Here is a 55,837-nt window from a genome sequence, read left to right as displayed (position 1 = left end):
CTCCAACACCAGTGATCAGCCAGATATCCGGGGCTGTATTCCACCATACGAACGCGCACCGAACCAAACTCACAGGTGCGCCAATAAGCAGTACCGGTTTCACCGGCATGTTCTACGGGTTCGATTGTCGACCAGTCGGTTGTGCCGAACGGGAAAGCAGTGAGTTCAATCATGGCCGGTTCCAGACAAGAGGGATGCAAACCGTATCAGCCTGAAGGAATGGCTGACAGATACAGATTGCTTGTAGTCGCGGGATACAGAGCGCTTCAGTGACTGCGGCAAGCGCCGTAAATAGGCTGCCGCGCAATACGGCCCCCCTCCAGACAGCATTACAACAAGGCGGAGTCGTACTGAAACATGAAAGCGCCCTCTTGAAGCACTAACGACTTAGCATGGCAGCCGTATCCAGCTGAAACTCATCATCAATGGCGAGTTGCTTCATTTGTGACGCCGCCGGTTCTGCCTCTCCTACTCTGGTAAACTCCACCCTTCATCGCCGTGATCAGCGCTGACTGACACTGCCCAGAATTGGTACAGATACGTTGAACACCATGTCGCCCGAAGCTCTCAACAATATTCGCACTACATCCCCTGAACCCTCCCGCCGCTTCAGCGTTGCACCCATGATGGACTGGACAGATCCTTAGCTCAGACCTTGATGTACGGGCCCTACACTAAAGGCCGTCATTCTCCGTACCACTTTTGTACCACTAACCCCGCCTCTGTGCCTGTTTCAAATGCCGAAGCGGTCCAAGGAGCCCAGCCTCCGCGACATATTTTTATACCATCAATCCAGTGTCACGCAGGGATTCGGCCCAGTAAAACCGGTGGCAGGGAGACGCTTAACCCCTGACTGCCCCTGCAAAAACCCGAATCATTGGCCCAGCTTTTGGCCCAAATCTTCTAGTGCACTGCTTACCGCCAGCTTGACTGAGTGCTCTTTACCCCCTTTAAAAAATCTGCCCAAAGCTTCCGGTCCCCCAATTCATAATTACCAATGTTCGCCAGACAGCGGGCGAGTGTAGTTGCGAGCTAATACAGCATAGATAAAGTTCCATCGAAGCGACTGGAAGCGCTGATGGATGTCTAAGACCTCAGCCTGCAGATAGTGAACGCCTCGCAGACCTAGCCCGCCGAATTACTCGAACTCGACGGGCGAACCAGCCAACAACAGTCAGTGCAGGGGTTGCCCTGATAACGACGGGATCTCACTGAGCAGGTCAGCCAGTTCATGCCAGGGATGTCGTCCGTACTGGCTGGCCACACAGTCGGGCGCATGTTCAAAGGGTTCTTGCGCCAGGCCAATAGACTGCGCGGCCAGACACTGGGTACACAACACGAAATCCCCCATCAAACTCCAGCGCCCGGCCCAGCCGATCTGCCGTTCATGAAGCAGCTCACTGCCATCGAGCGTCACGCAGCGAGCAAACACCGTATCTTCAGTCATACCACACCTCCATCCAGGGAATTGGGCACATCCTCACATCACCCATGCTAAAGCGTAGGCCACGCCTTGGCCGTTGGATGACCGTTCAGCGCCTCACACTTCCACCTGGAAAGCGCGAATCCCCGCCGACTCGGCAAAGCGCCCCACCGCCGTCAGGCTGGCCCAGGTACGCAATGCTTCTCGACGCGAACGCACCGGTAACCAGCGACTGCCTGCGCCGCCCAAACGGATTGCCAACGTCCACTTGTCGTCTTTGCGACTCACCAGCACATCGCGCACCGCGCCGCCTTCAAGCATGGCGCGCAGCGCATCTTCGTGAATCCCTTGAGGCATGATTAAGCGAGCTTCCTGATCCGGTCGGTAAAATCAGTGACCTGCGCAGGCGACAGGCAGTTCAACTGACCAAAGCGCTCCAGGTGCAGGATCATGGCTTCGTGACTGCCTGGCTCACCGGCGGCGATGCGGCGGCAGGTCTTCTCCAGAATCAACCGGGCCAGTTCAGGATTGTCGATGGTCGAGGCGTCGAACGCCAGCGCGACTGCAGTGGCCAGCTCCCCAAGATCGGGATCGGTGCGTTTCAGTGCGCGCAGGGCATTCAGTTGCCGGGCGGTGATGGGTAGCGACACGGTGTCCTCCTTGAACCTGGTCACGCTCTGACCACGAGCAGCGAAAATGGTAGTCCAGAATCGGGGGTTCTGGTGTCCAGCGGGCACAAAAAAGCCCACCGGGGTGGGCTTTGCTGTGGGGGTCGATTTAACGAATGTCCCGTTATGAAAGGTCCCCAATGGGGCTTCAGGACCAAGTCTATGCGGCATGAGGCCGAAACGCTGACATCGACGATTGGCAGACGCCCGCCCATAGCAAATACACGTAACTATTGAGTAGAATCCCTCAATCGTACAGGTCGATTGCCTGGGCATAGAAAAAGGATAATTTCATGCTGGACAAATCTATAACAAATCCAGGGATTCACAAGCAATTCTTGATGTCTAATTACTCACATGATGAGCGCAAAATTTTAGAGAATCTTTCGAAGGACTGGTATCTGACCAATTCAGGCCAAGAGATCAAAGTTGCGCAATCTCGCTACTCTTACTTCTTAATGAAGCCAAGCCAGCGAACATCAGAAATGTTCAATATTGAGCGAGAGATCATCTGCGTTTTCAGTAGCTATGAGTTTTTTGAGCCTCGTTGCTTTGATATATTTGATAAAGTTTTACAGCTTCTACCAAAGATGAGAACGGAAACAGTTTGCGGGATACTGATCAGTCGCGCTAGCGTCGTAGAAGAGAAAGTTGAGCGCCTTCTTAAAGCTGATCCCGAACACTCCATAGTAATCCCGGCAACCTATCAAGAACTAATTAACTCAAATTGTATCGAGGTACTAGAAAATAAGTTCAGAAAACACTTTTATTCCAGAGATCTATTTGCATTTCTTTCTCCACTTAAGAAAGACACATACTTTTTCGGACGATCAAACTTAATCACCGAATTAATAAGCCGATATCAATCTGGCGAGCACACAAGTTTATTCGGGTTACGCAAGAGCGGCAAAACCTCTATCGTATATGCTATTGAGCGCAAACTCACTTCCATTGGCGAGCAGGCCTTAATGCTGGACTGTGAAAGCCCTTCAATTCATCTTTGCAGATGGAACGAGCTTTTAGAAAAACTGGTAAATCTATATGCCAAAGCCAAATCAACGAAAATCAAGATAACTACCCAAGATCGCTACAGTGAAAAGGACGCTGCAGATAGCTTTGAAAATGACATGATAAAAGTCTTTGAATCAAAAAAGCCTTGCAGCATGCTTTTTATTTTCGATGAAATTGAGCGAATCTCACCCGGCACTGCGTCTTCCGAACATTGGAGGAGCGGTACAGATTTCATATACTTTTGGCAGACATTACGAGGTTTTTACCAAAAAAACCCACAAGTGTTTTCCTACATGCTGGTGGGTACTAACCCGAGTTGTGTAGAGGCGGCCTCCGTTGTTGGTCATGACAACCCGATATACGCGTCAATTCCAAGCCAATATGTACCATCATTTTCCGTAGAACAAGTTAAACAGATGGTAGCCCGGCTTGGAGAATATATGGGCCTTAGATTTGACGACCTAATAGCTGCAAAACTTACGGATGACTTCGGAGGACATCCATTCTTAATTCGACAAATGTGCAGTAGCATTCATAAAGTGGCGGGCATGAACCGTCCCATAACAATAAACAAGGTTATTTACAACAAAGCAAAAGAGGAATTTCAGCTACACTCAAAAGAATACCTGGACATGATGCTACAAGTACTGAGTGAATGGTACCCTGATGAGTACGAGATGCTTCGCTTCCTAGCGCAAGATGATAGAGATAGCTTTGAAAGCTTCGCTTTTGACAATACAAGTTTAACTCGCCACTTGATTGGTTACGGCCTAATACAAAAAGGCGATAATGGTTACGCATTCAATCTGGAGGCCATCGCTGACCTCCTCAAGAAGAAGCATCGAAATGAAGTGGTAAACTTATCCAATGAGGATATGGTACAAGAGGTGTCTTCCCGCAGAAACTCATTAGAGAAATCCCTAAGGACTTTAGCTCGCAATGTTTTAAAGATATCATTAGGCGCCAACAAAGCTGCTTCAACTGTTGTAGCAGCAGTTCCAGAAAACAGGAGAGGCTCCTTAACAGGAATTCAAATTAACCAGTTACTTGACCGCGATAAATCCCCGCTCTTCTTTCTGGAGTTAATAAATTTAATCAAAAGGGAGTGGGGATCTTTTGAAAAAAGTCTTGAGACTGATAAGACGAAATTCATAATGATGCTTGAGGAGATCAATCAATTTGGTCGCCCTGACGCACATGCGAAGAATTTGACTAAGGACGAGTTCACTCAGCTGAGACTCTACTTTAACAAGCTAGACGCAATACTAGACTTATAAATCCCGCCGCCGGAGGCTAACCGTGACTACCGTGGCGCCTGACTCACTCCGGCGGTGCCTCTTGGGACCACGTAATAACATCGACGCCCCCTACGCTACGCTTGGGCATGACGATGCCGGCACGTAACAAAAAAATCTCTAGCCTGTTGATTTAAAAGTTAAAAGCATCTTCCTTGTAATCAGTCGCTCTGGAGCTCGATACGTACCTTCAGCCCAGCCCAAAACGCAGAGAACGAATTTCAGCCATTCGGACCTGCCAGTTTCACTCCGACTCAGGGCACAAATAAATTAAAGGACTGACGCAGGTCCAAGCGTAAATCCATGCTTGAGCATTGCGCTTGCCCAACCTGCTTAGAAAAGAGCTATATCACACTGTCTAAACCCTGGCTGTACAAACACGCAAATACTCAATTCAATAAACTATAGTTAAACTTTAACAAAAAGGAGAACTAAGATGACTACGCTGCAGCTCCTGCATCGAATCAAAAACAACACATTTAAATTCTAAATTTTCCACTTTAAAACTTTCCTGCAAATGTGAAAGGAAAACTTCCTTAGCTTCACGGGAGGACTCTTCAACCGGTAAAATTGCTACCAACTCTCCTATCACGTTTAACTCAGCAGTAAAGAACGGAGAATTGATTACCTCCGCTATACTTTGAGCTGTTGTGAGCGCGTTAGATTTCGCTAGCCTTCTCCCTGCAATCAGGACGATGGAAGCGTAGGCTTTACTCAACGAACTATTATACCTGTCTGGAGTTATCCAGTCTGACGTAGACGTTGGTCTAAAACCTCTTAAGCAGCAGGCTGCAAGCAATTTCAGGCCTTCAAAACTATCGCTATTACTAAAAACAAAGCTCTCTACCGCCTCATATACTTCCTCATCAAGGCCCTCAATTATCTCATAAGCCCTTCCCGACATACTATCTAATACACGAATCATCTCTGGGCCTTTAATATATTCTAGCGGTAACACCTTTAGAAACGACATGTGAAGCCATTTTGTGTTTGACCACTCCACAATCTGACTTAAACTATCAAGTTCAAGACTGCCCGACACTAAAGGGGCCACACCTTGGCAGCTTAAAGCAAATAGATATTTGTTTGCGAGCTCTCGCTTCGCATCCAACCTATTGACACACTGCATCAAATTGAATATTTCTGTGCTCACAACGTCTCGAGAATGAAGTATGGAGGCGCCTGCTGCAGCGTAAGGAAAGCCAATGGAATTTATTCTAGCGTCATAAGGGAGCCCCTCATTGGGCATATAATTGAAATCTTTATCGGATATTCCAAAATCATTCCACCTCATTTTGGCCTGTTTCCAAACATCCAAATTCCCAAGCTCACCACTTGCAGCTTTGGCACAGTAAAAATCTAGAGTTCTAATATCATCCAAATTTTTTAGACACATAGCAACGGGCCACGGCACTATCCATAGCCAACTTCCTAATTGAGAAACCTCAAACGCAGGAGAAATCTTTTTAAGATCAGAAAACAATCTTGCCAATTGTAACTCTGAGCAATCCAGCATTACACCGCATGCATCAAACACCCAAAGCCATAAGGGGTGTGCGCTTTTAGAATCGGGTAATGATGTGAGTTCAACGGCGCCGTTATCAATCAAAAACCTAAAGCTTTGAGATACCCCATGGACATTAACTTCCAATCTATCAGATCTTGACCCATTAGCTTTAAACAAAAAATTCGCCCAGGCAGGTATTGGAATTCCTGCATTTCTGGCAATTTCACTCAAAACTTGCAGATCACCCGGCAGCACCTTGGAAGGAACGGTACTAATGAATAAAAAACCGGCCTTTTGCATTAAGAACTCGCTTCCTGCTGTGCTCTTTATGGACCTTAAGATGCCTAACGCACTCTCTGGGTTCATTGGCCAGAATTTATCTGCGGCTGCACAAGCCCACTCAATCTTCTGCGCTACAAGCACCAAAATTACATGCCAAGCGCCATAATACCTCAACTGAGAAGAGTCCTGAAGCAAGTGCAAAAGTGACTCTTCATATACATTTTTCAATACAGGATCGTAGAGTGCCGCCAATCGTTCTTGACATTCGTGAGGAGGAAGTTCTAAAACCCTCATAGCCAGTCTGAGAAAATACCGTCGCTGCCCTGGCTGGTTAGATATAGCGCCATCTTCGAGTATATCTAGCGCCAACTGACTTCCTACTAGCAATAAACTTGAAAGCTTACTCCCTGCTCCACCCTGTACATCCTCATTCAATTCCATGCATATGCTAAGGATATAACTTCTCAGGTGCTGCTTATCATAGAAGCATCTTCCTGCGGCAAACAAGAATACATTCCGCCAATGAGATGCGTGTGCAACAGCTTGCAGTCTTGCTACCACATCTCTATCTGGACCATTCATTAAAGATTGTGCAGCCATAAACTCCTGCAGTGATCGAATTTCAAATCCAACACGGCCTTCTTGCGGCGCAACTAAAAAAACCAGCCGCTCAAGTGCTGCATTCAAGATCTCGAGCCGAAGCCTGTTTCGCTCTTGATCTGGATGTTCTTCTGACTGAAGTCTGAAATCAATAATAGATGAAAATTCCTCCGTACTTAGCAACGCATCGGTACTCCCGCCATACTCCGATTTTTGTTGAAGTACTCTTCCCACTTCTTGGTGTATGACATCAATATCAGCTTGATAAGTACTCAGTAACTTCGCAGCTGGAATATCTCGCTCTTTTTCGCGGCGATTGATCACTTGATAATACTCATTAAACAACCGCCAACGCTCTTTAGGCGGTTCACCTAGACTTTCTACAAGCAAAGTCATAATCGTAACTTGCAGCGGACTTCTCATTAACCTAGCAGTTGATTCCTCCTCACTAGCCCTGCTCATTCTACGATTAAATGTTGATATCTTATCGTGATCATCTCCCCATCTGCGCGAGATCAAACGATCAGCATAATGCAATGCATTTTCTGGTGTTAAAGGAGATAACACTAGATGGCAGTAATATTTTTCTGCAAAGTCATCATTATACCCCTGAGGCCGGCTTGTCGCTACAACCATCAGATCAGAGTTGCACTCCTGCGAGTCGATTAAAAAATCATTAATTTTCTGTAAAACCTCTGATCGATTAGATGATGCAGGCACTTCATCTAAACCATCAAGAGCTACCAGCCAAGGATATGCCCCTAACCACCCCCTCAAGTCATCCGCTACAAGTTCTCTATCACAACGACGTTTAATCATCTCCAATATATAATTAAACAAAGAGGACGCCGCCCCTTTCGCCAAATCCGACGCAAACCTATTCAGCTCAATCCTAATGGGAAACCTTGGGACAGAGGGTGACGACAAACCCTCAACTTTACACTGCTCAATAATCAGACCGAAAGCGTTTCTGACTTCAGGGGTCATCGGCTCTAAGTTGTACTGTGAGAGCAATGCGGCGCGATGCATCTGGCAAAAAAATTGCGTGAGCGTACTTTTCCCTTGTCCCGGCCCTCCGATAAACACTACTCGACCCGGGATTTGGTGTATGTAATCACCACGGCCGTGGACATTGGGTGGAACAGATGCCGTATCGAGACGGAGCCCTGAGATGTGGAGTAGATTTTTTACTGCACTGTAGCTAGTTAACTCGTTCATTTCACTAGATGCCGCGGCCGCGACATCCTTCTTACTCGCCACAATCCCTTCCTTCCTTGGAACTCTTCCACCTTTAATCGGAACATCAACAAATACGCATGCAAGCGGAATTTTATCATCCGCACTGCTGCCGGCCTGGCCTAAATTAACGTATTGCTGAGACGTCAATTCTTTGCGCACAAAGTTAAGCATTAGGCTTTTAAAATCTGCACGTACAGGGCGCATGTTATCGAGCACTGCAGAAAGCACATCGCCGGATGTAATCCAAGCAGAATATGACTTCCTAATACCTTCATACAAGTCTAGGTACGAACATATTTGATCTCGATCCCAAACTCTAAAGTCTTTAATACCAATCTTTTTTTTATAGCTCTCTAGTAATGCGTTTACTTTATCCTTCCCTCCAACACTCGAAACTGGAGTTAAGATAACGTTAGTAGCAAAAATATAGTACTCTGGCTTTCGCAGATTTCGATTTTCATCTAAAAACTTTTCCAGATCAGCACTTAGCTCTGCCAGCGCCCAATCTGCATCCTTGATGCCGGGTTTTTGACGAAACTTTGCCTGAATGACCCCATATCCATTCCAGTGATTAGTAGCGTTCGGAAATGCTACAGCGCCCTCAAACGTCGCCTCCCTTGCTCCATCAGGACCATCTCCAAAAATATTAACCCCGCTTCCTAAACTAGCTAGCGATATTGCCTGAACCAACTGTTCAAAGGACCGCGTTGATAACCTCGAAAAATCATAATCCATTACGCTACCTACCTAAGATAATCCGGGTGCACCCTTTAGCTCACATTCAAGCTTTACAATTATTCCCATTATCAAGCCGTCACATGCCTATATCACCCCGACAAGATGAAAGCAATATCACCAGCATTTGTATTTGCTGTTCCAGGCTGCAGACTTCGTCAGCCCTCCTCCAGCAGCAGGCGCCTTCAAATCCCAAGCACTTATGCAGGCCGGTGTTTCGCATGAATCACTGCGTTCTGTAATGCCTAACGTATGTTCTTGGTGAGCAGTCGCTTTGGCCCTGTTTCAGGCAAGCCTCTGCTGATACGACACAGCCAAAAAATGTGCGTGTCAATTGCACTTAACTACCCAGAGCTGATCAAGTCTGGTCGTAAAGCTCTGACTCATCATTTCCCGCCGCATTCCCCAGTCTGGATCAAAGGGTACGTTTGCCGTGCGTAGCGTCCCGCGCCCCCACTTCAGGTTTATTTCGTCTAGAACGTCCATTACCTTTTCTGCATTTATTGTCTGGTACGGTGCAAAGAGATCACCGGTGAATTCGCTGGGCTGTCGCAGATCCATAAGCAAAACTTCGGCTTTGCTGTATTTGAATCCAGGCCGGAATAAACGATTGACTGCCTCTGTGGCAGCCTTCGTCATCAGGCGGACGTCGTTCGTAGGATAAGGCAGCTCAACCAATGCGCCGTTGGCATACTTCGCTTCATCGGGGTTAAACATTCCAGTGCGAATGCTGACTCTGATCTTCTTGCACAGCGAGTTCTGCGCCCGGAGCTTCTCGGCTGCGCGGTGAACGTAGGTGGCCACTGCCTCTTTTATAGGCTCGATGGTTGTCAGGCGCTTGCCGAACATCCGGCTTGAGCAGATTTCCTGCTTGGGTGGCTCTTCCTCGCCCAGCTCCAGGCAGCTGATTCCGGATAGTTCGCGAGCGGTCTTCTCGATCACCACGCTGAATTTCTTTCCGAGCATTGTCGGATCGGCCCTGGCCAAGTCCATCGCGGTCAGGATGTTCATTGCTTCCAGGTGAGCCTTCATCTTGCGACCGACACCCCACACTGCTGAGACGGCCGTGTTGCGCAGCACCCAGTCGCGCTTGAACGGGTCGCAGATATCCACTACCCCACCCGTATTGGACTGCAACCGTTTGGCTGTGTGGTTGGCCAGCTTAGCAAGGGTTTTGGTGGGGCCTATACCTACGCCGACCGGAATGCCGGTTGATTGATGCACCGCGGCGCGGATCGTTCGACCAAAAGCCGTCAGGTCGCCTGGCATGCCTGTGAGATCAGCAAATGCTTCGTCAATGCTGTAGACCTCGACGGCAGGCACCATCGATTCAATAACCGTCATGACCCTTTCACTCATGTCGCCATACAGCGCGTAGTTGCTACTGAATGCCTTAACGCCGTGCTGGCGTAATACGTCTTTTATCTGAAAATAAGGCGCGCCCATCTTCACGAACGGCTTGGCATCGTAGCTGCGTGCAATGACGCAACCATCATTGTTGCTCAGCACGACAATAGGGGTCTTCGCCAAGTCCGGCCTGAACACCCGCTCGCAGCTTGCGTAAAAGCTGTTGCAGTCGATAAGCGCAAAAACCGGCTTATGCTGGGAGGAGGTCATGATCGCGCACGCTGTTTGTGACAACACCCCAGATGGCCAGCTCGTCGCCTTCCAGTATGTAACGCGGCGGATATCTCTTGTTTTCGGACATTAAAATAATGTCGTTACCCGACTTGTGCAGCCGCTTGCACACCGGCTCACCGTTCACTGCCGCGACGACAATGTGGCCGTGCCTGGCAGTTTTTGAGCGGTCCACCACAATCAAATCGCCACAGAACATCCCCGCGCCCTGCATGCTGTCACCCTCAATCCGCGCCAAGTACACGTGCGGCGCACGGACGTTGCACGTCTCGTCCAGCGAGAGATGTTTTTCAATATGATCCGCGGCCGGGGACGGGAACCCGGCCGGGATTTTGAATGAATACAGGGGGAGCTTGATGCCGCCCTCCATCAGCGGGCCGAGGATTATGACATTCATGACGCTAGCCTTCGGGTGAGTAACTGTATGAATATACAGTTAACGATTTCGTCCGCGCGCGGTCAATCTCATATAGAGAACATTTCGACGGGTGACACCATGTGCGGACGCTACTCGATCTACGAACCCATGGCCCATTACCTGAAAGAGCTGGGATCAAAGCAGATCGTGATCAACGGCTACGACGAATGGCCCCTTGAGCGCTACAACGTCGCGCCGAGCACTCGCGTGGAGATTATTCGAGGTGTAGAAGAAGGTCTAAGCGTGGACAAGGTCCGCTGGGGATGGTCGCCGTTCTGGGCGAAGGGGAAAAGGCCTGACCCGATCAATGCAAGAGTCGAGACGGTGACGACGGGGAAGTTCTTCAAACAGCTCTGGCCGAATGGCCGTGTACTTGTGCCAGCCAATGGGTGGTTTGAATGGGTCAAGGATCCTGACGACCCGAAGAAGAAGCAGCCCTACTTCATCCGGCTGAAAAGCCAGGCTCCAATGTTTTATGGCGGGCTGGCTCAGGTGACGCCAAGTATGGAGCCAAGCGCGGAAGATGGTTTTGTGATTATCACAGCCGCCAGCGATCAGGGCATGGTCGACATCCACGACCGACGGCCGCTTGTGCTCACACCGGACCATGCGAATGAATGGCTTGAGCCGGACTTGACGCCCGAACGCGCTGCGTTGATTGCGATGGAATGCTGCCGCCCCGTCGAGGATTTCGAGTGGTACCCGGTTGGCCGCGCAGTAGGGAATGTTCGAAATCAGGGACCGGATCTAATAACACCTCACAAGCATCAGTAAGATTTTAGCCGCTAAAATTTGTGCTGTTGAGTGGGTAGATGACCAAATCCATTCAAGCCTATTAACGATTCAATTGCTAGCGTCTAACGCACTTTGCCTGAGTATGTGCTGAACCGCTTCCATTTGGAGACGGCCCTCACGTTGCGGCTTGCTCTCTATTTAGCACTTACTTATGTAGTTATAGAGTCATAATTTATAAATTTGAAAGTTTATACCATCATAAGCCTGCGAAAACTCAATCCACTTTTCCCTTTATCCCTTTGACGCTTTATCCCCTTGATGCTTTATCCTCTTGAAGGAATAACGAAATAACGAATTAACGGAATACTGGGCATGCCAAGGAGCCGTACCCTGCGGCCTTGATTCGGCCAAGTAATTTGGATCGTACTCACCATTTATTAGGGAACACGAATTAATGTAGCCATATGGGAGGGATGCAACGCGACCGCAAAGAAATTGGATTGTGCAATCCAAAAAAGCTAGTTGGAAAAAATATTGACGGCGGAATAGGAGTTTATTAAGGTGACTTAAATCTTCGCCGCAACTACAACCCAACGACCTTAACGGGTGCGCTGTGCGCGAATGATTTTGTAAGAACGCAGTCAGCTTTAATGAAAAGGTGGAAGGGTTCGAGCCCTCCCACCTTATTTGCGAAAGCGCATAAACGTAAATCCTGAGGACGTTTAAGCCTTCGGCGTTTAGCTTTTCGTCTTAACTCAGCAAGGAGACGTTAGCATAAGACGCTGCCGGGACCAAGACTCAGGCAACCAGAACCATGGGTGTCGCGCCATGCTCAAAGAGCTGCTAGTCATGCTTTTGATAGAAGTCGTCAAGCTGCTGCAAATTCTACTGACGTAAAGGAGGTAGGCAGGATTTCATGATCCTGCCGCCACCCTCAGAATAGGCCGCCTAGAGCCGATGGTTCCCAGTTCATGATCACCAGCTCACCAGATAGCCCCGCCGCGCCTTGCCGCTGGTTAGTAGTCGTATAGCGAATGTCCAGGGTTTCAAAATGGAATCCATCGAACACCCGCCGAATGTCCGGATGATCGTTGATGCTGACCATCACCTTGCCTTTGCAACGCCGCATGAAGTCGGCCATTCGCTCGTAGTTTTCAAAGGGGAAGTCGACGCCATAGCCGGTGGTTTGCCAGTAAGGCGGATCCATGTAATGGAAGGTGTGGGGACGGTCATAGCGTTCAGCACATTCCAGCCAGGGCAGGTTTTCAACGTAGGTGCCGGACAACCGTTGCCACGCTGCAGACAGGTTTTCTTCGATCCGGAGCAGATTGATTGCCGGAGCAGTAGTCGCAGTGCCAAACGTCTGACCAGAAATCTTTCCTGCAAAAGCGTGGTGCTGCAGGTAGAAGAATCGGGCGGCACGCTGGATATCAGTGAGTGTTTCCGGACGGGTCATCTTCTGCCATTCAAAGACCTGGCGCGAACTGAGCGCCCATTTGAACTGGCGGACAAACTCTTCAAGGTGATTTTGGACAACACGGTACAAGGACACCAGGTCGCCGTTGATGTCGTTCAAAACCTCAACGGGAGCCGCCTGGGGACGCATGAAATAGAGGGCCGCACCTCCGGCGAACACTTCAACATAGCATTCATGAGGCGGGAAAAGAGGAATGAGGCGGTCGGCCAGGCGACGTTTGCCGCCCATCCATGGAACGATAGGTGTGGACATTAATTGCAAACCTTTACTGTATGGATAAACAGTTGCTAGACTCCGCTCCGCTTTGTGCACGAAGCGGGAGTCTTGGCTGGACTTGCAGGAAAAGGGCTGCGGGTTCGGCGTTCAGTCCGGATGTTGACGCATCCGGGCTGATCGCTCCTTTTGATTACTCGGCCTGTCCGAGACAAACCGTTCTGACGTACTGCTGCAGTGCGCTCAGTTGCCGGATGGCGTCGTCGCCGTCTGTTCCGGTATGGAGAATTCTTTCTGCAACCGCTGGGTCAAGTTCGGCTCTACCCTCTTCATCAGGCTGGCCGGTGGGGCTTGGGGCGGTTCGCACAGCGGGACAACTGGCTTTGACGTACACCCGCTGAGCGCCAGTAGCGACAGCAGCAAGCAGGGGCTTATTCTTTTCATCGGCTTTGGCCTGTTCCTGAGTGTGCTGCGTGTCGAGATCAAGCAGCAGCTTCTGGGTTTTCTTTCGCGATTCATTGGCAGCGGTGAGCTGCTTTGCCTTTTCCCGCTCGGCATCACGATCAAGCGTGACCGCATCGCGGATTGCCTTCTCGGTTTCAAGGCGAAGGGCCAGATAGGCAACACTTACCAGCAACGCCACCAGAACCCACACCCAAGCGGGAACCAGTTTAAGGACGGCCGTCACGGCACATCACGGAAAAAGATGTGACGGCCGAGTTTTAGCGTTCGCTTGGCGATGGCCGCCCAGTCCGGAGCTTTTGGCATCGTGGTTGAGTAATAGTGTGTTGCGCCGCCAGTGGGATCGGGCTGCTTGCCATCAATGACGATTGCTGCAGCTTGGCGGGCCTGAGCGAATTGAGCCGGTGGGATCGGCACTGCCCCGCTCAAAAATGGGTAGTTCGGATCGTTCTTGTTCCAGCAACTGAACTGCCAGGCCTTCTGGCACACGCCGGTATAGCCCTCCCCCCACCAATCCGGTTTGCTATCGTTGTGCAAATCCAGCTCCACGCGGTTGCGAATGGACCAGGCCACGGCAATCTGCCCCGCTAACCCTTCCCCACGAGCCTCCCCCCAAAGCGTGCGCGCGAGGATGTCTCGATCCTTATCACTGATAATCATGGTTTCTCCAGACGAAAAAAAACCGTCCATAGGACGGCGTGGGTGATGTGCTTACTCGTTACAGCGCGACAACCTTTAGCGCTTTGTCGGTTTTCTTCTTTTTGCCCTTGGCGTTGGCCTTGCCCTTTTTGCCACCGTTGCACTCGACAGTTGTGGTCCAGCCCGACTGCGTAAACACCTGCTCGACCGAATCGACCAGGTAGCTGCCATCCAAACCGACCTTGAAGCCGCGGGCATCGATCTCGCGCTCGGCGACCAGATCTGTCCGACCCGCCATTTCCAGCCGGACCCCGGCCGTGGATCGGTTGAACCCCGCCAGACGTGCCTTGGCGGCGGCCTCGGCTGCGCTCTTGTTGGGGTGTATGTGTCGGTCGGTATGGATGGGCGGCAGGCCGTCCGTACTGTCCTCATTGTCGAGCTTGACCGTCACCAACTGGCCTTTCTTGTCCGCGTATGACGCCTTGACCGCCGACTTAACGTTGTCGTCACCGAGGCGGAATTGCCACCGACTGACATCGCTACGGTTGATCACAACCACACCCAAACTTTTGCCGCTGGAACTTACGCCGCCCTGACGCGGCAGTACGATCAACTTGCCGTCAGCGACCTTGGCCGTGCAGTCGTATTGCTTGGCCAGGCGCGTGATGAAGTTCAGATCCGACTCGCTCAACTGGTCGGCTCGCTCGACAAGCGTCTGCACGTTACATTTAGGTTTCCAGCCGTTACGTGCCGCGATATCGGCCACAATCTTGGCAAGGCTGACGCCCTCCCAGCTACCGCTGCGTGTGGTCTTGGCGCTGCTGCGCGTGTCGCTGGACTTGCTGCGCACAACGATGGTGTCAGGCGGGCCAGACACCTCGATTTCGTCCACGGTATAGCGGCCGATCAGTGCCAGTTTCTGCCCCTCATAGCCCAAGTACACCTCCGTTTTCCCGCCGCGTTTAGGCAGATTAATGGCCCCGTCCCGGTCATCGAGGCGCAGCTCAAAGTCGTCAGCACTGGCTCCGGGCTTGTCGATCGTTCGCACCATCAACATGCGGTCATTGATCAGTGCGGTGATGTCGACACCGTTAGCGACGATCTTGTAGACAGGCTTCAAGGCAAACTCCAGAAATGAAAAACCCCGCACAGGGCGGGGGGTTGGCGTTGCGGATTAGCGTCAGTCCCAGAGGGTGACGGCCGTGTCGGTGCTCACCTCGATGTCAGGCAGCGTGATAATCAACCCGGCCCGAAACGGTTGAGGCTCATCCGAAAGGCCCTGATTGGCGTCCAGCACTTTCTCAACCGTGCCAATCAAATGCCCGTAGTAGTGCTGACAAATGACGTCCAGGACATCACCATCAGACGTTCTGCATGTCGTCGCCATAGCGCACAAACTCCAGCGTAAAGGCCTGCTTGCGCGGGATGCCGCCTTGCAGCATCGCGCTCTGTTCTTCGTTGAGGTTCACAAGGCACCAATTGCCCAGGACTTCGCCATAACCCGTGGTCAGCATGAGCGGCTGAAGCTTCTGCCCGATGCTGCGCAGGGTGTTGAGCTGTTTCAAACCGCCCTTGAAGCCCGGGAAGATGGCCCCCTTGATGGTGATTTTCTCTTCCCCCATACCCACCGCCTGCTGCGCCGGACGTCGCGTCAGACGCTCCTGACTGGCCCAGCGGAACGCCGTGGTACGGCTCAACTCATCAAAGGCGGCCGTGTCGAGGTTGAAGAAGTACGGCGGCGTATTAGGCGTTAGTGGCTGCATGATAAGCAGATGAGGAAACGGCTTCACCGCCTCCGGCGCGGGCGTGCCATTGGGCGCGATATCGGCTGTCGAGAACGGCGGCGCGCCGTCCGGATTGATCTTGGCCGCCACCGAGTTGACCGCGCTTTTGAATCGCGCCGTCTGCTCGCCCAAGGCACCCACCCGCTCTTGCAGCGCAGCCGCTGCCCGGGTTGCCTTGCCGTACATCGCGGCCGCCTGCCCGATCTTGGCCTGCGCCATGCTCACGGCCCCGGTAATGCGTTTCAGCTTTGCGCCAATGGCAGGCCCGACAAAGGGAATACCCTCAAGCTCATCCGCTGCGCCGGTCATGTCACCTATAGCGCTATTGATAGGCCCAAGCATGCCATCCATGCTCTTGCGGCCAGCTTCACCCGCTTTGACCATCGATTTGAAACCCGACTGAGCGCTTTCCAAGTACGTCATACCACCTCCTTAGAACACCGGCTGATCGCTCATATCGCGACGCGCAACCTGCTGCGCAGTCGTAGCCAGGCGTCGCTCAATTTCAGGCATCATCTGATTCAACAGCGCGGCCGGATCTTTAGCGTCACCCTGCACAGTGATGCTGAACGTCGGTGATAACGTGATTTTCTGATCGATCTTCGGAGCCGCTGGCTTCTCCGGAGCCGCTTTAGCAGCAGCGGCCAGCGTCGCGACCGGCGTTTTAGTGTCGGCAGCCTTGAGCGCGCTCGACACATCCGCAAGACCCGGCATTGCCGACGACGAGTTACGCGTAACGAGCGGCCCGTTTGGACCGAATGAACTGCCCATGCTTGCCAGACTGGGCACCGCAGGCCCCGGCCGGTCTTTCATCAGCAGCGGCGTTATCGGTGCCGTGTTGCTGGCCACCGCCTCCGGACCACCAAACAAAGACTTGCTGACAGAACCGCCCAATGCTTTGCCACCCATACTGCCCAGGGCACCACCGATCATCGCGCCGATAGCTGTACCAATGATCGGCACAACAGACCCGATAGCCGCACCGGCGGCAGCCCCGGCCAACGTACCGACGAACCCGCCGCCGGCCTCGCCATAACCCTCGGCTTTTTCGTCCTTGGTTTTGGCGTTGTCGTACACGTCCTTGGCGTCAATCAGCCCATCAAACAAAGCCGCAGGAATGCTGCCCTTGCCGATCCCCCCCCGCAAAACACCGAGGCCGGACGAAGACGGGACCATGGACGCTACAGCTGGAACGTTTGCCTTTGGCACGGACGTCGGAGGCTTCCAGCCACTGAGCGACTTGGGGGCGTCCGCAGGGCCGCCACCGGCATACACCCGCATGCGCGGCTTGGGAGCAGGATCACTCGCGGCCGGGGCGGTAACGCCTGCACCGCGCCGACGCCACCCACGCTTACCCTTGGTCTTGGTCTTTTCACTCCCCCCGCCCAGATCCGGACCACCACCGCCCAGACCACCGAGGCCACTGACCACCGCCACTTTCTGCACGACGTTGGGATTACCCATCATCGAGCCGCGCCCAATGTTCATAAGGCCTTTAACAATCTTGAAACTGTTGTAGGCCGCGCTTATGCCTGCAATGGCAGCGCCCGCCCCCAGCAAACCCGTGACCAGCGCGGGGGATTTATCGCTGACAGCGGCAACGCCCTTGGCGATAGCCGTCAAACCGGTAGACAGCGTGTCAGTCAGCGGCCGAATAGCATCCCCAGCGCTGCGCAAGGCATCGTCCATGGCCTGCCCGGTCTCTTTCCACATCTGTGCAGATCCGTCGCGCCGCTCGTCCAGGTTCTTGTCCAAGATCCCCGAGGCGTTGCCGGAGTCCTTTTTAAGCTTCTGATACAGATCCTTGTTCTGCATGTAGGCCGTCAATGCTGCCTTAACCTGCATGTCCGCAAACAGGTCGCCGGTACGCATCGACTCTTCGAATGCATTCATCATAGCCTTGGCTTTAGTCGGGTCAGCTTCCTTGCTGATCTTCGCCATGGCTTTAGCCATTTCAGCCGCTTTCTTCGGATCGGTCGCCTCGACGTATTTCTGCGCCAGGGCAAAACTGGCCTCCAGCGTCGACATGCCGTTTTGCATGCCGCCGCGCATCGACTTCTGATAATCAATGCCCGCATCCTTGTAGGCCTTCACCACATCGCCAGAACCGATTTTCTCCATCCAGTTCTTGAGGTTGTTGGCCGCCTCGTCCGAACTACCGGCGGTTTTCATCTGGACCTGAAGCATTGCACCGAGCTGCGCGACCGCGTCATTGCCGGTAATGCCCAGCTTGCCCATGCCTGCCAGCAGCGTCGGAAACCAACGCGCCATATCAGCCGCTTCAAAGCTGCCCGCTTGGCCCTGAAACGCAATCGCCTCAAGGGCCTTTTGCATGTCTTTGGGGTCATTGATCTTGGCGTTCTGGCCCAAGGCGTTGATCATCGCGGCCGTATCCGCACCGCCAGCGCCCTGCCCTACAACGAACTTGGCTGCCACTGGCGCGTAAGCCATGGCCTGCTTCAGCTCCATACCGGCACCGACCAAGGCGTTAACCGTTTCGGCAACCTCGTTGCGAGCCAGACCGGTATCCCGCGAAGTGCCAATGATGGTTTTGGCCATCTCTTTTTCTTCGTCTTTACCCGCTACACCTGCCTTGATCGCAATGTCACGAATCACCGCCCCGAACTCGGCGCTGACCCTGGTCGGCACAATCATCGTGGCCGCTGCCGCACTGGTGGCCAGCGCCGTGTTACGCAAGCCGGTAGCGCCCTCTTTCATCTGGCTCTGACCGGTCGACTTGAGTTCAGCTTTGCGCGCCTGCCGCCCGGCCTGCTCATAGGCTTTGCCAAGATTTCTGACCTCAACGCCCTGTCGTTTCAGGCTTTCAAGGTTAGCGTCGAGTTTGCGCCGCACCCCCTCGGCCGTAGCAGATCCGCTCAAATGCGCCTTGCGCCACTCTTCCTGCAGGCGCTTGGTTTCACCGATCACGGATTGCAAAACCCTGGCCTTGCCCGCCGTCGATTCAAGACGTTTAACGCGGCCCTCGACGTCCTTGAACGCCGCTCCCACAGACTTGCTGACTGCGCCACCAATCACCAGGCCAAGCGCTAATTCCTTCGCCATGCTGTCGCCCCTTGATCACCGTCGACGGGGAAAGCGGCTCATTCCCTGAGCCACCACCACATTTCGAAAAACGGCATCGTTTCAATCTCGGCCAAGGAGAACCCAGTTTCCTTAGCCATACGCTTTGCCATCAGCCGCAACAGTGAAGGGTCAAACGTCGTCCTCTTCGACCATGCGAAAGTAGCCGGACTTCACGCGCTCATAGTCCTTTAGCGTGAGGCCCATCAGGTCGGTTTCGCCAATGGAGGCAAGGCTGGCAAATAACATTGCATCAACGGCCAGCTCGTCATTGGGGTGCGCCTGCTGACAAGCACGCACCTCACGCACAGTCGGGGAGCGCATGACGATCTTGTCCGACTTGACGCCGTTCATTTCACTGGGCGTGGACAGGGTGATGGTCACACCGGAGTCCGTGACAACCAGCCACTTAGGCAGCTCGTTCGGGTAGGTTTTTGCATTGACTGAAGTGTTCATGTAATCCCCTTACAGGCCCAGCTGGTTGCGCATCTGGATAAGCTGGTCGACGCCATTGATCACGCGCACCGAGTTAACCGGATCGATCTCGTACATCACCGTGCCGTCAATTTCGAGCTTGTAGTACGACACGCCGATGTTGTACTTGAACTCGGCTTTATCGCCCGGCTTCCAGCTCCCCGGATCAACCTCTTTGAGCATGCCGCGAAGGGTTGCGGTGACACCCACAAAGGCACCCTTCTGGCCCCTGAAAGAGCCACGGAACGACGCATTGAACGCGGTGCCGTCTGCCAGGCCGAAGAACTTCATGGCTTCTTTACGCACGCCGTTGGTAGAGAACGAGGATTCAAGCTTCTCCAGGCCCATATCCATATCAATCTCGGCATCCATGCCGCCAGCACGATAGGCCTCGGTTTTAACTGTCACTTTGGGCAGAGACAGCTCCGGCACATCGCCGGAGAAGTTGATGCCGTCCACGAACATGTTTGTATTGAAAAGCGTTTGAGGAATCATGGTGCAGGCCCCCTTAGGAATTGGCGTCGAGCACTTCGGTCAGCCACTGGTTGGTGACTTCCACGAGGAAGTTAGGGTTTTCAGCAGGCGGCACGTCAGTGAAGCGAATGACCCAGAACACTTTGCCCTGCTCGATCTGGCTGGCCGTGTTGCGCTCAGGGTCCGGATAGACTTCAAAGTTGATGATCGCGCCTTGGTTTTTAAGGTCGCGCATAAAGTTCTGAAGGCCTTCCGTCACGTCCTTCACGTAGGTCTTGGTAATCGGACGATCCACCGCCCACTTGTGCCCGTAAAGGATCGCGTCCATGACGATATCCATGGTCCGCACACGGGTGACAAAGGACCACTTCGAGTCGCTGGACTGGGTACGGTTGCCCCACAGGCGGTAGCCGTCGTCACGGATGATGGTCGTGATGTTGGCCGCGTTGAGCAGGTTGGCCCGGCAGGTCTCGTCACCGTCCAGGAACTCGACCGGACGCGTGGTGCCAGTAACACCGACGAACTCTTTGTTCGACGGCGACGCCCAGAATCCAAACTCGCTGTCGGTCCAGGCAAACAAGCCAGCGGTGTACGCCGAGGCCGGTGCGTCGACGGTCGCGTTTTTGGTCGTATCCCAGAACTGAACGCCCGGATCAACGAGAAAAATCCGCTTGCTGCCGAAGTTCTCGGCATAGGCAATAGCGGCTTCATCCGTGGTGTTCGGACCGTCAATGATCGCAATGGCGCGCAGCTTCGCAGCCAGCCCGTCCATGGCGGTGGCTACCGGCAACGTCGAGGAGTGCCCGGGCGCGATCAGCAAACGTGGCTGGGCGTTGAACTTGCTCTTGCCATCCAGCAGACCTTGCAGGCCGGTACGCTGACCGTTAGCCAGAACCCCACCGATGATGGCCGAGGTTTGTGCCGCCGCGTCAGTGCCCAGGGTGACGCCACACGCCACGATCACTGCCTTGGCACGAAGAAACACCGCTTGGCAGGCCTTGGTGATAGCAGCATCAGCGCCCCATGCCGCAATGGCCTCGCTTTCGCGAGTGATCAGCTTCAGTTCATTAGGGTTAGCGCTAGGCACTCCATCCGCCAGCGGCCCTGGGGTGAAGGTGTCGCACAGTCCGATAATCGAACTCGACGGCAGCGAAATAGTGCGTGCTCCTACGTCCAGATTCGTGACCGTGACGCCGTGAAAAAAACCGCTCAGGCTCATAAAGCTTTTCTCCAGAAACGAAAAAACCCCGCTGGGCGGGGTTGTGTGTGATGTCTGCATTACGCGTAACGGAAAAGAAAACGCCCCGTCATTGCGGGGCGTTTATTGCGTCAGGGAGTAAAGCCATATTGGTACAACGGGGCGACTGTCAGCCCAAGGAAAATCAGCAGCTTCCGGCCAACCGCGCAACAACCGACGGTATGCCTGCAACTCGACGTATTGATCTTGGGTTAGGGTAGTTGGAGAGCCTTCTTCCACTTCATCACGATGACGCGTTACTACGCCGTCAGTAGCGGACAACTGCGCGTTGCGCCACTCGCGTTCAATATCAGCCATCTGCTCAATAGACAACGGAGGCGGCTCGATAAGCATTGGAAATCCAGTCTCAGGATCAGCCGCTACCACAAGCGGCGCTTGCGACTTGAGCGCGAGCAGCTGCTGCCAGTCTTCCAACGGATATTTCACGACATCGTTCGGCATGTCGGCACCATGCACGTCGAGGTAGTAAGCACCTAACGTGCTCGGGCTGAAATAGATCATGTTTTGTGGTTGTAGCTGTTCCATTTAATTGCCCCTGGCTCGGTAATAAACGCCCCAGTTCGCTGCGACGGCACCCGCCGCGCTCCTGATTCTCAGCTGTATTCCTGTTTTTGTATTTGTTCCAGCCACTGCGATGACAGAAGCCGCATCGCCGCCACTGTGCATAGCCACAATAGATCGACAGGCGTTTGGCCATGCCATGGGGAATGACACACCGATATTTCCGTTTGCATCGCTTACTGCATACCCCCATTGCTCGTACATACCCGACGCTTCGCGAGACCAGCCGTTATCCCCATTAAGCGACGCGAACATAGGCGTATAAGGAAATGTCGCCGAACCAGACGCGAAGTAGGAAGTACCCTGCAACACAACATCCAAGGACGATCCGGCAGGAACTGCAATGCTTCCGAAAGGGGCGGTAGCAATAGCGCCAATCTTGTCAGCTCCCGCTGGCACAACTGTCACTACGGCGGTACCCACGTTCCTGAATGTGATTACAGCACCGTTAATCCCACTAAGAGAGGGCGGCAAAGTAACAGTGAAGGGTAGTGATGAGTTAAATAAAACCAGATTCCCGAAGTGAGCAGCCGATAAACTTACAGCCGCGCTATAGATGGTGACGCCACTGTAATTGCCCAATGCCCGCTGAACGAATTCCGTCGTCGCCAGCTTCGTAGTGCGATCAAACTGAGGCCGCGTTATTGCCGTTGGAGTTCCCACAAACGCCGGGGAGTCAATCGGCGCATAGCCCTGCGTGACGTCTTGAAACGTCAGGCCCGTCGCGCCCAGCACAATCACGCCGTCTGTGACCAACTGCCAACGAGAGTCGGCCAGCGTAGCGCCCTGCTCAACCGATACGACCATCGCAGATGTCACTTCGGCATCGACATCGGCATCCGCCGCTCGCCCCCATACACCAGCTCCGGCGATGTACAAGCCATTATCCTTGGCGACTAACTGATTTTTCACCAGAACCCGATCACCGGCCGCCAAGGCAATCGCGTCGATGGTTTGGAGCCCGGCCAGTGAAATGTTGGCCGTAGTAGCCACGCGCACTGACTGCTTGCTATCGAGCTTGTAAAGCTCCTCCAGCACCTTTGCATCAACGTAGGCACGCGTCGCCAACACTACAGCCGGGTCAATCTTCAGCTCTACGTTACCGGCATTGGTCACAATGATGTTCAGTCGGACGATTTGCGTCCGGCCGGACCCTTGCACCAGCAACGGCTTGAACGACGGCGCACAGTTAGCCACCGCCACAAAATCACCGTCTGCGTCGTACAGGCCAATCTCGCGAATCCAGAAACCGCCGACGTCGGCCGGAATCACCTGCTCGGCAATGATCACCGCCGCATTGGCCGGGTCGATCTTGAGCGTGTTCAGCGGAGCGCGGCGCACCTCGTTGATTAGCTTGGTCTGTGTCACGGCCGGAACAGGATCTGCGCCATTTGCATCACCAATTGCCATGTGCGTGATCTTCCAGGGCAAGCCCAGCGCATCGGCGTTCGCCTGCTTAGCCGCGCCGACGTTGGTCAGCGTGGCAAAAAACTGTGAATTCAGATTGATCATGAAAAAACATCCAAGGTATCGGTAGAGGTTTCACGCCCTACCAGACCGAAATAGCCTGTGACCTCGATGTCACGCGGCACAGGTGGATAGACGTCGATTTCGTCCCCCTCATAGAGGCAAGCCGACATGTACTGGCGGCCTGTACTTTCCAGGCTGATAGCCAGCCCGGTCAGGTGTCGGGAGACGGGTTTGGCGTCATCGATCAGCTGAACCAGTTCCTGATAGGTCTCTTCGGTGATCCCCGTTTCAAGAACGCCCACCTCAAGCTCAAAGGTGGCAGGCTCGCCCTCCGGCACCTTCTGCCACCACTCGACGACATTGACCAGATAGCCCAGAGGCTCGACCACGCGACGAATCGCACCAATCGTGCCCTTGTGCTTATGGATGTAATACGACGCACTGATTGCCGCTCGCTTCACCGCTACAGGCCATGTATCCACCCATCGGTCTACCGAGCATTCCCACGCCAGAAACGGCAGCAAGGGCACCGGGCACGTCATAGGGTCGTAAATGGATCGCAGCGGAGCTGGAGTAACTTCAGCGGTTGCACCCTCAATGGCGTGCTCCAGCGGAGTACTGTTGTTCGGCAGCAGGCTCATGTCATACCCCCAACGTCACGCTAACTGAGGTGCAGTAAGCCGCTTGTTCCTTGGTGGGCTGGATGTCGTCCCAGCCCACCAGCTCGACGCGGCGAATACCCGCGACATGCAACTGGGCATCAATGGCTGAACGGGCCACCTCAACGCCCAGTCGCCGCCTTGGATTCATCCACTTAGCCAAACGCTCCTGAGCGTCGGCCAGCGCCGCCTCACTTTCAGAGCCGGTGCCAACTGGATGAAGAATGGCGGTGATCGTGTAGCGGAGAATTTCAGCACCCTTCACCGTGAGACGGTCGCCCAAAGGCCGCACATCCTCGTCACTGAGAGCAGCGCGCACCGTACCTAGCAACGCCTCATCGGCCGAGCCATCACCGTCAAGGCCTAGAACAGTGACCACCACAACAGCAGGAGACGGGCTTTCTGCCGTGGCATCCGCCACCAGTCCGGAGGCGTTACGCGCATGCAAGATGTAGCTGTTACGCGGCCCCGCCGTGGACAGGCCTTCCCAGCTCATCTGGATGCGTTCGCGAAACGGGTCATCCTCTTCCATCACTTGGGCTGTGGGAGGTGACGTCGTGAGGTCTTCAGCGACAACCACAAGACGCTTGAGGTTTACCCGGGCACCCAACTGCTCAAGGTCTGCGCGTTTGGCGTAAGCCAGCATCAAGGCCTTGGCCGCATCATTGACCCGCGCCCGATTGCCCACCTTGTTATAAGCGGCTAGCTCCAGCAGCTTGACTACCGGATCGCTCTCAAGCTCAGCGCTCCAACCCTCCCCCATCAACAGGCGAAAGTTCGCCAGCTCCTCGGTGTAAATGTCCTCAAAGTCCAGGGTTTCCAGAACATCCGGGGCCGGTAGCGATGACAGGTCCACAATGTTCATGCAGACACCTCCAATAGCTTGCTTTCGCCCTGGTACTCAGCCACGAGGCTGAATGTGATTTTGCCGTTGAGCACCGCTACAACCTTGATGCTGCCGAGCTTCACTCGTGGCTCCCAACGACCTAATGCCCGGGCCGCTTCGGCCTGCACCGCGCCTTTCCAGCCCTCGTTAACCGGCAGGTCAACGAAACGACGGATGCTGCTTCCGTACTCAGGCTTCATCCGGCGACTGCCCAGCGGGGTGGACAGAATGTCTTCAATGGACTGCCGCAGATGTTCAAGGCCGCTGATCGGCAGGCCGGTGCGGCGATCCATTCCGATCATTGAGGTCACTCCAACAACTGCTCGAAATCTTTATGGGCGTTCAGGTAGGCCAGCAGCTCGGACGTGCTTGCCGCGATCAGGCCCTTGGCAACACTTGCCTGTCCACCACCGGGCAAAATCAGGATTCGGGAGGTGAAAACCTTGTCGCGAAAAATCGTCGCTGGCACTACTTCTGCTGCCACGACTTGGGAAACCATCTGCACTGGTCGTGCGTCATGGATTTCGGGGCTTTCCGAATTGGGTTTATCAGTTGTTTTGTTGACAGCCATCGGGTTTCCTCCAGGCATAAAAAAACCGCTCAAGGCGGGTGACTATTGGGAATACATCAGTGCTTGTGATTAGCCGTGTTGCCGCCCGTATCGATGATTTTGCCGCCGCCGTGGATATCACCCGCCACGCGTAACGTGCCGTTGATCTCGGTTGGACCGTTCAGGGTGATGGCCGCAGACCGGACCGATATGGCGTTATCCGAGACGACTACCGAGGATCCGCCGACCTTGATAGTGACGGTGCCGGTCGGCAGCGTGATTTCATACGTCTTGGCCATCCAGTCGTAAACCAGCGAGCCGCCGTCATCAAAGCGCCAGACTTCTACGTGATCCCGGTTGTCCGGCTGGGCACCGGCATCGCTATACAGCCCAGGAATAAACCGCCCGAGACCGGGCACGCCGCTCGGATTGATCAACGTACCCTGCTCGTTCAGGCTCGGCGCTCGCCAATGCCGCGCCTTACCAGCTGCAACGCTGTGCCAACGCACCCATGGACTAACCCAGCCACGCGACTCAACGCGCACCTTGCCCGCGATCAGATCTACCCCAACGACGGTGCCGGGCATGATCATGGCCTGAATCATCCGGTCATGTTCGCCCAGGGCTTCGCTGCTCATAAGGCTACTTCCTCGCCCTCGACATCCAGCACCAGAGTAACTGGGGCAACATCAGGCCACGGCCATTGCTCGACCCCGAGGTATATCTGCTGAGTCCACTCGACTTTCCAAACCGTGTACCCATCAAGTTCAGGCTTGGTCCAGTCGGGTCCTGCCTGTATGAACTCCGCGGCTTCTACATCATCAAGCCCCCAGTATTGCGCACGCAGCAGAACAATAAGCTGGGTGACCAGCTGCGCAACGTGATGGTGATGGCCGCTGACCTCTGACCCCACAATGAGGTAAGCCTCTAATCGACAGACCATACCCACACGGCCCGTGCCAGGATCGGTACCAGGCTCAAGCTCGGCGAGTTCCAGAAACAGCGCTGGCAGATGAACCCGGTCGCGAATGTCGGGCCAGGTCGCTACCGTTTCCAAACCGGCCAACTGGCTGCCGAGTTCACGCTCAATGGTTGAAAACAACAAATCAAGGGTCAGCACGACTTCATCCACCGGCGCTACCTCGCAGATATTTTTGTAGCTCGAAATTCAGTTCCTGCCTGAGGACTTCCAACAATCTGGCGTCAGCCTTGCGCGTCCAGCTATTGAACAAGGGGCGGACGTCCTCAAGTGAGACTTTGGCTTTTGCCAACGGGAACCGGGTGCCGTGCTCCGCGATCCAGCCGGAACTCGGCCCGCCGCCTGACACTTCGCTATTCGGGTAATCATTCGCCGCGAAATGCTTGCTGGCCGTGCGTATCCAAATATCTGCGCTGCTGCCGTAGACCCGCTTGTAAAACGCCCCGCTGTAGCGTCGACGCCCCACGGACACGCCCGACTGTGTCTGACGTGCCCGCCCGGTTCGGCTGGCTTCCAGCGGGTTAATGCCAAACCACAGCTTGCCTTGCTGCTTGCCTGCTTTGACCGAATAGGCCTTGAGGCGCTGACGCACAGCACGCATGGCGATCCCCTCTTTGCGACCCACATCGCGAGCGATGTGGGTACGCAGCCAACCGAGGGTTTTGTTGATAGCCCGGCGCTGAGCATTGGCAGCAGCCTTCGGCATCAGCTTGGCGAAGTCAGTGAAGGCCTTTAACTCAGCGTCGGATGTCTGAATGGTGATCAGCGCGCTGCTGGAGGATGACTTGTAGAACGAACCAATGCTCATGGCTTAAGCCTCAAGACCAAGGCGACTAAGCCAGCACCGTCAGGCTCCGGCCGGACCAGCGTGTATTCTCCGCCGCCGTCCATGGCTGGCAGATCGATGGTGACGCTCTGCCCCTTCTCGACCCCTTCGGCGTCACCAACGCGAATCATGAACGTCGGCTCACGCAACCCGGTATTCAAACGTCCGATGTTCGGCTGGAGCCAAGGCGCAGAGAACATGCCTAAGACCGGACGCCCTTCGATTGAGCCAGAGTCGCCCAAGGTTTCGAATACGGTATCGTCGACCGCAGCCACAAGATCCCGAAAGCCCACGGTCAGAGCTCCAGCAGGATCTGCGCGAGCGGACGGGTGCACAGGTGCAACGGGTTTGACTGTGCTTCACCAGCCATGCCCTTGTTGAACGGCAGCGGCTCAATCTTGCTGTAGTAAGGCACGCCCTCGGTGTTGACCGTTTCCATGTAATCGGCCGGCGCGTACACCGAGATGTACAGATCCGGAACGCCCTCAGGAATCAGCAGCGCTTTGTCGTCATGAACAAACGAGACGCCAGCAATCTTGCCGCGATAGCGCTCCCAGACGATGCCACCAAACTCGAAGCTTTCACGCGCGTCACCGCGCAAAGCAGCGGCCTGCTGACTGTTGAGGTAAGTCTCTTTGACTGATTTGTGAACCAGCAGCTTGTTCCAGAAGTTCTTGCCGCACAGGGCACGCGAGCCGCTGCTGGTGACACTGCCCAGAGCTTCTTCCTGCAGGTCCAGCGCCTCGCCACATTTGACCCGAAGTTCAGTGTCAGGGTTGTTAAGCTCCATCGACATTTTCTTGCGGGACACCCCGAAGGTCTTGTAGATGTCCAGCAACACCGTTTTGCCATCCGCATCCAGGATCTGACCGTTCAAGGCCCCCATGCGCTGGTATTCATGCGTGGCGTCCAACTGGCGGCGGCACTTGGCAAGCCGTTTGTTGACCACGTCCTGTACCGCCTGCAATTCGGAACGGGTACCGAAAGCGCGAATGCCTTGGATCTCGTCGGCTTTGATCGAGAAACGCTGTGGCAGATGCACTGTATTGAACGGGATCAGGTTGCGCTTAGTGCCCGCCACCACCAAACCAGAGGTGCCACGCTCACCAGCAGGAACGAGCGCCAGGGTGTCGCCATCCTTCTCGATCTGGACCGTCAGGGTGGTGATGCCCTCTTCCTGAAACAGCCCGAGACTACTGATACGGCCTGGCAAGTACTCTTGGTCGTTGATCGCAGCAGTCAACGAAGAGACGGAAAACGCGTCATCGTTAAAGATTTCAATATCAGCCATGAAGCTATCTCCAGAAAACAAAAAACCCGCACAGGGCGGGCTGGATCAAATCGAGTGGATCGTCTTAGCGAACGATCAGGAAGTGCGCTGTCAGGGCTTTCTCGGCAGCCGGATCAAGCCCCGTCAGATGCACTTCGCTGATTTCAGCGAGGCGAACCACTGCACGGCCGCGACGGGTAACATCAGATTCGCCCAGCGGCCCGTAAAGAATGGCGACCGCGTTTTCGGTACCGTCTTCGGCCAACGGATCGTAGGGCGCAAATTCACCAGTGAGGCTGATCAAGCCAAGCACCTGGCCAGGTTCCAGTGCCGCACCGGCAGCAACGTTGATGGCCTCACGTGAAATTGTGCCGGGTGCCTCGGACAGCAGGAATTCGCCTGCATGCATCGGCTCGCGTTGAATGGTCATGTTCTTGCTCCTTTTGCAGATTGGGGTTTACCTGTCTGCGCGGCTTGCCGAGCTGACCAGATTGAGGATTGATCCAGTTGTTTAGCCTGCACCTTCGGTGCAGGGTCATCATCCAACGGCAAGCTGTTGTCGATTTCGAAGCCTTTGCCACTGGTGACAATCTTGTCGAACAGGCGCGCCCGGACGGCGGCTGCATCCAGGCCAGCTTCAACATACTCAGCGCTGAATTCAGGCAGTCGCGCTGCCACACACAGATCGTTCACGGCCTTGGCACGAATAAGCCCCGCCTGGACGATGGACTCGCTGGCCAACTGAGTGGAACTCACCAACGGCGCAACCAGATTACTAATGCCTTCCTCTGCGCACCGCTGAGTAATCATCAACGCTAACTTGGCCGAGTCGACAACTGGCGGCGTAGAGGGTGGATCCACCGGCTCGACATCCGGATCCGGCTCGGGCGGTTCTTCCAACTGCGCCAGCAGTTCAGCCGGAGCATTCTGGTAGCGCTGCAAGGCTGAACCTTGACCCAAACAGGCCTTGACCTTGACGCCCTCGCCCACCTCATCGGCAAGGCCTAAGGCGACCGCCTCACTGGCCGTCAGCCAGGTCTCAGCCGCCACCAGCCGTCGCAGTTCGACCTCATCGATGTCAGGTGCCTTAGCCTTGTAGGCCGCGATGATCGCCTCCATGGTCTGGTCGAGCACGTCGGCCACTTTGCGGAAGTCCTCGGCGTCTCCAGCCGCATACGTCCATGGGTTGTGAATCATCAGCATCGCGTTGGAGGCGATGACCACACGGTGCGCGCCGCACACTGCAACGCTGGCAGCACTTGCGGCCAGCGCATCGACACGGCCGGTGCAACGCTCACCCAGCCGTGACAATGCGTTATGAATGGCCAAGCCGTCGAAGAGGTCACCACCAATGCTGTTGAACGCAACAATCACTGGTGACGTGCCGTCATCCATGGCGCGCAGATCCTGCACAAACTGATTAGCGGTGATACCCCAGGTACCGATCTCGCCGTACACGAATACCTCGATCACCCGTGCGGCGGCTTCGCCTTCGGCCTGCACGGCATACCAGCTTTTGTCTTGCACTTGGACTTGTTTGCCCGCCCGGTTATAAACGCGTGGTCGCGCTTTCTTACTCATGGTTGCTCCTTCTCGTCGACAACAACTAAGGCGTCGAGAGTGCTGTAATTGAGGCCGAGGTCTGTGGCCCGTTGAAGGTCAGCAGCATTTTCCGCATCGACTGTTTCGGCGTCGTAGCCGGTGCGCAGGACCATCTCGCTACGTGAAGCAAAGCCCGCCCGCACTTCCATCTGCCGTGCCTGAACGTCTTGCACCGGCTGGATGTAAGCCCAGCCTTGCGGCACCCAACGTGTGCGCAGGTATTCGCGACGACGCTTGGCGTAATCGGCTAGAACCAGCGCGCCCGAGAGCACGGCCATATCCATCCACGCTGCCCGCACAGGACGGCACAGCTGGTGTACGTAGACGCTGAACTGAAGCTGTTCCAAGCGACGCCGGAACTCGTTGAGCACAACCCGCAACGCCCGGTCGTTGATCTCGCGCATGTCGCCGGTGAGGATCTCGTAAGGCGTGCCGGTTCCTGCTGCTGCAGCCATCAGTTGCTGCCGCATGAAGTCGGGGTAGTTGTTGCCCGCATCGGGCGGTTTGGAAAACTCCACCTCCTCGCCCGGCCCCAGCTCCTGCATGGTGCCGGGTTCGAGCGCGACCATCGGCGTGAAGCCGTCCCGGTCCAGGCTCAAGGGTTGGCCGGTGACCGGATCTCTGGGCACAGGTCCCGAGTCCGGTGCCGGTCGGCTGATAAAACCTGCGAACAGATTGGCCACTTCCTGACGGAACAACACGGCGTCATCGTAGTTATCCAGACTTCGCAGTCGCTTGAGCACCGGCGACAATCGCGGCACACCACGTAGTTGACCTGGCTCTACCGGTTCAAAGATGTGCAGCACCTGAGCCGCAGGTACGCGCACCAGTTGGTTGTAACCGGCGTTCAAGGACGTTGAGTCTCGAGGGTGCGACAGGTACATCCAGAACGCGACCCGCTTACCGCCCGGGGTGAACTCGATCCCGGCGCGGATGATGTTGCCGTTTCGGGTGGTCTCAAACTTATCGTGCGGGACAAATTCCGGAGCCAGCACCTGCATTTGCAGGGGAACTGCCAGCCCTTCTTCCAGACTGCGGGGACGCAAGCGAACAAAGCATTCACCCGACGTTTCCACCGAGCGTGCAATCAGCGCCTGCAGGCCGTAGAAGTCGGTACGCTCATCGGCGTCAGCTTCATCGACCCAGTCATCCCACAATTCCTGCTGCAGCTTTCGAAGTGCTTCATCGTCTGTTTTCGGTCTCGGCGTAATGCCTGTGCCGATCAGGTTGCTGACGCGCTTGTCGATTACATTGAAGGCATAGGGGTCATTGCGGACCGCTGCCCGGGAGCGTGAACGCAGATTGCGCAACGCCGGTGTGTTGATGCTGTTGATTCCGTTGTCGGGAGCATCCCAGCCAGTGGATCGACGGCCCTCTCCGGCACCTTCGTAACTGGCCTTGATGTTCGACGGCAGCAAGAATCCGTTACGGGTAAGCGTCGGATAGTGTCGAGCCATCAGATTCCCTTGCCCCCGTGACACAGCCGAACCACGCGGGAGCGCGGACCGGCAGCATTAACCAGCGACGAGCGAATCTCTTCACGAGCCTTGAGCAGCTCGTCAACCGTGCGGTATTCAACAGTGCGGTCGGTATAGCGGACGGTTTTTTCACCGCGAGCAATGGCCGCCTCAACCGCGTCGAGGTGCTTCTGGGTAAATGACATATCAGCGTCTCTTCAGGTAACCGCTTGTTGAGCTGCGGCGTTGAGGTGGCGGTGCTGCTGGCCGTGGTTGAACGACAGGGGCAGCAGGTTGCGGATCGGACTGTGAAGCAACAACTGGTACTGATTGCTGGGGACTGGTGACACGCTCGCCTTGAACCGGCTTGATGCCCAACGCATCGTCGAATAAGCCGGTCTGCGCGAGGGCTTGTCGCACCCGCTCCCAGTCGTGTTCCTTGTAGCGATTCAGGCCGAGGTAATGAGCCATCGCCAGGCAATACACCATCAGGTCGAGTGCTTCGTTGCGCTCTGCCTTCCCCTTGACCCATTCGATACGCTTGTGGCCACGTACATAGCGGGCGACTTTGCGCTCTGCCACACACTGGTCAAAGAAGTCATCCGGCAGGTCGTTGGCAAAGTGCAGCGCACCCGGGCCAGATTCAAACGGGTAACGGTTGTATATCCAGTCCTTTGCCGTGTCGGTACCGACAAACCACAGCTCAGCACCGTTGCGCTCGGTCTGGCCCTTCCAGGTCACGTCGACCATTGAAGGCCGCTGAGCAATGACGGGCTTGCCGGGCTTGCTCGCCCCTTTAATGGCGAACACATTGCGCCAACGACGAACACGGCAAAACTGGTAAACCTCATCGGTGTGGTGACCGCCAGAGTCGACGGCGACCGCTAGGATGCCAAGCCCGACGCCGCACGGATGGCGGTACTTAGCCTTGAGTAACTCATCCAGAGCCGCCCATGTACGTTCATCAGCGGGGTCGCCAGAGACGATCTGATAGTCAACAACCCAACGCTCCATGCCGACGCCCCAGCCCATGGCCATGAACTCCAGGCGATTGGCTTGCACGTCGACGGCACCGGTGATCATCAGCACAGCGGCCGGAAGCGAGCCGAGCGTGAAGCCTTCCAGACGCGCCCGCTCTTTCAGCACGGTAGCTTTGGTTTGCTCTTGTGCGCTGTCCCAAACCTTAGCCAGACGGGTGTTGTAAAACACCTGCATGGGTTCAAGATCACCTTTAGCCTGGGCTTTCTTGGCCTTCTCAAACTGCTTTGCCAGTGATTTCCAATCCATCCAGCCCAGCGGTGAATACAGCGCATTGAGGTGGAAGCCGACAGTCTCCCCGTCGCCCTCAGAATGGCTGCGCCACTCGCCTTGCCCAAGCATCTCGCCCTTGTGGTACTCCTCGATCAGCACATCACATTCAGGGCCAGCGCACTGATAATGCACAACGCTGAAATCCTTCGAGTAGTGCAGTCGTTCCCACTCCAGAACCTGCATGTGACCGCAGGTCGGACACGGCACGTAGTAGTAACGTTGATCGCTACCTTCGAATAGGTCAGAGATCCGCGAAGCGCCCTTGATCGTCGGGGAGCTGGAGAAGTAGAACTTGGCATTGCGGCCAAACGTACTGCCCCGGGTTTCCGCAAGTTCAATCGGGTCGCCCTCTTCGCCGATGTCCACTTCCCAGCGGTCGATCTCGTCGCCATAAACGTAACGTGCCGAAAGCTCGGACAGGTTGGCCGCCGATCCAGCGGTGGTCACGTACAACGAGCCACCCTCAAACTCTTTGGTGTCCATGGTGTTACGCGAATCGCGAGAACGGCTCGATGCGACACGCTCGCGCAGCACCGGCGTGGCCTTGATTGTCTTGCCGATCCGCGACGAAACCCGTTTGGCCAGACCAAGACTAGGCAGCAAGGTCAGAATGTTTGACGGTGCCATATGGATCAGGCCGCCGATCCAGTTCAGCGCGATCTGGGTCTTCATCAACTGCGAGGCCACCATCGTGACGACGCGCTTGCAGGGATGAGCCGGTGACAGGCATCGCATTGGCTCGCGGGCATACGGGGTACGCGAGGTGCGGTACTTGCCGGGTTCAGCAGCGCCGGTATCACGCGGGATCCGCATGTATTCGTCGGCCCACTGATCGATCCAGACATCCGGGTCTGGCTTCAGTCCACGGAAATACGCCTCACGGTACACCTCTGCACCGTCAGGAATTTCCGGGGTCATAGGCTTAACTCGTGGTCAGTGCATGTTCAAGGTCAGCAGACGACATGCGTTCTGCGTCTTCGAGGCAACGGCGAATGGCCGCCGTCAGGTGCTTCTCGATTTCCCAAGGGTCGGTCAGGGACGCCAGCTCGGGTGCTAGTTGCGGAGGCATGCCCAGCAATTGATCGCGCAGCATGCGCCCGGCGTTGAAGGCACCGTCCTTGACCGCAGTCATGGCGACCAGCGATCCCTTTGCTTTGTGTAATTCGATCTCGGCGAGCTGTGCCAGGTTGTGCTCACGCAGTGCGCGTGCCTTTTGGAAATCCGGGAGCTGCCCCGCAGGGGTTAACGCGAGCGGCGGCGCAGCCGTTGCAGTCGGCTCGACATGGCTGGAGAGCTGGCTGTAAACGTCTCGCTGGACCCGGTCTTGGTGGTGGCGATCCGCGACGGCGGCCTTGCTGGGGTCAGCGGTGTCTAGAATCAATGCTTCGCTGGCCACTACATCGACCTGCTTACCGTCGGCGCTCAGCACAAGTCGGTCGTTGTTTTTCAACCAGGTGATGTAGCTGGGTGCCCTGCCAATCCGAGCCGCGAAGGCGCTCTTTGACAGGTACATTGGTTCTGTCATAAGCCCTCCTTTTCAACGGCTTTTCAATGGAAACCTTTCAATTTCAATGGATTGAATTTCAGTAAGCTGGGAACTCAGCCGCTAACGCTTTCCCGCGGGTTTGCGACCCCGTACCCTCCGAATAACCCTAGGGTCCCCGACGGTTTCAGGCTGACCCGCCGCCATTCGGCGGAACATCGCACACGCCAAGCCGCTTGGCAGCCCAGCGTTCGTACAAGCCGATGGCAACATCCGCGCCCGCCATCGCGGTGAGGCAACCCAAGGCGCCCGCAGTCCAAAGCGACATACCCGCCGCGATCATCAACATCATCGCCGTCACCCCGCAGACAATGCAGGCACCCGACCGAAGCGCCAACCTGCGCAACAACGCCCAGCCCCGCGCCCCATCCTTGTCTGCTCGCCACATCTCCCCCGATACGCCACCGACCAGAGCCAGGACGATCACTAACCAGATCGGCATTTCTGCCAGTGCTTGTTGCTCGCTTGTCATCGCCTACCCCATGAACGCAAAAAACCCGGCGCAATGGCCGGGTTTGGTGGTGTGGTGCCTGCCGCTCTCTGCGGTCGCACCTATCGAAGATGACTACTTTTTACAGGTCGATTCCGGTGGCAGCAACCCTGTTTTAATGCCACCTGGTGAATAAGTGGGCAACGCAGGGTGAACGCCTAGCGAATGTCGGCGAATACACCACCACGGCATTCTGTTTTTGCGGCGGTGTCCCATACGTCCCACTTTTCAGAATCGAAGTGGGACGCCTGAGAGCGCCTGACTTCGGGGCTTCGCCCCACTGTCCTACTTATCTTTCTACTTTCTCGTGTAAAGGAAGAAATTTAAAGAACACGCGTTCGCGCGTAAGCGCGTACTGCTTGCCCGCTACGCTCACACGGGCGGGAGGCACGACTAGGCGGGACGGTGGGACAACCCAACAACGACAAGGCCCGCACCTGTCCCACTGCATCAAAACGCAGCAAGACAATACGGGCCAGTGGGACAACCACAACCGGAAGGATGCTTGGGGTCACGCAGCCAGCCCCATCATCACGCCGAAGATCTGCAGATGCGCATCATGCAAGCGCTGGTAGTACGTGTCGCGACCACAACCGCAGTGGGCATACCGCAAGCGCATATCCACATCGAGCGTGCAGTAATGCTCACGCACCACCGTCACCAGCTCCGGCGCGAGGTGCTTGGTCACGATCAGCTCAATGTCCAACGAACTCTCCAGCGGCGCACGGAAAGCACGCCGCCCCCTGATCAGTTGCCCGTTGCTCTCCATCATCATGGCAACCATATTTCCCCCAGCCAGCCCTCCTTTCGAATGTTCTGAATGCAGCTCCTGCGCCCACAACCGAAGCAGCGAATCGATCTCCTTAATCATCGAAGCAAGGCTCTTCAAACGCTTCGCGCTGCAACGCCGAAGCACCGCCCCACCCTGCCGGCTTCTTGTAAGCCCAAGGCCGCTGCCCGCTCTTCACCAATGCAGGCAACCGCACCCGCCGCCAACCCAACCGATGCATGATCGCGCCGACGCGCATCTGCTCAGGTTTGCCCCAATGCCCAAAGTCCAACTTAAGGGCATTGGCCAGCACCTCGCTCCCAGTGGTGGTCTCACCTATCTGCGACTCTTCCAACCAGGTCAGAATCGGCCCTTCCCATTCATCCACAACAAAACGCTCGTCCTGCTCTTCGCCGAACATTGTCGCCTCATCAAGCGTCACCCACCAGAGGTCGCCCGCGTCGTAGCAGAACAACGCCTCAGCCCACAGCTGATCGCGCATCGAACGCAGCAGATCCAGATCCACCTTGGTACACGCAACCGGCCAGTAACGCCGGTTACCGGTGGCATCCTTCAGATACTCGTCTTGGTTGGTCGTCCCCACGAAAACACACTGGCGTGGCACGTCCATCGTTCTGCGGCCGTAGCTCTCGCGATAAGTGTCGGTGGATGCCGAAAAGAACTGCTTGGCCTTCGTACTCTCAGCCTTGTTGAAGCTGTCCAGCTCCCCCAGCTCAACGATCCACTTGCCCCGGATCGCCTGAAAGCCGTCCTTGTCGCCCAGCGCAAACGGCGTATCCATGAACCACTCGCCGCCGAGGATGCTCATCGCGGTCGACTTACCAGCGCCCTGCGCACCTTCGAGAATCATCACCGAGTCAGCCTTGCAACCCGGCTTCATCACCCGAGCCACGGCCGACAACATCCAGCGCTTGCCGACCTTCGACGAGTAATCGGTGGCCTTCACGCCCATGACATCGGTAAGCCAACTTTCAAGCCGAGGCACCTGATCCCACTGCAGCTTGCGCAGATACTGGCGCACTGGATGAAACGCATGGTCATGCGCAACCACACTCACCGCCTCGATCACATGCGAGGCCTTGACCCGCAAGTTGTACTGCTGCGCGAGCCACTTCATCACCCGCACATCATCAATGTCCGCCCAATCGCCCGTGCCGCCGCCATAAGGCGCCGCACGCAGCTTCACGATCTTCGAACTGAAAGCGCTGTAGCTGATCACCCCGGCCCAACGCTCATCGTTGGCCAGGATCAACTCGACATTCTGCATGTGCGCAATCAGCGCGCCGCTTTCGCTGCGTGCCAGCAGATCCTTCCAACCACCAGCGGCCGGGGGCTTGACCACCGCCAACACTTGACGGCGCACAGCCTCCAAACCTTCCGCAACATGCAGATCATTGAAGTCGGTCCACTTGGCTTCCCGCTCACTGGAAAAGATCGGCGCAACCACCTGACCACCGACAATCAGCGCCGCGTTGCTTGCTTTCTCTTCGCCAGGGTTCCACGCATCGCCATTCGGCTTGGTGGTCTTCCAATCATCGTCCCGGCAGATGATCAGCGGGCAACCGGCGAACCGCTCGCGCATGGCCTTGCAAACCACCAGCAAATTGCCCGCATCAAACGCAACGGCCACGGTCAATGACGTGGCCATATGCAGGCTTGCGCCGGTCGCGTAACCCTCACACACCAGCACCGGTTCGCCCGGATCCGGGTGCGGCCCGATCAGATGGAAAGCACCCTCTTTAGACATGCCGTAAGGCCAATAGGATTTGTCCCGCCCGGTGTCCTCTTGCTTGGTCGGGAACACCACCTGCAAGCCGACAATCTCGTCCCGCACATTGCTCATCGGTACCAGGAAGGCGCCAGTGCGCGGCGCATACCGAACGCCGAAGCCGACAATCTGCTTTCGGTCCAGATAGTCGCTACGGCCCTTCTCCGGCATGCGCTTGAACATACCGGCCGCTCGCTTGGCCGCGCGACGTGCCGCGTTGGCCGATATCTCAGCCGCCCGGCGCTTGGCCTCTTCCTGTCGAGCGCGCATAACCTCACGCTCTTCAGGCGACATCCGACCAGCCTGGACCTTGATCTTCTGAGACTCGCCCGAACGCCAGTCACCGAACGCACCGAAGATCAGCGTCTCGCCTTTCTCCGTGTGCTGTTCATGGACGACATACCAACCGTTCTTTTCCTTGCCCTTGTCTTGCGAAGTCTTACACCGGGTCAGCTTGCCAAACACCAGCGGCTGCGCAGGCTCAAGGCCGTAGCCCGTGAATTGCCCCAACACTTCATCGAGCATGGATGGCCTCCATGATCTCCTCTACCTCTTGGCAGCTCACGCATTGCGTGCAGCCAGGAACAGCTAAACGCCGTCCCTCGGGGATTGGGCTATCGCAGTTTTCACAGAATAGAAACGAATACGCCACCAATGCAGGTTTAGCGGCGTTGCGTGCAGCGAGCGCCTGATCGATACTCTCTTGCACCAGGTCATTTGCGAAGTCAGCAATGTCAGCCACGATCAACACCCCGCGTCGTCTGGTTGACATATGTGGCGCGGTTGAACAACCCCAGCAACCCCTGAATCCCACGAAACACCTGCAGGCGAATCGCGGCGAGTTCCTCATCGGAAACAATCCCGTCGCCAATGCTCTTGGCCCAGGTATCCGCCAGATCCGCCACCTGCCGGAAGTACTCGGCAATCCCGGTGGTCAACGTCTCGGGCATGTCGTTGGTATAGGCCTCAGCCAGCTCCTGCCATGTCGTGTCACCAACCAACGCATGCACCGCATCCAGAATGCGGCGATCCTTGGTCAGCTCCAGAATCTCGCCGAACTCTTGAATGTTCACCGTGTGGCTTGGGTGAGTTGGGGAAAGCTTGTGCTGCAGTGTGGTCGCATTCCGGCCGGTGGTGGCGGCGATGGCTGCGGCACCGCCGGGGTAGTCCCGTGCGGCATGGTAAAGCGCAAGATCGAGCGGCAGAACTTCCCGTTGCGCCCGGTCTAGAGAGCTCAGAATGATACGGCTCATGGCATTAATCCTTGTAAGTTGCCAGTGCCGCGCGACATGCAGTGGTGATACATTTGCCGCGTGGCTTGAAAGGGCCCAAACGCCGGCTAGATCTTCGGGATCGATACCGGCACCGTGCCGGGGCGAGCAATCCGTTGCTCACCCCTGGCGCAAAAGCTGCCAAATCTGTGGTGGAAAAGGCAGCAACACCAAAGCTTCCGAGCCTTGGAAAAGCGCGATAAAGAGAGGTGGTTGCATGTGGTGTGCCCATCTATCTTTATCGCGACCCGGCAGCGCTGTGGTGGTGCGTGCCGGGAGGAACTGGGCGACCTTTGGGTCGCCTTTTTTCTGACTACGCTGCAGCTTTTTGTGGAGCCGAAGCGTTCAACAGCCAAGTCGCTTGGAATGCGTTGCCTTTCTGCTTCGCAGCAGTCGCTAACAGCTCGGCGTATTTAGTTTCACCTGTGTAATCCGTTCGCGGCAGGCATGCAGCCTGACGCCATTTGTTCAGCGCCTGATAGCTTCTATTGCATACCTTCGCAGCGGCCCCGATGCCGCCTACGGCTTCAAAAGCGAACGCAATCGCACTCGGAAAATCTGCGGGGTCCAGCATGACAACCTCCATTTATCAACTTGCGGTTGATGTTATAGATCAACTGACTATTGCGCAACCTTTATGAGACTCTCAACTCATGGTTGATAAAAATTCTCTCCGCGCAGCTTTCAGCGAGCGCCTACACGAAGCTCTGGACGAGGCTGGCGTACGCGCCCGTGGTCGTGGAGTGGATATTCATCGTCAGTTGAAAAGCGTGGGTGTCGATAAAACGACTCAGGCAATCAGCAAGTGGCTGAATGGCGAAGCGATGGCTGAGGCGGATAGCATGTCTGCCCTGTGCTCATGGCTTGGAGTCAGAAGGGAATGGCTTGAGTACGGGGTTCTGCCGAAGGAGCAGACTGGCCATAGCAACGTTCGCGCTCTAGCCTCTGCTGACTTGTGTAACGTTAGTCAAATCAATCAGCGTTTTGGCAAGGTTCCACTGATCTCTTGGGTTCAGGCCGGAGCTTGGTGCGAGGCGATCTCAAACATTGAGAACTATGATAGTGACTCTTGGTTGTCATGTCCCGTTCCGATTAGCGCCCATGGCTACGCCTTGAAAGTTCTTGGTGATTCAATGACCAATCCTGGACCTGGGCGCAGCTATCCAACTGGATGTATTATTTTTGTTGACCCTGAAGCGGAGACAAAGACTGGGGATCGTGTAATTGCCAGAGTGCCACGTACAAATGAAGCCACCTTCAAAATATTAGTAGAGGACGCTGGCCGACAATTTCTAAGACCCATCAATCCGCAATATCCAATCATTGACATTACGGAAGAGACACATATTTGCGGCAAAGTCGTTGGCTCATTCATCCCAGAATAAAAGCTTATTTGAATCAGTCACATCATATTTATCATTGTTTTAGCTTCGCGATATATTTTGGAGTGCCCTAAAAACCATGAGGCGAAGCCGGAATACTTTTCACTTTCTCGTGCAAGCATCTCAATCCTATCGATCGCCTCACGTATAGAGCGCAGTCTGTTAGCTTTTTTCCTCAATGTATTTACGCTGTGATAATTCGCAATAGCTCGTTTTAGGGATAGTTCGAAATCGTGGAGACTCACATGAATTTTCGAACGAGGCTCCCATAACCGCAGAGTATTGAGCCCGCAAACCTCTATAGTTAGCTCGGCAACATCATACGTCGGCCCCGCCCAGCTCTTTATATTCAACCCTTCGTAATAAAAATATTGAGCAGGATCCAAATCATAAGGATTGACTATAGGCTCTTTGCCTGTATCGTGATCATCTTTATTCCCATTGCAGCGCCTGCACGCTGGCAATAAATTTAACCACTCAAAGGTTTGGTCTGGATAAATTGATTTTGGTTTAAAATGTTCAACCTCAACATTCCCACCCTCTGACGGAATGCATTCGCAAAACGTACATTTCCCATTGGAAGAACGAGTAAGTTCTGACTTGACATCCTTGTGCCTGTAAGGGGCTATTAACAGCTCCTTTTCTTTTTCCGGAATGTTCTTATAAGAACCATGAACACTAATCGCTTCTTTCAGCTTCCGAGTCAACTCGACTTTATTATTTTTCAAATATTCTGGCTCAGTTCCTCTATTAAGCTTAATCATCCTTAAGAGCCACCAGAGATGCAAGTTTAGCCTTTAGCACGATCACTATAGTATCGCTTGGATGTGCCACTCTCTCTAGGCTAGCGATAGCCTCCTCCAACCCTCCCAGGTCTCTCTCTTCTGCCCTAGAAATAGCCGCACCAATCAGACGTTGATAATCCTTATTTTCTAAGCTTTTAACATCCATAACATCGGTCAGAATCTGATCAGTTGACCATCCTGAATATAGTTGATCAGATGACGTTATTTCGCCGCCCACTGCGTTTGCAGGCATGATTAGTACTTCATTCTCTTTAGCAGACGCAAGCAAGTGGGGCGAATGCGTTGTAACAATAAATTGCAGCTTAGGAAAAAGTTTTAACAACCCATCGCGCAACGTAAATTGCCACTCAGGATGAAGATGCAGATCCAGTTCATCGATCAATACCGTTCCACTTGCGGTAGCCGCCAAACGGTTTGACTGACTAGTTGTTTCCACCCATTCAAATATCATCACAATTATGGTAAAAACCGCTTGAAACCCAGAAGAAAGTTCTTCTAAATAGCACCGTCTCCCATAGATAGAAAATATTGGCTCTAAATCTCGACCGATCTCAATAAACTTAAAATCGCTACCATCAGGACCAATGTATTGAAGCGCATCTGTAAACCTAGAAAAATTTTCTCGCTCTACAGCCGCCCAATCCTTATCAATAATAAAATACCTATTAACGAGCCATTGCTTAATATCTCCTGCCCACTCGCCATGCAAAGACTTTACGCTGTTTTGCCGATAGGTCTTAATAGCATCTTGAACAGGTAACTCCCTTGCCACACCCTCTATCAACTTATACCTAATACTCCGATTTGCACCAATAAATAAAGGCGAAAGTGACTCGGCGCGATCCTCGTACGTTTTAATGTACTGCCGCCCCTCTTCAACGGAAACCCCTTGATTTCCTATTTTAAAACTTCCTTTTCGATATCCGCCACTTAAAGAGTTCTTTCCCAAACCGATTCTTAATTTTTCGTCCCCATCCACCATATCTATCCACATGACAGACTGTTCACTAACTGTAGAATATCCGACGCCAGACACGTCAAAACAGTGAGCTATGCACACCAAGACTGAAGTTTTTCCACAACCATTAGGTCCAGCGATGAAATTAAAGCTCGGGCCAAACCCAATATTAAGAGTTTCAAACTTCCTAACATTTTCTACGTGAAGCTTTTCTAAATATCTGACTGACATTGCTGTTCCTTGCAAGCTGGATGCATCGATATCCAATAATGATTGTTCACAAGGCAGAAAGCCACTGCCATAAGAAGCCGAACAGAAAAATCAACCAGCAGTTGACAGTTATCAATTTTCGGTTGATATTCGCTTTACTCTTCCACCACAGAGCAGAGAAATGAATATCAAGACATCAGTGCATGCACATCCAGCAGCAGTAGACCCCCGGGTAATTTTTGAAATTCGCCGTCGAGCCCGCGAATGCGGCTGCACGTTTGTTGCAACCAAACGGAAGATGACAGCACGCACCACTCCTGCCCCAGTCAATCCGAACGGCGGAGGGCACGCAGCATGATCAAGTACAAAATCGACAACCGTACCCTGCAGCTGCTCAATGCCCAGGTCAACCTGACCGAGACCTTCAACCACGTCCTGAGGACTGCGCCTAGGCGCGAGTGCCTGGCGTTTCGCCTCAAGGTTGAACGTGGCATCTCAGCAAGCACCTTCATCGTCGAGCTGGGCAGCGAACGCCACACGCTGACCCTGCCGAACGAAAAGAAGATGCATCTCAAGTTGGCCGACTTCATCGAAGAGATAGCCAACTGCCCGTTCGACGAGAGCAATACCAGCGACCTGCTGCATCGTCCACACGCCAGTCGCGAATACGGCCACTTTGAGGTATCGGATAAGCAGCGGGTGTTCGAACTGGTACGCACCGGCGGCGTGCTGAGCCTCGACATGGGTTTCGACTACCCACTCCAGGTTGCGCTGCACCGCACTCAATCGCGCTCAGGCGTCACCACCATCCTGAGCATCGGTAACAAAAGCCCGCACACCCGGTGCTTCACAGTGTACGGCAGCGATGCAGAGATCTACGTCAAGGTCAGCGAGTCCATCAACCACCTTGCTGCAGCGGCAACTCCAGCTGCGCACGCGGCATGAGGGGCACACCATGGAAAGCACCCTCGCCCAAGCCGCAACCCACCTGGGCCTGACCCGGCCCAAGCTGATCGCACGCATGCGGGAAAAAGGCCTGCTCAACGAGCGAAACCTGCCGGCCTACCCCAACCGTGATCGCGACTACCTGCGCATCAAGGACGGCCAGTGGTACCACGACCATCTCGGCATGCAGTACAGCCAATCCACCCGGGTCAAACAACCCGGCATTCGCTGGCTGGCCGAACAGTTGGGAATCGACCTACCCGCCATTCCGGCAGACAGCCGTGACGTGGCCTAGGGAATACGCCCGCCAGATCATCGCCATGCGGACACGAGAGGAGCGCAACGCCGCGCTCCTCGAAGTGCCCGAACATCTGCGCGAGTTGACCAAACGGCACTGCCTGAACGCCTGGAACCACCCGGCCAGAACACAACGCAAGGAGGCCCAACAAAGCCATGAGTAACACAGCACAAAACCCGCTCCGCCTGCACCCGGCACCAGAGTCAGCCACCGTCGAACTGCTTTACCGCATCTTCGGCGACGTCTTGATTCCGCTCGACAAAGTGCGTGAGCAGTACTTCCGAAACCTCAACGAGCAGTCATTCGTGGCCGAGATCAGCAGCGGCCGAATCCAGCTGCCTATCACAACGCTGGACACCAGCCGCAAGGCACCGAAGTACGCCCATATCCGGCACATCGCCTCACTGATCGACATCCGCGCCTACAAGGCCGACGAAGACATGCAGCGACAGCAGGACGATACCAACGAGTAACACCCACAAAACCGAACGGCTGCCACCACCAGCCAATGAAATCACCAAGAGCACACCACATGACCGCAATTCAGATCTGCGCACTCATCGTTCTGATCGTTTTCGCCGGACTACTCGTCTGGGCTGTCTACTTCATGGGTCATAGCGACGGCAGATCCGCCGGCGCGAAAGAAAGCGACGATATCCAGCGTGCCGAAAGCGCCAAGACGGTTCGCGAATTAAGGGCATCTCTCGACTTCATAAAAGCCGACCACACCCGGTTGTCGCAACACTGTAAACGTCTGCAGATAGCGATGGCATTCGGAGGCCCCGAGCGTTTAGCACTTCTGGAAATCGCCGAGAAACTTCGCATTGCCGCCGACACATTCAGTGCATCCCGCACAGGCAAAAAACTGGAGCGCGACACTCGCGCGCTGCGCGACCGAGCTCTCGACATGGCTGAGCAACTGGCTCCCTTTGATGTGGGAGACGCCGCATGAACGAGATCCTTACCCACTCCAACACCCACCGCGACACGGCATACGCCTCACCAGCGCCGGACGAACCAGCGCGCAATCGAACCTCGGAGAAAAGCGGCATGCAAATGGACCAGCACAACACCCAATCCACGACCGCTTTGCTCTGCGAAGAAGTGAGCGTCGACACGCTAGAAACAAACAGCCTCTGCTGCGAAGCAGCAGGCATTATTGCTCCTCTAAGCAGCACCACCGAGGCGCTTCCCCCCCACGAAAAGCTGCGCGAGGCAGCCACACCCAATGCAACGCTAATCGCTCAGAATCGCCCGCCCGCGCAGCCTGCTGTGGGGTATACGCACCCTGAATGTATTCTCGAAAGACCGCCAAAGATGGCCGTCAACGCAGTCCAGATCGACGAGCGCGCCGAGTTCGAGAAAGAGTTTCCAGTACCTGAAGGCCTGGAGTACTACAGAAAGCGCGTGACGTACATTAGAACACGAGGAGCAAGCACATCTGAGACGTTCGCCCGCGAGCATTACGCCTGCAAAGCGGGGTTCGCAGCATGGATGCGTCGGTCTTGGAAGCAGGCAGCACTGGACTGGTCGAAAAACAGCAGTGAACAACAGGATCAACCCGCACCGCAGGAGAAAAAATGAACACTGCTTTCATCCTGATGGCTCAGTACAACGGCCAGGCGATCATCCCATTGGACATGGTCTGCAAGGACTACTTTACGCACCTGACCACCGACATGTTCCAGCGCAAGGTCATGGCCGGGCAGATCAAAATCCCAATCACTCGGCTGGAGCCCAGTCAGAAAAGCGCCAAGGGTATCCACATCACTGATCTGGCGGCCTACCTTGATTTACAACGGGAAGCTGCGGTGAAGGAATTCAACCAGCTCAATGGATACCGCCGAGCCAGTTAACTCACTGCTTACCCCAGGCGCCCAGCTTCACGGGCGCCTGAATGATCTTCTCTAACCACGGCCATTCGGCATAGTGGTCACCTCGCCCGCGCAGATGCGTGTATCTACGCAATGAATTCCAATCCCGATGCCCGGAAACACTGGCCACTCGAGGGATATCCCAGTCCATCTCAAATAACCGGCTCACTCCGTCGTGCCGCAGGTCGTGGAAATGCAGATCTTCAATCATCAGAAACTTGCACGCCTTTGCCCAAGCAGTGGCGATTGATGACGAGTTGTAGGGAAAGATCTCTGCACGCTCCTTCGGCATGCTCTTCAGAATGCGCCAAGCTTCATCCGGGAGGTGACACCAAACATCGTTGCCAATCTTCTGGCCTGGGTTCTTCATGTCCCGCACCATCACCCGCTGACGTTCCTCATCGATGTCCTCCCAAAGCATTCGACTGATCTCGTCTTGCCTACGAGTGGAGAACAATGCGAAGCCGGTGACTTTGAGCATGTTGATCGAACTAGGGCGACGCTGCTGAATACCTACAAAGTGCTCCAGAACCTTATCCAGCTCGTCCTTGGTCGGCCGCCGATCCCGCTCGCGGCTTTTCATGTTGTAACCGAGCTTCCTCAACACCTTCCGAGCGTCCGACATCGCGTGAGGGTCTACCTCATACCCCCAAGCGGGACGCGCAATCGAAAGGACAGCCCCAAGGTGCGCCAGATCGTTGCCAGCCGTCTGCGGCTGGACGCCCCCGCCCTCTTTACTCATTCGCCAGAGTGCAAAATCCACCAATCGTTGACTGTTGATAGCCGAATCAACGGTCTGGCCAAACTCCGTCGCTGCGATAGCATTTAGAGTGGCCTCCTTGGTTTTTCCCAACGGTCGGACTTTCTCCATTTCATCCAGATACTGCTTGATCATGTCCTGAACTGTGACGCCCTTGCGGTTCGCTCGCTCAATCGCACCAGGCTGATCTAGCTCTGCCTGACGTCGCCGTACCCACGCTTGTGCCGCCTGTTTCCGGGCGAAGGTCTGGCTCTCTTGGTAGACTTGCGCTCCATCGCGAAACAGGCGTATCTGTGCCGTGTAGCTGACTGAGCCATCGGTGCGTTTTCGTGCTCTGATCGTTGCCATAGTCGACTGGTACAATTCCGAAAGTGACTGGTACATTGTACCAGTACCATCGAAAAAACGCCTGAAAACGCCCAAAAACACGCTATAAATACGTTGAGCAAAATGGTACTAAACACCCACTCCAGCCCAGTAAACCCAAGCCCTGCGCTATCTCGGCGGTTTTCCGTTGCGCCGATGATGGACTGGACCGACCGACATTGCCGCTTCTTCCTGCGCCTCCTCTCAAAGAACGCCCTGCTCTACACAGAAATGGTCACCACCGGTGCGCTGCTCAACGCTGAACCGCATCGCTTTCTCCAGCACGACGAGGCGGAGCATCCGCTGGCGTTGCAGTTGGGGGGCAGTGTTCCGGCGGATCTAGCGGCGTGTGCGCGGATGGCTGAGGCGGTGGGTTATGACGAGGTCAATCTGAATGTGGGCTGCCCGAGTGATCGGGTGCAGAACAACATGATTGGTGCAGTCCTGATGGCGCATCCGCAGTTGGTGGCGGATTGCGTCAAGGCGATGCGTGATGCGGTATCGATTCCGGTGACGGTCAAGCATCGGATCGGGATCAATGGCCGCGACAGTTATGAGCAATTGTGTGAGTTCGTCGGTACGGTTCGCGACGCGGGCTGCACCAGTTTTACGGTGCATGCGCGGATTGCGATTCTTGAGGGGCTTTCGCCCAAGGAAAACCGTGATATCCCGCCGTTGCGTTATGACGTTGCCGCGCAGTTGAAGCGTGATTTTCCCGATCTGGAAATCATCCTCAATGGCGGGATCAAGACGCTCGAACAATGCCAGGAACACTTGCAGGTGTTCGACGGCGTAATGTTGGGCCGCGAGGCGTATCACAATCCGTATTTACTGGCCGAGGTCGATCAGCAGTTGTTCGGCAGTCAGGCACCGGTAATTTCCCGGGCTGAGGCGCTGGCAGCAATGCGCCCGTACATTGCCGCGCACATTCAGAGCGGCGGTTCCATGCATCATGTCACCCGCCATGTGCTGGGCCTCGGTACGGGGTTCCCCGGCGCAAGACGCTTCAGGCAGCTGCTATCGGTGGACATCCACAAGACTCCGGATTCGCTGGCGCTACTGGATCAGGCGGCCGGGCTGCTGGAAGGTCGCTGAAAGCAGGGAACAAGCACGGCGGATCGCGCTCCAACCAGTCTGGATCGAGTTTTCGCCCGCCCGGGCAACAGGCCGCCCTGTTCTGGCGCGGCGTTATGCTTTGCGCCCTTGAGTGGGCGGCACCGCTCGGGTAATGTCACCTAACCGCACAGGACAGAGCACGCTCATGACTTCCAAGCTGGATCAACTCAAAGCATTTACCACCGTTGTTGCCGACACCGGCGATTTCGCAGCCATCGAAAAGCTCAAGCCGGTCGATGCGACCACTAACCCTTCTCTGCTGCTAAAGGCCGGTTCAAGCGACAGCAATGCTGATCGCCTCAAGGCGGCCTTCAGCGGCGCCAATGGCGATATCGGTCTGGCATCTGATCGTTTTGCCGTCGCTATCTGCCAGGAAATCCTCAAAGTCGTTCCTGGCCGCGTTTCGACTGAAGTCGATGCCCGCCTCTCCTTCGACATCAACGGCTGCATCGAGCGCGCCCAGCGCCTGATCGACATGTACGAGTCGGCCGGCGTCAGCAAGGATCGCATCCTGATCAAGCTGGCTTCCACCTGGGAAGGCATCCGCGCGGCCGAAGTGCTGGAAAAGAAAGGCATCCAGTGCAACCTGACGCTGCTGTTTTCTTTCGCCCAGGCCCAGGCGTGTGCCGATGCTGGCGTATTCCTGATTTCGCCGTTCGTAGGTCGTATCTACGACTGGTACAAGAAGGCTGAAGGCAAGGACTTTGTAGGCGCGGAAGACCCGGGCGTGAAGTCTGTAACCCGCATCTATAACTACTACAAGGCCAATGACTACAAAACCGTGGTCATGGGTGCCAGCTTCCGTAACCTGAGCCAGATCGAGCAATTGGCCGGTTGTGATCGCCTGACCATCAGCCCGGATCTGCTGCAGAAGCTCGCAGAAGATACTGGCACGCTGGAACGCAAACTGGCACCGGGCAATGGCGGCGAGCCACGCGTAACGCTGAATGAAAGCCAGTTCCGCTGGGCGTCCAACGAAGATGCAATGGCGACCGAAAAACTGGCGGAAGGCATTCGCCAGTTCGCACGCGATCAGGAAAAACTGGAAGCGTTGCTAAGCGCCAAGGTCTGATCTAAACGCGAGAAAACAAAAGGGCGGCATCCTCACGGGTGCCGCCCTTTTTGCTATGTATCGTTCAGCCTTTGATCAATGGCGCTCGAGGGCATTGACCAGATCATGGAAGGCTTCGCGATTGGAGTCATTGAGCCCCATGAGTATCTTGTGCGCCTCCAACACCTTGGCCTTGACCACTTCCTCGCACTGGTCCTGGGACGGCAGGTCCGTCAGGCACTCAGGGCACGGGATCGGCCGGTCAACGATATTGAATACCTGATCGAAACCCATCGACTGTAAAAGCCGGGTAATGTCTTCATGGGTGGTGACCAGCGTTGGCAACAACCCTACTTTTTGACGCGACAGGATAGACAGCTTGGCCAGCAAGCCAAGTGTGGTGCTGTCTATGCTGCGGGTTTCGGTCAGATCAATCACTACCGTTGAAAAATTCAGCGCAGTGAAGATCCGCTCAATCGTCGCATCCAAAGCCGAACATAACGTCAGACGCACTTCCCCAACAAACTTGAGGACAAACGTGCCTTCCTGCTCGGCGAACTGGATTCTACCGGTACTCATTCAAGGTTCCTGCTCAACACTAACAAGGCGATATCATCCGGCATCTCCCCTAGCGTGGCCAATCCAAAAGTCTGGCGCAAGCCATCCAGGCTGCCGCCCGCCGCCTTTACCAGTTCAGGTAACGCGGCTTCTTTCTCTTTGAGTGTATCACCGGGAAGCAGGTCCAGAATGCCATCAGACAACAGGGTCAGACTAAACGACTCGGGCAAGTCGATCACATGATCCTGATAGGTGGCTTCGTTGAAAAGCCCTACCGGCAAACCACGACCTTCCAGATAGCGTGCTTCACCCGGTGTATACAGCACAGGCAACGGCAGATGACCGCCGACTGCGTACGTCAGTTGCCCCGACTCCTCGTCAATCACACCGCCGACCATCGTTACATGCTTGCCCAGCTTGCAACTGATCAGACCGCGGTTGATATGGCCAAGAACATCAGAAGGCTTGAATTCCGGTAGCGTACCACCGCGCTTGGATTCGAACAGCAACCGCGTGGTCATGAACTTGAGCAACACGGTGATGAACGCGGACGAAGCACCATGACCGGAGACATCTGCGAGATAGAACGCCACCCGGCGCTCGTCAACGCGGAAGTAATCAACGAAATCACCCGACAGGTAGAGCGAGGGGATGATCTCATGAGCGAAATTGAACTGATCGATCGACCACGGGCTGATTGGCAGCATGTTCATCTGCACCTGGCGACCGGCATCCTGGTCTTCCTGAAGCAGATGCAGGCTGGCTTCCAGCTCACGGTTTGCCGTTTCCAGCTTCTTGCGATATTGCTGGTTTTCCTGCAGCAGACGCGCACGATCAAGCGCACGACGCACTGAGTGCTCCAGCACGGCCAGATCTTCCAGAGGCTTGATGAGGTAATCGGCAGCCCCCAGACGGAGCGCCTCGACAGCGTCATTCATGACGCCAGCACCCGACACCACGATCACAGGCGTTTCCGGCGCGATGGCCGTCACCTGACGAATCAGCTCAAGCCCGCCCATTTGCGGCATGCGCAAATCGCAGATCACCAGATCAGGCTTGTCCTGTTCGAATATCTGTATGCCCTCCAAGCCATTATTCGCTTGCAGGACGCTGAAGCCACTGTCTTCCAAATAGGCGGCAAGGCTCGCTCGCACTACTTCGTCGTCATCGATTATCAGCAGCGTGGCACTGGTTTTCTGCATGTGGGCAAACGGCGCCAGATAAGGTTGGCGTAGGCACCCCGGTTCACGGGTCTGCGTACTGGATTCGCTTCTAGCCACTCTGACCGCACGACCGGACTTATGATCCCGTCAGTGGCGTTTCAGAGGTGCCCTTCAAGGCGCAGACGGTACTCCCATCCGACGGGCGTTTCAAGCACGCGCCGGTGCCGACATTGCGTCTTTACACGGCAAATCGCTCAGAGTTATAAGAACCCTGAATTCAGCAATGGAAATGAAGGACTGGACATGAGTCTAAATGATCGAAGCTACGAGGAGAAACGAGACTTCATCCGGATGCGCGTGGAGGCTGACATCAGCTTGATCTACGCCGGTCAGATCATCCCGGCTGTATGCATTGATTTATCGAGCTCCGGGATGCAGGTACAAGCACCCAGAACCTTCAAGGTTGGCGAAAAACTGAGCGTGAAAATCGATTCTGACCATGTAGCCCTCACAGGCCTTGAGGCAGAAACAGAGGTTGTATGGGTCACTGACGAAGCCGATGGCGGACAAAAACTGGGCCTGACCATCATCAAGATGAACTGAGATCCGGCGGAACTGGTTCACAAATGGTAAAAAATAAAGGCGACCACAGGTCGCCTTTATACATTCAGCGGATTGCGATCAGAAATCGTCAACCACCTGACCATCCTTGACGCGGAATTCACGGTTCTGCAGATACGCGTTTCGGATGAAGATGTACTTGTCGCCATTGATCAGCCGCTCGGCCGACAGCAGGCTGGCGCGAGTATCCACCAGGTTTATGCCCAGCGCAGTGTTACGGGTGGGCACGTGATCAATGTAGCGGTACGGCGAGGTGTAGGTGTCCGGGTACTTGGCGACAGCGTCACGCACAGTGCTCGGACCAAACAATGGCAGCACTACGTACGGACCGCTTTGTACGCCCCAGTAACCCAGCGTCTGACCGAAGTCTTCGTCACTGCGCTGCAGGCCCATCTTGGTGCCGACATCAATGAAGCCCAGCAGGCCGAAGGTGGTGTTAAAGATCAGGCGTGCAGTATCAACACCCGCTGCCGCCGGTTTAGCCTGCAGCACGTTGTTGGCGAGGTTTCCGACATCACCGATGTTGTTGAAGAAATTATGCACGCCGTCTTCAACGAATTGTGGAGCAATGAATTGATAGCCCTGAGCGATAGGCTTGAGCGCATAGGTATCAATGGTGTCATTGAAGCGGAAAGTGAGCCGGTTGACGCTTTCCCACGGATCTTCTTCAGCGGCCTGCGCGACCACTGGCACCAGCGCCATACCGGCACAAACACAAAGCTGAGCAAGACGATTGAACACACCTGCACCGGTCACGGGCATAGCTGAAACTCCTGGTATAAGTAATGAAGCGGGCGCTACGCCCCCACACGTCAAGGCGAGGAGTATAAGGCCATATGACAGGAATTAGGCAGCACCTTGGTGATTCAAGTCTGTAAGACCGGTGAAACACCTGTAAACACCATCACCGGACATTCATCTTACTGTCACAAATGACCCGTAGCGTTCAGCGTTATTTCAGAGATATCGCCATGCTCGCGCCTGTGACAGCTCCCCTGCCCGCTTTTACCGCCGTTCTTTTTGGTCTCAGTGGCTGCCTGGTGGACTTTGGCGCCCAAGCGCGTAATGCGTCCGGGCTGAGTGATGAACACTCGCTGCCCACGCCTGGCGCCTTGAAAGCATTACAGAGGCTGCACCAGCAGGCGGTGCCTTGTGCGTGGCTGGACGAATTGCCCAGCGACCTTACACATACGCTGGCTCAACCATTGAGCCATCTGATTCGTGCCACCCCTGCCGCCCAGGCACAGTGGCCCGCCCCTCATGCTTGCTGGCAGGCGCTTATGGAGCTGAACGTCAGTCAACTGGATGGCTGTGTCCTCGTCAGCGGCGAGCCACGCTTGCTGCAGGCCGGTCTGAATGCCGGACTGTGGACAGTAGGCCTCGCATCGTGCGGTTCACTGTGCGGCCTGTCTCCTTCGCAATGGCATGCCCTGACCGATGCAGAGCGCGAATACCGCCGGGGCCAGGCGACGTTGCAGCTTTACGCCCTGGGCGTGCATTCGGCGATTGATCATCTGGGCGAACTGGAGTCCTGTCTGGCAGATATCGCGCTGCGCCGGACCAAGGGCGAGAAGCCCTGACCCTGGCATGAAATTTTCGGGTGCACCCCGCACGCAGAGTCGCAGGACCGGCTTTGGCCACGAGGGCATCAGGATTGGACGCGCGATTTGAAGGCAACCCGCACCAGAGTAGATTAGTCTTGTCACATACCCATTAAGAACCTTTGGCCCCGGGCCGGGGTCCATGGGACAGACTTATCAAAGAAGGAGCACGTCATGCCTGCCCGCGAACTGCAAGAACAACTCAATACCCTGCGCGAGCAACTGGAGCAGAACCCGCCGCTCAACCCAGAGGAGCGCGCCGACCTGGAAACACTGGCGCAGCAGATTCAGTCACAGATCGAACTGGAGTCCGCCACTCAGGACCCGAGCCTGGCCGATGGCGTTAATCTTGCCGTAGAGCGCTTCGAGCTTGAACACCCAGGTATCGCAGGCACTTTGCGTAATATCGTCGTTACCCTGGGCAATATCGGTATCTGATGTCGTAAGACGTCAAACCTAGCCGCCTGCCGCCAAGTAGCAAAAAGCCCGTCAATGACGGGCTTTTTGTTGCCTACTGCCGGGCCAGTCTACGATTATCCGGGCTGATCGACTCAGTGCTGCGATACGGATTGATATCCAGCCCGCCACGACGCACGTAACGCGCATAGACGGTCAATTTCTCCGGCTTGAGCAAGCGCTGCAGATCGAGAAATATCCGCTCTACACATTGCTCATGGAAATCCGAATGCTGGCGGAAACTGACGATGTACGCCAGCAGGCTCGCGGGTTCCAGCTCGGCGCCGCGGTACTCCACTGCTACGCTGCCCCAGTCCGGCTGACTGGTCACCGGGCAATTGGACTTGAGCAAGTGGCTGTGGAGGCTTTGTTCGACAACACGGGAATCATCGCAACGCAGCAGTTCTGGCTGCGGTCGGTCGTAGCTATTGATGCTCACATCAAGCTCGTCGATACACAGGCCTGGCATCGTCGCCACGCCTTCGCCTTCAATATCCGCCAGAGTGCGGATACGCACACCTACTGGCTTACCCGCCGCCGCCGACAGGTCTTTGACCAGCGTCGCGGTCAGTTCGGCGCGATCAGCAAACGCCGTCTGATTAAGCGAGTTGAGGTACAGCTTGAATGACTTCGACTCGATGATATTCGGTGAATCAGCCGGAATGCTGAACTCGGCGATGGCCACCACCGGCTTGCCGGATGGCAGCAGCCAGGACAGCTCGTAGCAATTCCAGAAGTCCACACCTTGATACGGTAACGTCTCGGCAGTCAGACCCAACTCGGCCCATTTGGCGGCACGCGGGATCGGGAACAACAGAGACGGCGTGTAAGTGGCGATGTATTCGCTGGACTTGCCTAGCGGCGAATGTTCGGCTGCGGGGTGCATGAAAGTACCTGAATCACATAAAGCTGACGGAATAAGCGCCAAGTTTATAGGGTTTGCGCCGAGCTTTCAGCGGCTAGTCGGTAATTGTCAGTTTGCCGACCATACCGGCCTGATAGTGCCCAGGCAGATTGCAGGCGAACTCCAGATTGCTGGCCTTGGCAAAGGTCCACGTCAGTTCGGTGGTTTTGCCCGGCTCTACCAGCACACTGTTCGGATCATCGTGCTTCATTTCCATGGAGCCATGGCCCATGTCGTGATGCGCCATGCCGGTCGGCGTCAGCATGCCGCTCTGTTGCATCTTGATCATTTCCTGTTGATGGCTGGCGTGCATCGCCGCATCCCCCAGGTTGAACTCATGCAGCAACTGGCCTTTGTTGATCAGCACGAAGCGCACCGTCTCACCCGCCTTTACCTGCACCGCTTTAGGGTCGAAATACATATCCCCCAATACCAGTTCGATAGTGCGCGAAGCCTGGGCGGCAGGCGCAGCATGTCCGAACGTGAGGACTGGAGCTGGCGAAGCGAGCAATGGCTGGCTGAGTGTCAGCAGCGCAGCAATCAGTGTGAAGCGGGCAATAGAGGGCATGGTGTTCTCCAGAGTGGCGACGAACAATGGCTGAAGTTAATGCAATGAATTACCGGGCCTGACGAACAGATCAAGTCAGGCCCAGACCATCAATCACTCATACCGCAATGCATGCGCTGGCTGAATCTGCGCCGCGCGCCAGGCTGGGTAAAGCGTTGCCAGGAAGCTCAGGATAAAGCCTGCGCTGCAGATCAGCACCACATCGCCCGCTTGCAGCTCGGAAGGCAGATTGCTGATGAAGTACACATCAGAGCTGAAGATGTGCTGACCACTGACCCGCTCTATCCAACCCACAAGGCTGCTGACGTTGATAGCAGCAATGATCCCAAGCACACCACCAATGATCGTCCCGACGATACCGATGACCGTCCCCTGGACCATGAAGATGGTCATGATCTGTCTAGGGGTCGCGCCGATGGTACGCAGGATCGCAATGTCTGCACCCTTGTCGTTTACCACCATGATCAGGGTGGCAATGATGTTGAATGCCGCGACGGCGACGATCATCAGCAACAACAAGCCGATCATGGTCTTCTCCATCTTCATCGCGCTGAACAGACTGCCCTGGGTGTGGGTCCAGTCATCGGCGCGATAATCTGCTCCCAGGCCTCCGGCAATCGCTTTCGAGACTTCAGGCGCCTTGTAAAGATCCTTCAGGGCCAGACGCACGCCTTGCACCTGATCAGGCTGCCAACGCTTTATCTGCGCAGCGTCTGCGACGTTGATCAAAGCCATGGAGCCGTCAAGCTCGGCACCCACCTTGAAAATACCGACCACCGTCAGACGTTGCAGGCGTGGCGTAATACCGCCCGGTGCGTTGCTGACTTCCGGCACAATCAGGGTCAGCTTGTCGCCGACATTCAAACGAAAGCGACGAGCGCTCAACTCGCCCAACACGACACCAAACTCGCCTGCCTTGAGATCTTCCAGTTTGCCTTGCACGATGTGCCGGGTGACGATCGACACCTCGTGCTCCAGCGCCGGATCGACGCCACTGATCTGAATCGGCTGCATCGCGCCCTTGTAGGAGAGCATCCCGTCCATTTCGGTGAATGGCACAGCGGCCGTGACTTGCGGATTTTTCAGCGAAGCGTCGGCAACCGGCTTCCAGTTATCCAGCGGCTTGACGCCCGCGATCACTGCATGGGGCACCATGCCGAGAATGCGCGAGCTCATTTCCCGCTGAAAACCATTCATCACGGACAGCACCACAATCATCGCGAGCACGCCCAGCGCCAACCCGATCATCGACGTCATTGAAATGAACGAGATGAAATGGTTGCGGCGCTTGGCACGTGTGTAGCGCGCGCCAATAAATATTGATAACGGTCGAAACATTCGTATAGCACCGTGG

At 55.3% G+C, this 55,837-nt stretch carries 64 protein-coding genes (1 of these 64 running past the window's edge); 15 read left to right on the top strand and 49 right to left on the bottom strand.

Going from position 1 to position 55,837, the window contains the following annotated elements; all coding sequences use genetic code 11:
• The 4 genes from H8S59_RS00560 to H8S59_RS00545 all read right to left on the bottom strand — a co-directional run.
• Positions 1–170, bottom strand: partial view of a DHCW motif cupin fold protein gene (locus H8S59_RS00560; protein WP_187520090.1) — the 5' portion only. Its footprint begins 160 nt before the window's first position; 170 of the gene's 330 nt are visible here — the first part of the coding sequence; its start codon is at positions 168–170; the stop codon falls past the left edge of the window.
• 1,004 nt (positions 171–1,174) lie between these two features.
• Entirely contained in the window at positions 1,175–1,447 is a 273-nt protein-coding gene (locus H8S59_RS00555) for a hypothetical protein (RefSeq protein WP_187520075.1), read from the bottom strand.
• Positions 1,448–1,540: 93 nt separating this feature from the next.
• Positions 1,541–1,780, bottom strand: a complete 240-nt coding sequence (locus tag H8S59_RS00550) for a hypothetical protein (protein ID WP_187520074.1) — start codon at positions 1,778–1,780, stop codon at positions 1,541–1,543.
• Positions 1,781–1,782: 2 nt separating this feature from the next.
• Complete coding sequence (locus H8S59_RS00545; protein WP_187520073.1) at positions 1,783–2,073, bottom strand: hypothetical protein; 291 nt, start codon at positions 2,071–2,073, stop codon at positions 1,783–1,785.
• Positions 2,074–2,384: 311 nt separating this feature from the next.
• Here H8S59_RS00545 and H8S59_RS00540 point away from each other — a divergent pair, with 311 nt between their 5' ends.
• On the top strand, positions 2,385–4,379 hold the full coding sequence (locus H8S59_RS00540; protein WP_187520072.1) for an ATP-binding protein: 1,995 nt from the start codon (positions 2,385–2,387) through the stop codon (positions 4,377–4,379).
• 433 nt (positions 4,380–4,812) lie between these two features.
• Here the strand turns inward: H8S59_RS00540 and H8S59_RS00535 are convergent, their stop codons facing one another.
• From H8S59_RS00535 to H8S59_RS00525, 3 genes are all read right to left on the bottom strand, one after another.
• Entirely contained in the window at positions 4,813–8,760 is a 3,948-nt protein-coding gene (locus tag H8S59_RS00535; protein ID WP_187520071.1) for an NACHT domain-containing protein, read from the bottom strand.
• Between the two features lie 330 nt (positions 8,761–9,090).
• A complete protein-coding gene (locus tag H8S59_RS00530; RefSeq protein ID WP_187520070.1) occupies positions 9,091–10,377 on the bottom strand; it encodes a Y-family DNA polymerase in 1,287 nt (428 codons plus the stop codon).
• Positions 10,358–10,795 carry a LexA family protein gene (locus H8S59_RS00525; protein ID WP_187520069.1) on the bottom strand — a complete coding sequence of 146 codons (438 nt, stop codon included), beginning with the start codon at positions 10,793–10,795 and terminating at the stop codon, positions 10,358–10,360. The genes H8S59_RS00530 and H8S59_RS00525 overlap by 20 nt, the downstream gene beginning before the upstream one ends.
• A gap of 99 nt (positions 10,796–10,894) precedes the next feature.
• On the opposite strand from H8S59_RS00525, the gene H8S59_RS00520 reads away from it, so the two are divergent.
• Positions 10,895–11,590, top strand: coding sequence for an SOS response-associated peptidase (locus H8S59_RS00520; RefSeq protein ID WP_187520089.1), 696 nt, complete (start codon positions 10,895–10,897; stop codon positions 11,588–11,590).
• 895 nt (positions 11,591–12,485) lie between these two features.
• Here the strand turns inward: H8S59_RS00520 and H8S59_RS00515 are convergent.
• The 33 genes from H8S59_RS00515 to H8S59_RS00355 all read right to left on the bottom strand — a co-directional run bounded on the left by H8S59_RS00515 (position 12,486) and on the right by H8S59_RS00355 (position 39,420).
• Positions 12,486–13,280, bottom strand: coding sequence for a DNA adenine methylase (locus H8S59_RS00515; protein WP_187520068.1), 795 nt, complete (start codon positions 13,278–13,280; stop codon positions 12,486–12,488).
• 154 nt (positions 13,281–13,434) lie between these two features.
• The gene (locus H8S59_RS27195) at positions 13,435–13,884 is read right to left on the bottom strand and encodes a lysis system i-spanin subunit Rz (protein ID WP_425504536.1); all 450 of its coding nucleotides are present in this window, start codon (positions 13,882–13,884) and stop codon (positions 13,435–13,437) included.
• A gap of 41 nt (positions 13,885–13,925) precedes the next feature.
• Positions 13,926–14,363 (bottom strand): cell wall hydrolase, encoded by a 438-nt coding sequence (locus tag H8S59_RS00505; RefSeq protein WP_187520066.1) that lies wholly within the window; start codon positions 14,361–14,363, stop codon positions 13,926–13,928.
• Positions 14,364–14,421: 58 nt separating this feature from the next.
• Positions 14,422–15,462: a phage late control D family protein gene (locus H8S59_RS00500; protein WP_187520065.1), complete on the bottom strand. Its 1,041-nt coding sequence runs from the start codon at positions 15,460–15,462 to the stop codon at positions 14,422–14,424.
• 60 nt (positions 15,463–15,522) lie between these two features.
• Positions 15,523–15,729, bottom strand: a complete 207-nt coding sequence (locus H8S59_RS00495) for a tail protein X (RefSeq protein WP_027902188.1) — start codon at positions 15,727–15,729, stop codon at positions 15,523–15,525.
• Positions 15,704–16,549 carry a phage tail protein gene (locus H8S59_RS00490; protein ID WP_187520064.1) on the bottom strand — a complete coding sequence of 282 codons (846 nt, stop codon included), beginning with the start codon at positions 16,547–16,549 and terminating at the stop codon, positions 15,704–15,706. The genes H8S59_RS00495 and H8S59_RS00490 overlap by 26 nt, the downstream gene beginning before the upstream one ends.
• 9 nt (positions 16,550–16,558) lie before the next feature.
• Positions 16,559–19,189 (bottom strand): phage tail tape measure protein, encoded by a 2,631-nt coding sequence (locus H8S59_RS00485; RefSeq protein WP_187520063.1) that lies wholly within the window; start codon positions 19,187–19,189, stop codon positions 16,559–16,561.
• Positions 19,190–19,339: 150 nt separating this feature from the next.
• Positions 19,340–19,663 (bottom strand): phage tail assembly protein, encoded by a 324-nt coding sequence (locus H8S59_RS00480; RefSeq protein WP_187520062.1) that lies wholly within the window; start codon positions 19,661–19,663, stop codon positions 19,340–19,342.
• Between the two features lie 9 nt (positions 19,664–19,672).
• Positions 19,673–20,176, bottom strand: a complete 504-nt coding sequence (locus H8S59_RS00475) for a phage major tail tube protein (protein WP_187520061.1) — start codon at positions 20,174–20,176, stop codon at positions 19,673–19,675.
• A gap of 13 nt (positions 20,177–20,189) precedes the next feature.
• Positions 20,190–21,374 (bottom strand): phage tail sheath subtilisin-like domain-containing protein, encoded by a 1,185-nt coding sequence (locus H8S59_RS00470; RefSeq protein ID WP_187520060.1) that lies wholly within the window; start codon positions 21,372–21,374, stop codon positions 20,190–20,192.
• A 102-nt stretch (positions 21,375–21,476) separates the two neighbouring features.
• Positions 21,477–21,938, bottom strand: coding sequence for a tail fiber assembly protein (locus H8S59_RS00465; protein WP_187520059.1), 462 nt, complete (start codon positions 21,936–21,938; stop codon positions 21,477–21,479).
• Positions 21,939–23,486, bottom strand: coding sequence for a phage tail protein (locus H8S59_RS00460; protein WP_187520058.1), 1,548 nt, complete (start codon positions 23,484–23,486; stop codon positions 21,939–21,941).
• Positions 23,483–24,085 carry a phage tail protein I gene (locus tag H8S59_RS00455; RefSeq protein ID WP_187520057.1) on the bottom strand — a complete coding sequence of 201 codons (603 nt, stop codon included), beginning with the start codon at positions 24,083–24,085 and terminating at the stop codon, positions 23,483–23,485. Before H8S59_RS00455 ends, H8S59_RS00460 begins: the two co-directional genes overlap by 4 nt.
• Position 24,086: 1 nt before the next feature.
• Positions 24,087–24,968, bottom strand: a complete 882-nt coding sequence (locus H8S59_RS00450; RefSeq protein WP_187520056.1) for a baseplate assembly protein — start codon at positions 24,966–24,968, stop codon at positions 24,087–24,089.
• Entirely contained in the window at positions 24,965–25,291 is a 327-nt protein-coding gene (locus tag H8S59_RS00445; RefSeq protein ID WP_187520055.1) for a GPW/gp25 family protein, read from the bottom strand. The genes H8S59_RS00450 and H8S59_RS00445 overlap by 4 nt, the downstream gene beginning before the upstream one ends.
• 5 nt (positions 25,292–25,296) lie before the next feature.
• Positions 25,297–25,560, bottom strand: coding sequence for a hypothetical protein (locus H8S59_RS00440; protein WP_246474970.1), 264 nt, complete (start codon positions 25,558–25,560; stop codon positions 25,297–25,299).
• 56 nt (positions 25,561–25,616) lie between these two features.
• The gene (locus H8S59_RS00435; RefSeq protein ID WP_187520054.1) at positions 25,617–26,177 is read right to left on the bottom strand and encodes a phage baseplate assembly protein V; all 561 of its coding nucleotides are present in this window, start codon (positions 26,175–26,177) and stop codon (positions 25,617–25,619) included.
• Positions 26,174–26,671, bottom strand: coding sequence for a hypothetical protein (locus H8S59_RS00430; protein WP_187520053.1), 498 nt, complete (start codon positions 26,669–26,671; stop codon positions 26,174–26,176). Before H8S59_RS00430 ends, H8S59_RS00435 begins: the two co-directional genes overlap by 4 nt.
• A complete protein-coding gene (locus H8S59_RS00425; protein WP_187520052.1) occupies positions 26,664–27,326 on the bottom strand; it encodes a phage tail protein in 663 nt (220 codons plus the stop codon). The genes H8S59_RS00430 and H8S59_RS00425 overlap by 8 nt, the downstream gene beginning before the upstream one ends.
• A complete protein-coding gene (locus H8S59_RS00420) occupies positions 27,323–27,637 on the bottom strand; it encodes a head-tail joining protein (RefSeq protein WP_027902174.1) in 315 nt (104 codons plus the stop codon). The genes H8S59_RS00425 and H8S59_RS00420 overlap by 4 nt, the downstream gene beginning before the upstream one ends.
• 2 nt (positions 27,638–27,639) lie before the next feature.
• Positions 27,640–28,635, bottom strand: a complete 996-nt coding sequence (locus H8S59_RS00415; RefSeq protein ID WP_087265332.1) for a major capsid protein — start codon at positions 28,633–28,635, stop codon at positions 27,640–27,642.
• 64 nt (positions 28,636–28,699) lie between these two features.
• Complete coding sequence (locus H8S59_RS00410; protein ID WP_187520051.1) at positions 28,700–29,044, bottom strand: head decoration protein; 345 nt, start codon at positions 29,042–29,044, stop codon at positions 28,700–28,702.
• On the bottom strand, positions 29,041–30,195 hold the full coding sequence (locus H8S59_RS00405; protein WP_187520050.1) for a head maturation protease, ClpP-related: 1,155 nt from the start codon (positions 30,193–30,195) through the stop codon (positions 29,041–29,043). The genes H8S59_RS00410 and H8S59_RS00405 overlap by 4 nt, the downstream gene beginning before the upstream one ends.
• Positions 30,192–31,673 carry a phage portal protein gene (locus H8S59_RS00400; protein WP_187520049.1) on the bottom strand — a complete coding sequence of 494 codons (1,482 nt, stop codon included), beginning with the start codon at positions 31,671–31,673 and terminating at the stop codon, positions 30,192–30,194. Before H8S59_RS00400 ends, H8S59_RS00405 begins: the two co-directional genes overlap by 4 nt.
• On the bottom strand, positions 31,673–31,879 hold the full coding sequence (locus tag H8S59_RS00395) for a phage head-tail joining protein (protein ID WP_087265328.1): 207 nt from the start codon (positions 31,877–31,879) through the stop codon (positions 31,673–31,675). Before H8S59_RS00395 ends, H8S59_RS00400 begins: the two co-directional genes overlap by 1 nt.
• A 1-nt stretch (position 31,880) precedes the next feature.
• Positions 31,881–33,902: a phage terminase large subunit family protein gene (locus H8S59_RS00390; RefSeq protein WP_187520048.1), complete on the bottom strand. Its 2,022-nt coding sequence runs from the start codon at positions 33,900–33,902 to the stop codon at positions 31,881–31,883.
• A 4-nt stretch (positions 33,903–33,906) separates the two neighbouring features.
• Positions 33,907–34,509: a terminase small subunit gene (locus tag H8S59_RS00385; protein ID WP_187520047.1), complete on the bottom strand. Its 603-nt coding sequence runs from the start codon at positions 34,507–34,509 to the stop codon at positions 33,907–33,909.
• A gap of 145 nt (positions 34,510–34,654) precedes the next feature.
• Positions 34,655–34,999, bottom strand: a complete 345-nt coding sequence (locus H8S59_RS00380) for a phage holin family protein (protein ID WP_187520046.1) — start codon at positions 34,997–34,999, stop codon at positions 34,655–34,657.
• A gap of 529 nt (positions 35,000–35,528) precedes the next feature.
• Positions 35,529–35,888 carry a PA0613 family protein gene (locus H8S59_RS00375; RefSeq protein ID WP_108183296.1) on the bottom strand — a complete coding sequence of 120 codons (360 nt, stop codon included), beginning with the start codon at positions 35,886–35,888 and terminating at the stop codon, positions 35,529–35,531.
• Positions 35,881–38,100 carry a virulence-associated E family protein gene (locus H8S59_RS00370; protein ID WP_187520045.1) on the bottom strand — a complete coding sequence of 740 codons (2,220 nt, stop codon included), beginning with the start codon at positions 38,098–38,100 and terminating at the stop codon, positions 35,881–35,883. The genes H8S59_RS00375 and H8S59_RS00370 overlap by 8 nt, the downstream gene beginning before the upstream one ends.
• Positions 38,090–38,317, bottom strand: a complete 228-nt coding sequence (locus H8S59_RS00365) for a TraR/DksA C4-type zinc finger protein (RefSeq protein ID WP_187520044.1) — start codon at positions 38,315–38,317, stop codon at positions 38,090–38,092. The genes H8S59_RS00370 and H8S59_RS00365 overlap by 11 nt, the downstream gene beginning before the upstream one ends.
• A complete protein-coding gene (locus H8S59_RS00360; RefSeq protein WP_187520043.1) occupies positions 38,310–38,828 on the bottom strand; it encodes a phage regulatory CII family protein in 519 nt (172 codons plus the stop codon). Before H8S59_RS00360 ends, H8S59_RS00365 begins: the two co-directional genes overlap by 8 nt.
• A 331-nt stretch (positions 38,829–39,159) precedes the next feature.
• Positions 39,160–39,420 (bottom strand): hypothetical protein, encoded by a 261-nt coding sequence (locus H8S59_RS00355; protein WP_187520042.1) that lies wholly within the window; start codon positions 39,418–39,420, stop codon positions 39,160–39,162.
• 79 nt (positions 39,421–39,499) lie between these two features.
• Here H8S59_RS00355 and H8S59_RS00350 point away from each other — a divergent pair, with 79 nt between their 5' ends.
• Positions 39,500–40,231, top strand: coding sequence for a LexA family protein (locus tag H8S59_RS00350; protein ID WP_187520041.1), 732 nt, complete (start codon positions 39,500–39,502; stop codon positions 40,229–40,231).
• A 17-nt stretch (positions 40,232–40,248) separates the two neighbouring features.
• On the opposite strand, the gene H8S59_RS00345 is transcribed toward H8S59_RS00350, so the two are convergent.
• Together H8S59_RS00345 and H8S59_RS00340 are read right to left on the bottom strand one after the other, a co-directional pair.
• Complete coding sequence (locus H8S59_RS00345; protein ID WP_187520040.1) at positions 40,249–40,992, bottom strand: HNH endonuclease family protein; 744 nt, start codon at positions 40,990–40,992, stop codon at positions 40,249–40,251.
• Positions 40,985–42,223 carry an AAA family ATPase gene (locus H8S59_RS00340; RefSeq protein WP_187520039.1) on the bottom strand — a complete coding sequence of 413 codons (1,239 nt, stop codon included), beginning with the start codon at positions 42,221–42,223 and terminating at the stop codon, positions 40,985–40,987. The genes H8S59_RS00345 and H8S59_RS00340 overlap by 8 nt, the downstream gene beginning before the upstream one ends.
• 333 nt (positions 42,224–42,556) lie before the next feature.
• On the opposite strand from H8S59_RS00340, the gene H8S59_RS00335 reads away from it, so the two are divergent.
• Genes H8S59_RS00335 through H8S59_RS00305 form a run of 7 tightly spaced genes read left to right on the top strand, consistent with a single transcriptional unit; the run spans position 42,557 to position 45,301 of the window.
• Entirely contained in the window at positions 42,557–43,147 is a 591-nt protein-coding gene (locus H8S59_RS00335; RefSeq protein WP_187520038.1) for a hypothetical protein, read from the top strand.
• Positions 43,148–43,157: 10 nt separating this feature from the next.
• Positions 43,158–43,442: a phage antirepressor KilAC domain-containing protein gene (locus tag H8S59_RS00330; protein WP_187520037.1), complete on the top strand. Its 285-nt coding sequence runs from the start codon at positions 43,158–43,160 to the stop codon at positions 43,440–43,442.
• The gene (locus H8S59_RS00325; RefSeq protein WP_110753413.1) at positions 43,429–43,608 is read left to right on the top strand and encodes a hypothetical protein; all 180 of its coding nucleotides are present in this window, start codon (positions 43,429–43,431) and stop codon (positions 43,606–43,608) included. The genes H8S59_RS00330 and H8S59_RS00325 overlap by 14 nt, the downstream gene beginning before the upstream one ends.
• Positions 43,601–43,918, top strand: a complete 318-nt coding sequence (locus H8S59_RS00320; protein WP_187520036.1) for a pyocin activator PrtN family protein — start codon at positions 43,601–43,603, stop codon at positions 43,916–43,918. Before H8S59_RS00325 ends, H8S59_RS00320 begins: the two co-directional genes overlap by 8 nt.
• Positions 43,919–43,977: 59 nt before the next feature.
• Complete coding sequence (locus H8S59_RS00315) at positions 43,978–44,397, top strand: hypothetical protein (protein WP_187520035.1); 420 nt, start codon at positions 43,978–43,980, stop codon at positions 44,395–44,397.
• Positions 44,394–45,029, top strand: coding sequence for a hypothetical protein (locus H8S59_RS26865; RefSeq protein ID WP_246474969.1), 636 nt, complete (start codon positions 44,394–44,396; stop codon positions 45,027–45,029). The genes H8S59_RS00315 and H8S59_RS26865 overlap by 4 nt, the downstream gene beginning before the upstream one ends.
• Entirely contained in the window at positions 45,026–45,301 is a 276-nt protein-coding gene (locus tag H8S59_RS00305) for a pyocin activator PrtN family protein (protein ID WP_108183307.1), read from the top strand. Before H8S59_RS26865 ends, H8S59_RS00305 begins: the two co-directional genes overlap by 4 nt.
• A gap of 1 nt (position 45,302) precedes the next feature.
• Here the strand turns inward: H8S59_RS00305 and H8S59_RS00300 are convergent, their stop codons facing one another.
• Complete coding sequence (locus H8S59_RS00300; RefSeq protein ID WP_187520087.1) at positions 45,303–46,427, bottom strand: site-specific integrase; 1,125 nt, start codon at positions 46,425–46,427, stop codon at positions 45,303–45,305.
• A gap of 102 nt (positions 46,428–46,529) precedes the next feature.
• On the opposite strand from H8S59_RS00300, the gene dusA reads away from it, so the two are divergent.
• Both dusA and tal read left to right on the top strand, forming a co-directional pair.
• Positions 46,530–47,540: a tRNA dihydrouridine(20/20a) synthase DusA gene (gene dusA / locus H8S59_RS00295; RefSeq protein WP_187520034.1), complete on the top strand. Its 1,011-nt coding sequence runs from the start codon at positions 46,530–46,532 to the stop codon at positions 47,538–47,540.
• Positions 47,541–47,706: 166 nt separating this feature from the next.
• Positions 47,707–48,633, top strand: a complete 927-nt coding sequence (gene tal / locus H8S59_RS00290; RefSeq protein WP_187520033.1) for a transaldolase — start codon at positions 47,707–47,709, stop codon at positions 48,631–48,633.
• 75 nt (positions 48,634–48,708) lie between these two features.
• On the opposite strand, the gene rssC is transcribed toward tal, so the two are convergent.
• On the bottom strand, positions 48,709–49,191 hold the full coding sequence (gene rssC / locus H8S59_RS00285; protein ID WP_027898268.1) for an anti-sigma factor antagonist RssC: 483 nt from the start codon (positions 49,189–49,191) through the stop codon (positions 48,709–48,711).
• Complete coding sequence (gene rssB, locus H8S59_RS00280) at positions 49,188–50,372, bottom strand: two-component system response regulator RssB (RefSeq protein ID WP_187520086.1); 1,185 nt, start codon at positions 50,370–50,372, stop codon at positions 49,188–49,190. Before rssB ends, rssC begins: the two co-directional genes overlap by 4 nt.
• 264 nt (positions 50,373–50,636) lie before the next feature.
• Here rssB and H8S59_RS00275 point away from each other — a divergent pair, with 264 nt between their 5' ends.
• Positions 50,637–50,936, top strand: coding sequence for a PilZ domain-containing protein (locus H8S59_RS00275; protein WP_187520032.1), 300 nt, complete (start codon positions 50,637–50,639; stop codon positions 50,934–50,936).
• 78 nt (positions 50,937–51,014) lie between these two features.
• On the opposite strand, the gene H8S59_RS00270 is transcribed toward H8S59_RS00275, so the two are convergent.
• Positions 51,015–51,716, bottom strand: coding sequence for an MlaA family lipoprotein (locus H8S59_RS00270; RefSeq protein WP_095095448.1), 702 nt, complete (start codon positions 51,714–51,716; stop codon positions 51,015–51,017).
• A 209-nt stretch (positions 51,717–51,925) separates the two neighbouring features.
• On the opposite strand from H8S59_RS00270, the gene pcrP reads away from it, so the two are divergent.
• Positions 51,926–52,534, top strand: coding sequence for an HAD superfamily inactivated hydrolase PcrP (gene pcrP / locus H8S59_RS00265; RefSeq protein WP_187520085.1), 609 nt, complete (start codon positions 51,926–51,928; stop codon positions 52,532–52,534).
• Between the two features lie 195 nt (positions 52,535–52,729).
• Complete coding sequence (locus H8S59_RS00260; RefSeq protein WP_095095445.1) at positions 52,730–52,993, top strand: DUF4404 family protein; 264 nt, start codon at positions 52,730–52,732, stop codon at positions 52,991–52,993.
• A 73-nt stretch (positions 52,994–53,066) separates the two neighbouring features.
• On the opposite strand, the gene queF is transcribed toward H8S59_RS00260, so the two are convergent.
• The 3 genes from queF to H8S59_RS00245 all read right to left on the bottom strand — a co-directional run bounded on the left by queF (position 53,067) and on the right by H8S59_RS00245 (position 55,821).
• Positions 53,067–53,897, bottom strand: a complete 831-nt coding sequence (gene queF / locus H8S59_RS00255) for an NADPH-dependent 7-cyano-7-deazaguanine reductase QueF (RefSeq protein WP_187520031.1) — start codon at positions 53,895–53,897, stop codon at positions 53,067–53,069.
• A gap of 73 nt (positions 53,898–53,970) precedes the next feature.
• Positions 53,971–54,483, bottom strand: coding sequence for a copper-resistant cuproprotein CopI (copI, locus tag H8S59_RS00250; protein ID WP_095095439.1), 513 nt, complete (start codon positions 54,481–54,483; stop codon positions 53,971–53,973).
• 93 nt (positions 54,484–54,576) lie between these two features.
• On the bottom strand, positions 54,577–55,821 hold the full coding sequence (locus tag H8S59_RS00245; protein WP_187520030.1) for a lipoprotein-releasing ABC transporter permease subunit: 1,245 nt from the start codon (positions 55,819–55,821) through the stop codon (positions 54,577–54,579).
• Between the last annotated feature and the right edge of the window lie 16 nt (positions 55,822–55,837).

The organism is Pseudomonas folii (genome assembly GCF_014357575.1).
GTDB classification, from domain to species: Bacteria; Pseudomonadota; Gammaproteobacteria; order Pseudomonadales; family Pseudomonadaceae; genus Aquipseudomonas; species Aquipseudomonas folii.
Note: the sequence above shows the minus strand (reverse complement) of the source record. Positions and strands in the feature narration are given on the sequence as shown.

Coding starts and splice junctions, on each gene's coding strand:
- H8S59_RS00360 (WP_187520043.1), bottom strand. CDS start 38,828: ATGAGCCGTATCATTCTGAGCTCTCTAGACCGGGCGCAACGGGAAGTT.
- H8S59_RS00445 (WP_187520055.1), bottom strand. CDS start 25,291: ATGATCGGAATGGATCGCCGCACCGGCCTGCCGATCAGCGGCCTTGAA.
- H8S59_RS00270 (WP_095095448.1), bottom strand. CDS start 51,716: ATGCCCGTGACCGGTGCAGGTGTGTTCAATCGTCTTGCTCAGCTTTGT.
- H8S59_RS00355 (WP_187520042.1), bottom strand. CDS start 39,420: ATGCTGGACCCCGCAGATTTTCCGAGTGCGATTGCGTTCGCTTTTGAA.
- H8S59_RS00530 (WP_187520070.1), bottom strand. CDS start 10,377: ATGACCTCCTCCCAGCATAAGCCGGTTTTTGCGCTTATCGACTGCAAC.
- rssC (WP_027898268.1), bottom strand. CDS start 49,191: ATGAGTACCGGTAGAATCCAGTTCGCCGAGCAGGAAGGCACGTTTGTC.
- H8S59_RS00260 (WP_095095445.1), top strand. CDS start 52,730: ATGCCTGCCCGCGAACTGCAAGAACAACTCAATACCCTGCGCGAGCAA.
- H8S59_RS00450 (WP_187520056.1), bottom strand. CDS start 24,968: ATGAACATTGTGGACCTGTCATCGCTACCGGCCCCGGATGTTCTGGAA.
- H8S59_RS00390 (WP_187520048.1), bottom strand. CDS start 33,902: ATGACCCCGGAAATTCCTGACGGTGCAGAGGTGTACCGTGAGGCGTAT.
- H8S59_RS00350 (WP_187520041.1), top strand. CDS start 39,500: ATGGTTGATAAAAATTCTCTCCGCGCAGCTTTCAGCGAGCGCCTACAC.
- H8S59_RS00515 (WP_187520068.1), bottom strand. CDS start 13,280: ATGTCCACACCTATCGTTCCATGGATGGGCGGCAAACGTCGCCTGGCC.
- queF (WP_187520031.1), bottom strand. CDS start 53,897: ATGCACCCCGCAGCCGAACATTCGCCGCTAGGCAAGTCCAGCGAATAC.
- H8S59_RS00475 (WP_187520061.1), bottom strand. CDS start 20,176: ATGATTCCTCAAACGCTTTTCAATACAAACATGTTCGTGGACGGCATC.
- H8S59_RS00380 (WP_187520046.1), bottom strand. CDS start 34,999: ATGACAAGCGAGCAACAAGCACTGGCAGAAATGCCGATCTGGTTAGTG.
- H8S59_RS00300 (WP_187520087.1), bottom strand. CDS start 46,427: ATGGCAACGATCAGAGCACGAAAACGCACCGATGGCTCAGTCAGCTAC.
- dusA (WP_187520034.1), top strand. CDS start 46,530: ATGGTACTAAACACCCACTCCAGCCCAGTAAACCCAAGCCCTGCGCTA.
- H8S59_RS00335 (WP_187520038.1), top strand. CDS start 42,557: ATGATCAAGTACAAAATCGACAACCGTACCCTGCAGCTGCTCAATGCC.
- H8S59_RS00520 (WP_187520089.1), top strand. CDS start 10,895: ATGTGCGGACGCTACTCGATCTACGAACCCATGGCCCATTACCTGAAA.
- H8S59_RS00245 (WP_187520030.1), bottom strand. CDS start 55,821: ATGTTTCGACCGTTATCAATATTTATTGGCGCGCGCTACACACGTGCC.
- rssB (WP_187520086.1), bottom strand. CDS start 50,372: ATGCAGAAAACCAGTGCCACGCTGCTGATAATCGATGACGACGAAGTA.
- H8S59_RS00465 (WP_187520059.1), bottom strand. CDS start 21,938: ATGGAACAGCTACAACCACAAAACATGATCTATTTCAGCCCGAGCACG.
- H8S59_RS00415 (WP_087265332.1), bottom strand. CDS start 28,635: ATGGCTGATATTGAAATCTTTAACGATGACGCGTTTTCCGTCTCTTCG.
- H8S59_RS00495 (WP_027902188.1), bottom strand. CDS start 15,729: ATGGCGACGACATGCAGAACGTCTGATGGTGATGTCCTGGACGTCATT.
- tal (WP_187520033.1), top strand. CDS start 47,707: ATGACTTCCAAGCTGGATCAACTCAAAGCATTTACCACCGTTGTTGCC.
- H8S59_RS00425 (WP_187520052.1), bottom strand. CDS start 27,326: ATGAGCATTGGTTCGTTCTACAAGTCATCCTCCAGCAGCGCGCTGATC.
- H8S59_RS00320 (WP_187520036.1), top strand. CDS start 43,601: ATGAGTAACACAGCACAAAACCCGCTCCGCCTGCACCCGGCACCAGAG.
- H8S59_RS00455 (WP_187520057.1), bottom strand. CDS start 24,085: ATGAGCCTGCTGCCGAACAACAGTACTCCGCTGGAGCACGCCATTGAG.
- H8S59_RS00485 (WP_187520063.1), bottom strand. CDS start 19,189: ATGGCGAAGGAATTAGCGCTTGGCCTGGTGATTGGTGGCGCAGTCAGC.
- H8S59_RS00315 (WP_187520035.1), top strand. CDS start 43,978: ATGACCGCAATTCAGATCTGCGCACTCATCGTTCTGATCGTTTTCGCC.
- H8S59_RS00535 (WP_187520071.1), bottom strand. CDS start 8,760: ATGGATTATGATTTTTCGAGGTTATCAACGCGGTCCTTTGAACAGTTG.
- H8S59_RS00525 (WP_187520069.1), bottom strand. CDS start 10,795: ATGAATGTCATAATCCTCGGCCCGCTGATGGAGGGCGGCATCAAGCTC.
- copI (WP_095095439.1), bottom strand. CDS start 54,483: ATGCCCTCTATTGCCCGCTTCACACTGATTGCTGCGCTGCTGACACTC.
- H8S59_RS00405 (WP_187520050.1), bottom strand. CDS start 30,195: ATGAGTAAGAAAGCGCGACCACGCGTTTATAACCGGGCGGGCAAACAA.
- H8S59_RS00375 (WP_108183296.1), bottom strand. CDS start 35,888: ATGATTAAGGAGATCGATTCGCTGCTTCGGTTGTGGGCGCAGGAGCTG.
- H8S59_RS00345 (WP_187520040.1), bottom strand. CDS start 40,992: ATGATTAAGCTTAATAGAGGAACTGAGCCAGAATATTTGAAAAATAAT.
- H8S59_RS00305 (WP_108183307.1), top strand. CDS start 45,026: ATGAACACTGCTTTCATCCTGATGGCTCAGTACAACGGCCAGGCGATC.
- H8S59_RS00540 (WP_187520072.1), top strand. CDS start 2,385: ATGCTGGACAAATCTATAACAAATCCAGGGATTCACAAGCAATTCTTG.
- H8S59_RS00440 (WP_246474970.1), bottom strand. CDS start 25,560: ATGGCTGTCAACAAAACAACTGATAAACCCAATTCGGAAAGCCCCGAA.
- H8S59_RS00395 (WP_087265328.1), bottom strand. CDS start 31,879: ATGTCATTTACCCAGAAGCACCTCGACGCGGTTGAGGCGGCCATTGCT.
- H8S59_RS00275 (WP_187520032.1), top strand. CDS start 50,637: ATGAGTCTAAATGATCGAAGCTACGAGGAGAAACGAGACTTCATCCGG.
- H8S59_RS00480 (WP_187520062.1), bottom strand. CDS start 19,663: ATGAACACTTCAGTCAATGCAAAAACCTACCCGAACGAGCTGCCTAAG.
- pcrP (WP_187520085.1), top strand. CDS start 51,926: ATGCTCGCGCCTGTGACAGCTCCCCTGCCCGCTTTTACCGCCGTTCTT.
- H8S59_RS00330 (WP_187520037.1), top strand. CDS start 43,158: ATGGAAAGCACCCTCGCCCAAGCCGCAACCCACCTGGGCCTGACCCGG.
- H8S59_RS26865 (WP_246474969.1), top strand. CDS start 44,394: ATGAACGAGATCCTTACCCACTCCAACACCCACCGCGACACGGCATAC.
- H8S59_RS00410 (WP_187520051.1), bottom strand. CDS start 29,044: ATGACCATTCAACGCGAGCCGATGCATGCAGGCGAATTCCTGCTGTCC.
- H8S59_RS00400 (WP_187520049.1), bottom strand. CDS start 31,673: ATGGCTCGACACTATCCGACGCTTACCCGTAACGGATTCTTGCTGCCG.
- H8S59_RS00550 (WP_187520074.1), bottom strand. CDS start 1,780: ATGCCTCAAGGGATTCACGAAGATGCGCTGCGCGCCATGCTTGAAGGC.
- H8S59_RS00385 (WP_187520047.1), bottom strand. CDS start 34,509: ATGACAGAACCAATGTACCTGTCAAAGAGCGCCTTCGCGGCTCGGATT.
- H8S59_RS00370 (WP_187520045.1), bottom strand. CDS start 38,100: ATGCTCGATGAAGTGTTGGGGCAATTCACGGGCTACGGCCTTGAGCCT.
- H8S59_RS00435 (WP_187520054.1), bottom strand. CDS start 26,177: ATGAGCAGCGAAGCCCTGGGCGAACATGACCGGATGATTCAGGCCATG.
- H8S59_RS00555 (WP_187520075.1), bottom strand. CDS start 1,447: ATGACTGAAGATACGGTGTTTGCTCGCTGCGTGACGCTCGATGGCAGT.
- H8S59_RS00460 (WP_187520058.1), bottom strand. CDS start 23,486: ATGATCAATCTGAATTCACAGTTTTTTGCCACGCTGACCAACGTCGGC.
- H8S59_RS00340 (WP_187520039.1), bottom strand. CDS start 42,223: ATGTCAGTCAGATATTTAGAAAAGCTTCACGTAGAAAATGTTAGGAAG.
- H8S59_RS00470 (WP_187520060.1), bottom strand. CDS start 21,374: ATGAGCCTGAGCGGTTTTTTTCACGGCGTCACGGTCACGAATCTGGAC.
- H8S59_RS00505 (WP_187520066.1), bottom strand. CDS start 14,363: ATGATTATCAGTGATAAGGATCGAGACATCCTCGCGCGCACGCTTTGG.
- H8S59_RS00490 (WP_187520064.1), bottom strand. CDS start 16,549: ATGACGTACTTGGAAAGCGCTCAGTCGGGTTTCAAATCGATGGTCAAA.